The 42,792-nt window shown below is 71.1% G+C and carries 40 protein-coding genes (1 of these 40 cut by a window edge); 10 read left to right on the forward strand and 30 right to left on the reverse strand.

The window, feature by feature from the left end:
* Positions 1–82 carry the start of a hypothetical protein gene (locus AUC47_RS06575; protein ID WP_143740708.1) on the reverse strand. It extends 227 nt beyond the left edge of the window, so 82 of the gene's 309 nt are visible here — the first part of the coding sequence; it begins with the start codon at positions 80–82; the stop codon falls past the left edge of the window.
* Positions 83–213: 131 nt separating this feature from the next.
* Here AUC47_RS06575 and AUC47_RS06580 point away from each other — a divergent pair, with 131 nt between their 5' ends.
* Positions 214–516, forward strand: coding sequence for a YciI-like protein (locus AUC47_RS06580; protein ID WP_096714454.1), 303 nt, complete (start codon positions 214–216; stop codon positions 514–516).
* 60 nt (positions 517–576) lie between these two features.
* Here the strand turns inward: AUC47_RS06580 and AUC47_RS06585 are convergent, their stop codons facing one another.
* The gene (locus AUC47_RS06585) at positions 577–930 is read right to left on the reverse strand and encodes a hypothetical protein (protein WP_096714419.1); all 354 of its coding nucleotides are present in this window, start codon (positions 928–930) and stop codon (positions 577–579) included.
* Positions 931–1,044: 114 nt separating this feature from the next.
* Here AUC47_RS06585 and AUC47_RS06590 point away from each other — a divergent pair, with 114 nt between their 5' ends.
* Both AUC47_RS06590 and nhaA read left to right on the forward strand, forming a co-directional pair.
* On the forward strand, positions 1,045–1,959 hold the full coding sequence (locus AUC47_RS06590; RefSeq protein ID WP_096714420.1) for an NAD(P)-dependent oxidoreductase: 915 nt from the start codon (positions 1,045–1,047) through the stop codon (positions 1,957–1,959).
* Positions 1,960–2,124: 165 nt separating this feature from the next.
* The gene (gene nhaA, locus AUC47_RS06595) at positions 2,125–3,384 is read left to right on the forward strand and encodes a Na+/H+ antiporter NhaA (protein WP_179297542.1); all 1,260 of its coding nucleotides are present in this window, start codon (positions 2,125–2,127) and stop codon (positions 3,382–3,384) included.
* Positions 3,385–3,464: 80 nt separating this feature from the next.
* On the opposite strand, the gene aztD is transcribed toward nhaA, so the two are convergent.
* Genes aztD through aztB form a run of 4 tightly spaced genes read right to left on the reverse strand, consistent with a single transcriptional unit; the run spans position 3,465 to position 7,741 of the window.
* Complete coding sequence (gene aztD / locus AUC47_RS06600; protein WP_096714456.1) at positions 3,465–4,652, reverse strand: zinc metallochaperone AztD; 1,188 nt, start codon at positions 4,650–4,652, stop codon at positions 3,465–3,467.
* A 49-nt stretch (positions 4,653–4,701) separates the two neighbouring features.
* Positions 4,702–5,622: a zinc ABC transporter substrate-binding protein AztC gene (aztC, locus tag AUC47_RS06605; protein WP_096714421.1), complete on the reverse strand. Its 921-nt coding sequence runs from the start codon at positions 5,620–5,622 to the stop codon at positions 4,702–4,704.
* Positions 5,619–6,818, reverse strand: a complete 1,200-nt coding sequence (locus AUC47_RS06610) for an ABC transporter (protein ID WP_096714422.1) — start codon at positions 6,816–6,818, stop codon at positions 5,619–5,621. The genes aztC and AUC47_RS06610 overlap by 4 nt, the downstream gene beginning before the upstream one ends.
* Entirely contained in the window at positions 6,815–7,741 is a 927-nt protein-coding gene (gene aztB / locus AUC47_RS06615) for a zinc ABC transporter permease AztB (protein ID WP_096714423.1), read from the reverse strand. The genes AUC47_RS06610 and aztB overlap by 4 nt, the downstream gene beginning before the upstream one ends.
* 55 nt (positions 7,742–7,796) lie before the next feature.
* On the opposite strand from aztB, the gene AUC47_RS06620 reads away from it, so the two are divergent.
* Positions 7,797–8,420 (forward strand): metal ABC transporter ATP-binding protein, encoded by a 624-nt coding sequence (locus AUC47_RS06620; RefSeq protein WP_096714424.1) that lies wholly within the window; start codon positions 7,797–7,799, stop codon positions 8,418–8,420.
* Here the strand turns inward: AUC47_RS06620 and AUC47_RS06625 are convergent.
* The gene (locus tag AUC47_RS06625) at positions 8,417–10,015 is read right to left on the reverse strand and encodes a bifunctional NAD(P)/FAD-dependent oxidoreductase/class I SAM-dependent methyltransferase (protein ID WP_096714425.1); all 1,599 of its coding nucleotides are present in this window, start codon (positions 10,013–10,015) and stop codon (positions 8,417–8,419) included. The two genes, AUC47_RS06620 and AUC47_RS06625, sit on opposite strands and share 4 nt — an antisense overlap.
* 65 nt (positions 10,016–10,080) lie before the next feature.
* On the opposite strand from AUC47_RS06625, the gene AUC47_RS06630 reads away from it, so the two are divergent.
* On the forward strand, positions 10,081–10,653 hold the full coding sequence (locus tag AUC47_RS06630; RefSeq protein WP_256999471.1) for a helix-turn-helix transcriptional regulator: 573 nt from the start codon (positions 10,081–10,083) through the stop codon (positions 10,651–10,653).
* Positions 10,654–10,671: 18 nt separating this feature from the next.
* Here the strand turns inward: AUC47_RS06630 and AUC47_RS06635 are convergent, their stop codons facing one another.
* The 7 genes from AUC47_RS06635 to AUC47_RS06665 all read right to left on the reverse strand — a co-directional run bounded on the left by AUC47_RS06635 (position 10,672) and on the right by AUC47_RS06665 (position 19,525).
* The gene (locus AUC47_RS06635) at positions 10,672–11,367 is read right to left on the reverse strand and encodes a response regulator (RefSeq protein ID WP_096714426.1); all 696 of its coding nucleotides are present in this window, start codon (positions 11,365–11,367) and stop codon (positions 10,672–10,674) included.
* Positions 11,364–13,877 carry an ATP-binding protein gene (locus AUC47_RS06640; protein ID WP_096714427.1) on the reverse strand — a complete coding sequence of 838 codons (2,514 nt, stop codon included), beginning with the start codon at positions 13,875–13,877 and terminating at the stop codon, positions 11,364–11,366. Before AUC47_RS06640 ends, AUC47_RS06635 begins: the two co-directional genes overlap by 4 nt.
* Before the next feature lie 2 nt (positions 13,878–13,879).
* The gene (gene kdpC, locus AUC47_RS06645; RefSeq protein WP_096714428.1) at positions 13,880–14,494 is read right to left on the reverse strand and encodes a potassium-transporting ATPase subunit KdpC; all 615 of its coding nucleotides are present in this window, start codon (positions 14,492–14,494) and stop codon (positions 13,880–13,882) included.
* 22 nt (positions 14,495–14,516) lie between these two features.
* Positions 14,517–16,658, reverse strand: coding sequence for a potassium-transporting ATPase subunit KdpB (gene kdpB / locus AUC47_RS06650; RefSeq protein WP_096714429.1), 2,142 nt, complete (start codon positions 16,656–16,658; stop codon positions 14,517–14,519).
* A gap of 2 nt (positions 16,659–16,660) precedes the next feature.
* Positions 16,661–18,331: a potassium-transporting ATPase subunit KdpA gene (gene kdpA / locus AUC47_RS06655; protein WP_096714430.1), complete on the reverse strand. Its 1,671-nt coding sequence runs from the start codon at positions 18,329–18,331 to the stop codon at positions 16,661–16,663.
* A complete protein-coding gene (locus AUC47_RS06660) occupies positions 18,331–18,420 on the reverse strand; it encodes a potassium-transporting ATPase subunit F (protein ID WP_081996993.1) in 90 nt (29 codons plus the stop codon). Before AUC47_RS06660 ends, kdpA begins: the two co-directional genes overlap by 1 nt.
* Before the next feature lie 262 nt (positions 18,421–18,682).
* Positions 18,683–19,525 carry a CPBP family intramembrane glutamic endopeptidase gene (locus tag AUC47_RS06665; protein WP_096714431.1) on the reverse strand — a complete coding sequence of 281 codons (843 nt, stop codon included), beginning with the start codon at positions 19,523–19,525 and terminating at the stop codon, positions 18,683–18,685.
* Between the two features lie 59 nt (positions 19,526–19,584).
* On the opposite strand from AUC47_RS06665, the gene AUC47_RS06670 reads away from it, so the two are divergent.
* Positions 19,585–19,914 (forward strand): DUF7882 family protein, encoded by a 330-nt coding sequence (locus AUC47_RS06670; protein ID WP_096714432.1) that lies wholly within the window; start codon positions 19,585–19,587, stop codon positions 19,912–19,914.
* Here the strand turns inward: AUC47_RS06670 and AUC47_RS06675 are convergent.
* Complete coding sequence (locus tag AUC47_RS06675) at positions 19,911–20,594, reverse strand: type 1 glutamine amidotransferase domain-containing protein (RefSeq protein ID WP_096714433.1); 684 nt, start codon at positions 20,592–20,594, stop codon at positions 19,911–19,913. The genes AUC47_RS06670 and AUC47_RS06675 overlap by 4 nt on opposite strands.
* 91 nt (positions 20,595–20,685) lie before the next feature.
* Here AUC47_RS06675 and AUC47_RS06680 point away from each other — a divergent pair, with 91 nt between their 5' ends.
* Both AUC47_RS06680 and AUC47_RS06685 read left to right on the forward strand, forming a co-directional pair.
* Positions 20,686–21,585: a LysR family transcriptional regulator gene (locus tag AUC47_RS06680; protein ID WP_096714434.1), complete on the forward strand. Its 900-nt coding sequence runs from the start codon at positions 20,686–20,688 to the stop codon at positions 21,583–21,585.
* 45 nt (positions 21,586–21,630) lie between these two features.
* On the forward strand, positions 21,631–22,473 hold the full coding sequence (locus tag AUC47_RS06685; protein WP_256999472.1) for a MerR family transcriptional regulator: 843 nt from the start codon (positions 21,631–21,633) through the stop codon (positions 22,471–22,473).
* A gap of 45 nt (positions 22,474–22,518) precedes the next feature.
* Here AUC47_RS06685 and AUC47_RS06690 read toward each other — a convergent pair whose 3' ends face one another.
* The 7 genes from AUC47_RS06690 to AUC47_RS06720 form a co-directional block, all read right to left on the reverse strand.
* Complete coding sequence (locus AUC47_RS06690; RefSeq protein ID WP_096714435.1) at positions 22,519–23,310, reverse strand: polyprenol monophosphomannose synthase; 792 nt, start codon at positions 23,308–23,310, stop codon at positions 22,519–22,521.
* 18 nt (positions 23,311–23,328) lie between these two features.
* Positions 23,329–23,949 (reverse strand): class F sortase, encoded by a 621-nt coding sequence (locus AUC47_RS06695; RefSeq protein WP_096714436.1) that lies wholly within the window; start codon positions 23,947–23,949, stop codon positions 23,329–23,331.
* On the reverse strand, positions 23,949–25,106 hold the full coding sequence (locus AUC47_RS06700; RefSeq protein ID WP_096714437.1) for a glycosyl hydrolase family 8: 1,158 nt from the start codon (positions 25,104–25,106) through the stop codon (positions 23,949–23,951). Before AUC47_RS06700 ends, AUC47_RS06695 begins: the two co-directional genes overlap by 1 nt.
* Positions 25,106–25,954: a DUF4397 domain-containing protein gene (locus AUC47_RS06705; protein WP_096714438.1), complete on the reverse strand. Its 849-nt coding sequence runs from the start codon at positions 25,952–25,954 to the stop codon at positions 25,106–25,108. The genes AUC47_RS06700 and AUC47_RS06705 overlap by 1 nt, the downstream gene beginning before the upstream one ends.
* 78 nt (positions 25,955–26,032) lie before the next feature.
* A complete protein-coding gene (locus tag AUC47_RS06710) occupies positions 26,033–28,045 on the reverse strand; it encodes an ArnT family glycosyltransferase (RefSeq protein WP_096714439.1) in 2,013 nt (670 codons plus the stop codon).
* Positions 28,042–29,499, reverse strand: coding sequence for a glycosyltransferase (locus AUC47_RS06715; RefSeq protein ID WP_096714440.1), 1,458 nt, complete (start codon positions 29,497–29,499; stop codon positions 28,042–28,044). The genes AUC47_RS06710 and AUC47_RS06715 overlap by 4 nt, the downstream gene beginning before the upstream one ends.
* Positions 29,496–29,906: a GtrA family protein gene (locus AUC47_RS06720; protein ID WP_256999473.1), complete on the reverse strand. Its 411-nt coding sequence runs from the start codon at positions 29,904–29,906 to the stop codon at positions 29,496–29,498. The genes AUC47_RS06715 and AUC47_RS06720 overlap by 4 nt, the downstream gene beginning before the upstream one ends.
* A gap of 251 nt (positions 29,907–30,157) precedes the next feature.
* On the opposite strand from AUC47_RS06720, the gene AUC47_RS06725 reads away from it, so the two are divergent.
* Entirely contained in the window at positions 30,158–30,451 is a 294-nt protein-coding gene (locus AUC47_RS06725; RefSeq protein ID WP_096714442.1) for a DUF7882 family protein, read from the forward strand.
* Positions 30,452–30,472: 21 nt separating this feature from the next.
* On the opposite strand, the gene AUC47_RS16710 is transcribed toward AUC47_RS06725, so the two are convergent.
* The 8 genes from AUC47_RS16710 to AUC47_RS06760 form a co-directional block, all read right to left on the reverse strand.
* Positions 30,473–31,492 (reverse strand): LacI family DNA-binding transcriptional regulator, encoded by a 1,020-nt coding sequence (locus tag AUC47_RS16710; RefSeq protein ID WP_179297543.1) that lies wholly within the window; start codon positions 31,490–31,492, stop codon positions 30,473–30,475.
* Positions 31,493–31,527: 35 nt separating this feature from the next.
* Positions 31,528–32,412, reverse strand: coding sequence for a hypothetical protein (locus AUC47_RS16715; protein ID WP_179297544.1), 885 nt, complete (start codon positions 32,410–32,412; stop codon positions 31,528–31,530).
* Positions 32,409–33,698: an apiosidase-like domain-containing protein gene (locus AUC47_RS06735; protein ID WP_096714444.1), complete on the reverse strand. Its 1,290-nt coding sequence runs from the start codon at positions 33,696–33,698 to the stop codon at positions 32,409–32,411. The genes AUC47_RS16715 and AUC47_RS06735 overlap by 4 nt, the downstream gene beginning before the upstream one ends.
* A 39-nt stretch (positions 33,699–33,737) precedes the next feature.
* Entirely contained in the window at positions 33,738–35,006 is a 1,269-nt protein-coding gene (locus AUC47_RS06740) for an enolase C-terminal domain-like protein (protein ID WP_096714445.1), read from the reverse strand.
* Positions 35,003–35,899, reverse strand: coding sequence for an NAD-dependent epimerase/dehydratase family protein (locus AUC47_RS06745; protein ID WP_096714446.1), 897 nt, complete (start codon positions 35,897–35,899; stop codon positions 35,003–35,005). The genes AUC47_RS06740 and AUC47_RS06745 overlap by 4 nt, the downstream gene beginning before the upstream one ends.
* Positions 35,896–36,819: a carbohydrate ABC transporter permease gene (locus AUC47_RS06750; protein WP_096714447.1), complete on the reverse strand. Its 924-nt coding sequence runs from the start codon at positions 36,817–36,819 to the stop codon at positions 35,896–35,898. The genes AUC47_RS06745 and AUC47_RS06750 overlap by 4 nt, the downstream gene beginning before the upstream one ends.
* Complete coding sequence (locus tag AUC47_RS06755; protein WP_096714448.1) at positions 36,819–37,748, reverse strand: carbohydrate ABC transporter permease; 930 nt, start codon at positions 37,746–37,748, stop codon at positions 36,819–36,821. The genes AUC47_RS06750 and AUC47_RS06755 overlap by 1 nt, the downstream gene beginning before the upstream one ends.
* A gap of 76 nt (positions 37,749–37,824) precedes the next feature.
* A complete protein-coding gene (locus AUC47_RS06760) occupies positions 37,825–39,189 on the reverse strand; it encodes an extracellular solute-binding protein (protein WP_179297545.1) in 1,365 nt (454 codons plus the stop codon).
* Positions 39,190–39,410: 221 nt separating this feature from the next.
* On the opposite strand from AUC47_RS06760, the gene AUC47_RS06765 reads away from it, so the two are divergent.
* Positions 39,411–42,792 (forward strand): sugar-binding protein (locus AUC47_RS06765; RefSeq protein ID WP_143740709.1); only part of this gene is annotated, 3,382 nt, incomplete at its 3' end.

The following is a 42,792-nucleotide window of genomic DNA, read 5'->3' on the forward strand; positions in this document are numbered from 1 at the left end:
CGATCCCGACGAGGGCCACGACCGTGGCCGCGATACCGCAGCCGAGAGCCCGGCGCCGGCGCGGTGGGGGAAGACCTGTCACGCGGACGAGTTTATCGATCGGCGTCGGAGGGGCGTCGAGCGCGGCCTGACGCGCCCATCGCTCGCCGAGTTTGCGTCGTCCGCGCGACAGCGAGAGGATGCCCCGGGACCCACACGGAGATGAGGCACATCATGCACGCGATCCTCGAGTACACCTACGTCGACGACTACCTCGACCGCCGCGACGCCCTGCGCGCGGCACACCTGGAGAAGGCGTGGGCGGCCGTCGACAACGGGGACCTGCTGCTCGGCGGAGCGGTCGGAGACGGCCCGTACACCGCGCTGCTGATCTTCACGGGGGAGGACCCGCTGCGCGCTGCCCGCGCATTCGCCGAGGCCGACCCCTATGTCACCGGCGGCCTCGTCCTGGCGTGGGAGGCGCGACCCTGGACGACGGTCGTCGGGAACGGCGCGGCGACGCCCGTGCGCCCCTGAGGTGCGGCCGCTGCACCCTCGTGCGGCACAGCGCGCCCGCTCCGGTGAGCGTGCGACGAATCACTCGTCCGTCGAGTCGATGAGCTCGAGCAGCTTGCGCAGCTCGTCTCTGATCTCGGTGTGGTCGTACTGCCCGGCGCGGCTCTCGCCCGAGATCACCCCCGAGCGATGCACGGAGCGGAAATCGCCGAACGGGAAGGTGTATGCCTTCTTCGTCTCGGAGTCCTCGCCTCTGTCTACCCCGAGATGCCAGTGCGAGAACTCCGTCCACCCGTGTTCTTCGATGAATCGGTTCTCGTCGTCGGCGCCGGGCGCCGCCTCCGACCAATCGTCGCGTTCGTCTCTGACGACCTTTCCTGCTCGTACGAGGGAGCGCGCGTGCTTCAGGGCTGGGCGATTCAGTTCGATGACCATGCCGGAACGGTAGATCCTCGGGGGCCGGGCGTCGGAGCCCCTTGACGAGCCTGCATCGACCTCTCGCATCTCGGCGGCCTGGGCCGACGGCGGATGGTGTGAGACCCTGCGGGGATGGATGAAGCACCACCCACCGGATCCCCGCTCATCATCGGCGTCATCGGGCTCGGACGCATGGGCGCGCCGGTCGCGCGGGCGTTGGCGGCGGAATTCGCGGTCGGCGGGTTCGATATCGATCACGCGCGCGGCGCGTCCGTTCCCGGTATACGGAGCTTCGGCACCGCCAGGGACCTGGCCGCGGCGAGTGAGGTGCTCGTGACCGTTCTGCCGGGTCCGGCCGAGCTGCGGGAGGTCATGTCCGAGGCTCTTCCCGCGCTTCCGGCCGGCGCGCTCTGGCTGGATCTCACCTCGGGTGATCCACTCGTCACTCGGGCTCTCGCGGCACAGGCGCACGACGGCTCGATCGATGTCGTGTCGGCTCCGATGGGCGGCTCCGTCGCCGAGGCCGAACGAGCCGCGCTCATCTTCTACCTCAGCGGCGCGGAATCCGCCGTGGAGCGTGCGGTGTCCGTCCTGCGACCGCTGTCCCGTCCGGACGGACTGCGGCGGGCGGGGTCGCGCCCCGAGGACGCGCAGATCGCGAAGCTGCTCGCGAACGGGCTCTGGTTCGCCCACGCCCTGGCTGCGGCGGAGGCGTTGCTCATCGGCCAGGGGCTGGGGATGCAGCCGTCGGACCTCCATCGACTCCTGCGCGACAGCGCCGGCGGCAGCCGATTCCTCGACGACCATGCGGAGCGGCTCCTGGAGGGCGACTACCTCACGACGTTCGGACTCGACCGAGTCGTCGACGAGCTCGACACCGTCGCCGCCATGGGTCGCGCCGCCGGTACGCCGACCCCGGTGCTCGATGCATCGGGCGCCGCGCACCGCGCCGCGCTGGAGCGGTACGGCCCGGAACTCGGAGAACTGCTCGCGGCGAGGATGCTGGAGGAGGATGCCGGACGCACGCTGCGGCGTGAGCAGGGTTGACCGACCCCGCTCGCGGTCGGGCTGGGCGTGCACGATCCGGGCGGGGCCGGTGGCTGCCGGCCCCCGCCGACCCGGCAGGTACAATGGGAAGCGGAGTGTCGGGAAGCCTGGTCGACGGATCCGTCGCCGACCCTGGACGACGGAGATCGACCAGAGGAGACCTTCTTGCGTATACCGACCCGCATCACGAACGCCCGAGCGCGGACCCGGCGGTGGGTCACAGCCGAGACGACGAGCGGCGTCATCCTGATGGTCGCCGCGGCCGTCGCCCTGCTGTGGGCGAACTCGCCGTGGCGGGAGGGCTACCAGGCGCTCTCCGAGATCACGATCGGTCCGGCCGCGCTGCACCTCGACCTGAGCCTGGCGACCTGGGCGGCCGACGGCCTGCTCGCTGTCTTCTTCTTCGTGGTCGGCGTCGAGCTCAAGCACGAGATCGTCGCGGGAAGCCTCCGCAACATCAAGACCGCCGCTGTGCCCGTGCTGGCGGCGGTGGGTGGCATGGTGATGCCGGCCCTCATCTTCATCGCGATCGTGTCGTTCGCCGGCGACCGGACCGCCGCGCACGGCTGGGCGATCCCCACCGCGACCGACATCGCGTTCGCCCTCGCCGTGCTGGCGATCTTCGGCCGCGGCCTGCCCCGCGCGCTGCGGACCTTCCTGCTCACGCTCGCCGTGGTCGATGACCTGCTCGCGATCGTCGTGATCGCGGTGTTCTACACCGGGGACATCAACCTGGTCTCGCTGCTGATCTCGCTCGCCTGCGTCGCGGTGTTCGCGCTGCTGACGCGGATGCGCAGGACCCGGTGGTGGCTGCTCGCTCCGGTCGCTCTCGCGGCGTGGGTGTTCATGCACGAGTCCGGCGTGCATGCCACCATCGCGGGCGTGCTGCTCGGCCTCACGGTGCCGGCGCTCCGCATGCACGGCGAGACCGAATCGCGGACCCATCGCTTCGACGATGCGATCCGCCCGTTCTCGTCGGGTGTCGCGCTGCCGATCTTCGCGTTCTTCGCCGCGGGGGTCACGCTCGTGGGCGGTGACGCGGCATCCGTGTTCCTGCAGCCGGTCGTCTTCGCGATCGTCGCCGGTCTCGTGATCGGCAAGGTGGTCGGCGTGCTCGGGGTCACGGCCCTCGTCACCCGGTTCACGCCCCTGCGGCTGCCCGATGCGATCGGCATCCGCGACCTGCTGCCGGTCGGTCTGCTCACCGGCATCGGCTTCACCGTCTCGCTGCTGATCGCCGAGCTGTCGTTCCCCGACACCGAGCACACCGACGGCGCGAAGATCGCCGTGCTCCTCGGCACCGTCATCGCCGCGGTGCTCGCCGCGGCGCTGCTGCGGTGGGATGCCAGGGCGGCGCGTCACACCGATATGAACGAGGACGGCGTGGTCGACGTCGACACCGCCCGCATCGGCGACGACGACTGAGAGATCGGGCGTTCTGAGACGAAGACGCGGGCAGGGCGCCCCGAGGATGCCCTGCCCGCTTGGTTCGCGGATGCCGTCGATCAGCCGATCGCGACAGCCAGCTCGTTCGGCGTGTGGTCGAGCTCCACCGAGGCGATGACCTCGCCGGTGGTGAGATCCACCGCGTGCACGCTGTTCGCGGCGGGCTCGGTCACGTAGGCGATGTCGCCGTCGACCTTGATCGCGGGGTGCGCGTCCCGCCACTCGGCCGGGCCCTCCCACGGGTCGATGACCGGGTACGACTCGGTCAGCTCGCCGGTCTCGGGGTCGAGCACGTGGATCTGCCCGTCGGTCGAGAGGATGTACGCGAGGTCGCCGGGACCGCGGGCGATGTCACGGAACGTGTACCGCACCTCGGCCGGCAGCTCGACGACCTCGAGGGTCTCGGCTGCGGTGTCGATCAGTGTCACGGCGCTCAGCAGGTAGCCCTCGGCATCCGGGTCGTTCTTGTAGTCGCCGACGACGATCGGGCTGGTCTCCGAGACGAAGGCGTTGCCCATGCGGCCGTACGCGTCGGGCGCGGTCAGCTTCGTGAACGTCTCGTCCTTGAACAGCAGCGCGCCGTTCTCGCAGCCGAAGATCACGGCCTCGTCCGCAGCGGTTCCCTCGCCGTGGATGCCGGGGCACTCGGCGCTTGCCGCGGCCTCGTCCCAGTGGTCGTCGTGGGCGTGCAGCGCCATCGCGCCGGAGCGAGAGGTCTCGTCGCCGACGGTCGTGACGAGCGTGCCGTCCTCCAGCACGATCGAGACGCCGTGGTGCGCGGCATCCGCCGTGTAGGTCGTCGATTCGGGCAGCGCGTCGTAGCCCTCGGCGAATCCATCGGTCGGCACGATCGTGGTGGTGCCGGTGCCGTCGTCGAACAGCACGGTGTTCTCGCCGTGAATGACGACGTGCCCCGCCGTGGTCGCCTCGAACAGCGCATCCGTGAGGGCGGGCTCGGCGGTGTCGAGCATCTGGAAGCCCTCGGAGGTGGTGACGGCGATCGTGCGGCCGTCGCCGAAGGGGTTGAGGCGCGTGAACTCCTCGGTCTCGAACTCGTCGACGACCTCGAGCGTCTCGGGGTCGAGCACGGCGATCCCGCCGGGGTACGAGATCGCGACGCGCCCGGTCTCGGTCGCGGCGGCCGGCGATTCCTCGTCGGCGGGCGCGGTGCTGCCCGCGCCGCCTGCACAGGCGGTGGCGAGCAGCGAGACGCCCGCCAGTGCCGCGACAGCGGCACTCATCCTCATGTGTCGCTTCATTGTGTTTCCTCTCGTGTCGGGCCCCGTCGGGGTCCTGTCATGGGTTCAGTCCGTCGGCGATGCGCTCGGTGTTGGCGCGCATCATCGTCAGGTAGGTGTCGGCGCCCTCGCCCGGGCCGGTGAGGGACTCGGTGAACAGCTCGACGACGTCGACCTGGATGCCGGCCTCGGAGGCCAGCACCTGGATCAGTCGGTCGGGCTGCGACGACTCGGCGAAGATCGTGCGCACGCCCGCCTCATCGATCGCGTCGGTGAGGTCGCGCAGATCGGCCGCGCTCGGGGCGGCGAGCGTGGTGCCGCCGGGGATGACCGCGCCGACGAGCCGGAAGTCGAACCGGTCGGCGAGGTAGCCGAAGACATGGTGATTGGTCACGAGCGCCCGGCGATCCGCGGGGATCTCGGCGAAGGCCGCCGACATCTCCTCGTCGAGCTCGGCGAGCTCGGCGCGGTAGTCGTCGGCGTTGGTCCGGATCTGCTCGGCGTCGATCCCGTTCACGCTCAGCAGCGCGCTCTCCAGAGCGTCGACCACGTCGACCACGCGCGCCGGGTCGGTCCAGAAGTGCGGGTCGTCGGCGCCGGCGGCATCCTCCGAGGTGTACGGGAGCACGTCGATCACATCGCCGGCGACGAGAGTCGGCACGCCCGCGGATGCCGTGCGATCGATGTGCTGCTGCAGGCCCTCTTCGAGCCCGAGGCCGTTCGTGACGAGCAGATCGGCGGCGTCCATCCGCGCCGCCTCCTGCGCCGAGATCTCGAACGAGTGCGGATCGGCATTCGGCTTCATGAGGGTCATGATCTCTGCGGCATCGCCGACGACGTTCGCGACGACGTCGCCGAGGATGTTCGTCGTCACGACGATCTGCGGTCGGTCCGAGCCCGCCGCCTCGGCGCAGCCGGTCATGCCGACACCGACCAGTGCGGCCGCGGCGAGCAGCGCGGAGGCGCGCAGCATCCTCATCGTCCGACCTCCGTGACGAACGTCGGAGCCGTCGGGGTCTCGAGTGACCGCGCGATGCGGGCGGCGTCTGCGTAGTCGATCTCGTGCACGACGCCCGCTGCGGGGTCGCCGACGTAGGCACGCTGCTCGTCCACGACGAGCGACGTGGCGGTTCCGCCGTCGGCGAGCACCGGCTCGGTGGCACCGACGCGCGCGCCGCCCTCGGCGAGGTGGACGACGATCCGCCCGTCGGCGTCGATCGCGACGACGTGGCCCTCGGCGTCGTCCACGGCGACCACGCGGGTGAGCGGGCGCTCGGTCGGCACCAGCGTCCACGTGCGCTCGCGAGTGTCGAGCAGCCAGAATCCGGTGGTCCCGGCCACGGCGGCGACGGTCGGGCGGCCCTTGCGGCCGTCGAACGTCAGGGCGCGGTCGGACGCCCCCGCCGGATACGGGATGCGCTCGGTGGCCAGCTCGCCGTCCTGCCAGATCGCGAGCACGGCGCCGTCTGCGCATCCGACGACGAGTCCGACGCGGGTCGTGATCGCCCCCTCGGGCTCCACGCACTCGACGGGAGTACCGGCCGACTCGCCGTCGCGGCCGTGGAACACGAGCGCATCGCCGTCGGTCACGAGCGCGCCGTCGCCGATCGGGGCGACGAGTCCGGTATCCGCCCCGGTGTCGATGCGGAACAGCGCGTCGATCCGTCCGTCGGAGAGCGCCTTGTTGTCGAGCAGCACGGCTTCTCCTGACCCGGCGAAGAACACCCCGGTGGTGCCGGCGGTCGACAGTGCGCCGAAGGTGACCGTCGCGGGGCCGTCGCCCGGCACGGTGCCGAGCAGGTCCGGGTCCGCGAGGTAGTAGTGGAAGTGGTCGCCGTGGTCCCAGCTCCACCGGCCCGAGTCGATGACCTCGAGGCCGTCGTCGGTGGTGACGAATCCGTAGCGGCCGTCGCTCGCAAGCGCCGTCGGTGCAGCGGTGGTGCCGAGGTCGATGGCCTCGTCGGTCAGGAGGTCGAGCACGGCGGCGGTCCCATCGGCGTCGATCGAGAGCAGTCCGAGCGGCGGCTCTGCGACCTCTTCCGCACCGGCGATCGCGCCGTGGCCGTCGCCGGTCGTCGGGGGCGTCGAGGGCGCGGCGCTCGGCGCTGGACTGCAGGCGGCGAGTGCGGCGACGGTCAGGACTGCGGGGAGCAGCAGGAGGGGACGGGAGGTCATCGGGTCCTTTCGGGGAGCGCGACGGGAACGAGCTCGGGCGACTCGGTCGGGCGGGATCCGGTGTCGCGGTGGTCGGTGGCGTGGTCGGCGGGGTGGCGTCTACGGGTGACGCGGGTCAGCACGGAGCGGGTGGTCGCCGAGACAGCCGCGAGCAGGACGGCGGTCATGGCGATCGACGGACCGGCCGCTGTGGCGACGTGCCACGACAGGAGCAGGCCGAGCAGTACGGCCGCGGCCCCGAAGGCGGTCGCCGCCACCATGGTCGTGGGGATGCGAGTCGTCCAGGCGCGGGCGGCGACCGCGGGGGCGAGGAGCAGACCCACGACGAGGAGCGTGCCGACCGCCTGGTACGACGCGACGACGGCCACCGTCACGAGAGCGACGAGTACGACGTGCGCGAGCTGCGGGCGGAGTCCGAGGGTGCGGGCGATGCGCGCGTCGAAGGCGGTGGTCACGAACGACCGGTGGAACCCGACCGAGACGCCGACCGTGACGACGACGGCGATCGCCAGCAGTGCGATGTCGTCGAGGCGGATGGCGAGGATGTCGCCGAACAGCAGAGCGGTGGCGTCGGTGGCGAAGCTGCGCGAGTGGGAGACGATGATCACGCCGAGCGACAGCATGGCGACGAAGAGCAGGCCGATGCTCGTGTCGTAGGAGAGCCGGCCGCGGCGCTGCAGCAGACCGATCGCCGCACTCATCGCGGCGGCGCTCAGTGCCGCGCCGAGCAGCACCGGTGCGCCGAGCACGGTGGCGAGCGCGACGCCGGGAAGCATCCCGTGACCGATGGCCTCACCGAGGAAAGCCATGCCGCGGATCACGACCCACGTGCCCACGACGCCGCAGATCACGGCGACGAGCACTCCGCCGCACAGGGCGCGGACGAAGAACTCGACGGTGAACGGCTCGAGGAAGGAGGACACGAGAAGCGACCCTACATGAAAGTGAGAATCATTCTCAAAATGGTAGGGTCGGCGTATGAACGCCTCTCACGTCCTGTCCGCGCGCGGCGTCTGCTTCGGCTACGCCGACGACGACGTGCTGCATTCCGTCGACCTCGATGTGCGGGCGGGGGAGATCGTCGCGCTCGCCGGTCACAACGGCTCCGGCAAGTCGACGCTGATCGAGGTCCTGGCGGGAGTGCGACCGCCCCGTCGCGGCGCCGTGCGTCGCGACGGCGATCTCGCACTCGTCGTGCAGCGGCCGGCGGTGCCGGATTCCCTGCCCGTCACGGCCGCCGACGTGGTGCGCATGGGCACGTGGAAGCGCGGCGCCCGGATATCTCGTGCCGCCGCCCGCCGCCTGGTCTCGCACGCGCTCGAGCGGGTCGGGATGAGTGAGCTGGCCGACCGTCCGCTGGCCGAGCTGTCGGGCGGGCAACGGCAGCGCGTCTTCCTCGCGCAGGGCATCGTGCGCGCGCCCGGCGTCCTGCTGCTGGACGAGGCGGCCGCCGGGCTCGATCGCGAGAGCGCGGCGCGCATGCAGGTCATCCTCCGCGAGGAAGCCGCGCGCGGCGCCGCGGTGTGCACCGTCACGCACCAGGACGACGCGGTCGCTGCCGCCGACCGCGTCGTCCGGTTGGAACGGGGCCGCGTGATCTAGCTCGCGGCATCCTCCGCCACGCGCACCGCGCGGAGCACGACGTCGCGGACGTGATGACCGCTCGCGGCTCCCGCGGGCCGGGGACGCGTCTCGTGCAGCGCGACCCGCCACGCCCGGTTCCCCGCGAGCGTCGCCGCGATCTCGTCGACGCCGACGAAGGCCGCCGGGTCGTACATGCGGGTCTGCTCGCCGACATCGATGGGCTCGCGGGTCCACGACGGCTCATGGCCGACCACCAGCAGCGTTCCGCCCACCGCGACGGCATCCAGCAGGCTGCGCAGCCCGCGCTGCTCAGGAGTCCGCGGGAACGAGCCGTACTGCAGCGATACGAGGTCGAACCGCTCGGCGCCGTACGGCGCGGGAGCGTTCGCGTCGCGCACCAGGGTGCGGACCTCGACGCCTCGTCGGTCGGCCTCCGTCCGCAGGCGGGCCAGCGCATTGGACGAGACGTCGACGGCGGTCACGGTCCATCCGCGCTCCGCGAGCCAGAGCGCATCGCCGCCCTCGCCGGCGCCCACGTCGAGGACTCGACCGGACGACATCCCCTCGACCTCGACCACGAGGGAGCCGTTCGGATCGCCGCTCCAGATCGGCTCGCGGTCTCCGTAGCGCGCATCCCACTCCGTCTGCACGCCCGATCGGCGGGTGCCGGCGGCGAGGTCCTCCCCGGCGAGGCTGAACGCGATCTGCGCACCGATCGTGCTGCCGTTCGCCGCGGCCGGGAGTACCTGGGCGCCGCCGTCGCTCACGTTGCCGGCGGCGAAGACGCCGTCGACGCTGGTGCGGCCGGTGGGGTCGACGACGAGCACCTCTCCGATACCGGCCGGATGGGGTGCCACCTCGAGATCGAGCGGCGCCAGCGCCTCCAGGCGCGGATGCACCCGGGTGCCCGTGAGAATGGCGTCGGCGGGCAGTGCGGAGCCGTCGGCGAGCTCGACGAGCAGCGCGCCGTCGTGATCTGTCACCCGTTCGACGGAACCCTCGAGCACCGGCACGCCGGATTCGCGCAGAGCGCGGAGCGCCTCGGCATCCACCCCCGGCTCTCCGTGCAGGACGACCGTGAGCTCCGCGCACAGGTGACGCATCAGCGGCGTCGGGTGCAGGCCCATGGCCGAGGTGACGATCTGCACGACCCGCTGATCCCGCACCTCCCAGCCGTGGCAGAACGGGCAGTGGATGACCTCGCGACCCCAGCGCTCGCGCAGGCCGTCGATGGGCGGGAGCTCGTCGACGAGTCCCGTGGCCACGAGCACCCGGCGGGCGACGAGTGCGTGGCCGCCGGTGAGCTCGACGCGGAATCCGTTCTCCTCCCGGTGCACGGCGGTGACGCGGCCGTCCAGCACCTCGCCGCCGTACGCGCGCACCTCTTCACGGCCGACCGCTCGGAGCTCGGCGGGCGCCGCGCCCTCGCGGCCGAGGTAGCCGTGCATGTGCGCGGCCGGGCTGTTGCGGGGGCTGCCGTCGTCGACGACGATCACCGATCGCCGCTGTCGGACGAGCTGCAGCGCACCGGCGAGTCCCGCGGCCGAACCGCCGATGACGGCGACATCGCAGTGGCGGGTCAGTGAGGAGGGGGTGGCGTGATCATGGCTCATGGCTCGAGCGTAGATCTGACATGCTGATAGCGGCAGATTGTTTGCAGGATTCGCAAGGAGATGCCATGCTGGAGATCATGCAGACCGATGATGTCGAGCGCGCAGCGCGGAGCCGGCTCCGCAGCATCCGCACCACCCTGGGCTACTCGCTCGACGAGATCGCCGAGCTCACGCAGCTCAGCCCGTCGACGATCAGCCGTATCGAGACGGGCAAGCGCGCTCTCAGCATCGATGTGCTCGTGCCGCTCGCGAACGCCCTGCAGGTGAGTCTCGACGCCCTCTTCGCGGCCGACGACGACGGTGACGTCGTGATCCGGCCCGCGCAGCACCGCTCCGGCACCCGCACGACCTGGCCGCTGAGCCGCGGCGACGGCCGGACGCTGGCCATGAAGATGCGACTCGAACCCGAGCCGGAGGCCGATCCGCCGACGCAGCGCGTGCACCCCGGCTTCGACTGGTTCCTCGTGCTCGAGGGACGCGTGCTGCTCTTCCTGGGGGAGCGGCGCATCGAGGTCGCGCGGGGGGAGGCGGCGGAGTTCTCGACCATGACCCCGCACGCCATCCGTGCGGTCGACGGGCCGGCGGAGCTGATCATGATCTTCGATCGCGAGGGACAGCGAGCACACGTGCACCAGTGAGCCCCGGGGCGCCACCGGTCACTCGGTCGTCAGACCCCGCAGGCGGTAGCCCATTCCCGGCTCGGTGATGATGTGCACCGGCGCCGCGGGCACCCGTTCCAGTTTCTTGCGCAGCTGCGAGATGTAGAGGCGGAGGTAGCCGGTGTCCTCCGCGTGCTCGGTGCCCCAGATCGTGGTGAGGAGCGTCTGGCGAGTGACGAGCTTGCCGGCGTTGCGGATGAGGATGTCGATCATCTGCCACTCCGTCGGCGTGAGCCGGATCTGCCGGTGGCCCTCGGCGGTCTCCCTCGTCACGCTCCGCGCTGCCAGGTCGATCGTGACGTCGCCCAGGCGCACGACGGGCAGCGCCTCCTCCTGCGGCACGCGGCGGGTCAGCGCCCGGATGCGCGCCAGCAGCTCCTCCACCGCGAAGGGCTTGGTGATGTAGTCGTCGGCTCCGGCATCCAGCGCCTCGACCTTGTCGGCGGCGCCCGCGCGGCCGGAGACGACGAGGATCGGGGCGGTCGACCAGCCTCGGATGCCGTGGATCACCTCGATCCCGTCGAGCTTCGGCATGCCGAGGTCGAGCAGGAAGAGGTCGGGGTGGTGATCGATCGCGGCGGCGATCGCTGCGGCGCCGTCGGCCGCGGTCACCACGTCGTACCCCTTCGCGGTGAGCGTGATGCGCAGCGCCCGGAGGATCTGGGGGTCGTCGTCGGCGATGAGGATCTTCATCGGTTCTCCTCGGTGAGGTCGGGTGCGGGTGCGGGTGCGGACACGGGCAGGGAGATGACCATCGTGAGACCGCCGCCCGGGGTGTCCTCGGGGGTGAGGGTGCCGTGCATGGCCTCGACGAAGCCGCGCGACAGGGCCAGACCGAGCCCGAGGCCCGACGAGTTGTCGGTGTCGCCCAGCCTCTGGAACGGCACGAAGATGTCGTCGCGACGGTCGACCGGAACTCCGGGGCCCCGGTCGATGATCCGGATCTCCAGGTGATCGCCGAACGTGCTCGTGCTCACGTGCACGGGGGAGCCCTCGGGGGAGTACCGGTGCGCGTTCGTGAGGAGGTTGACCACGACCCGCTGCAGCAGCACGGGGTCGACCTGCGCCACCGCGTCGTCGTGGTTGAGGGCGAGGGTGACCTCGGTGGGGCCCAGGTTCAGCTCGTCGAGCGCCGGGGCGATGACCTCCGCCGGATCCGTGGGGATCTCGGCGATCGTGAGCACGCCGGTCTGCAGCCGGCTCACGTCGAGCAGATCGGTCACGAGGGTGGCCAGTGCCGTCAGGCTCTCATCGGCGGTCTCCAGCAGCTCCTGCTTGTCGCGTCGATCGAGGTCCGGTCCGGCCGCGCGCAACCCGCCCACGGCCGCGGCCGCCGCGGCGAGCGGGCGCCGCAGGTCGTGGCTCAGCGCCGACAGCAGGGCACCGCGCACCCGGTCGGAGGCCGCGATGGGCTCGATCTCCTTCGCCGTCAGCTCGAGGCGCTGATGCTCGAGGGCGGCCGCGAGCTGCGCGGTCACGACCGCGAGCAGTCGGCGCTCGGATGCCGCCACATCGCCGCCGTGGAGTTCGAGGACGGCGTCGTCGGTCACGCGGATGACGGTGTGGCGGTTGTCGCGGAGGGGCTCACCGGCCCGCGCGATGACGTCCTCGCCGCGCATGAGGCGCACGCCGGGCAGCTGGAAGGCCTCTCGCGTGCGATCGATGAGCGCCTGGATCGCGTTCTCGCCGCGCAGCACGCTGCCGGCGATGGTCTGGATCAGCTCGGACTCAGCTGCCGACCGACGCGCTGACCGCGTGTATCGCGCGGCGCGGTCGACGATGAAGCTCACCATGCTGGCGATGACGACGTAGAGGATGATCGCGAGCAGGTGGTGGGGTTCGTGGATGTGGATCGTGTACAGCGGCTCGATGAAGAGGAAGTCGAGTGTGATGCCCGACAGCACCGCGGCGAACAGGGCGGGCCAGATGCCGCCGACGAGCGCGACGATCACGACGAGCAGCTGGTAGCTCAGCACATCGGTCGTGATCGACTCGGGGCTGCGAAAGAGCGAGAGGAAGATCGTGAGCGCGGGGCCGCCGAGCAGCGCGACGACGAACCCCAGCACGCGCCGCTTCACGGTAAGCGCTCCGGTCAGGGGCGGCAGCGCGGCACGACGACCGGCCGCGGAGTGGTTCACCATGTGCACGTCGATGTCACCCGACTCGCGCACGACCGTCGCGCCGATCCCCGGACCCGTGAAGGCGGCGGCGAAGCGGCTTCGGCGGCTCGCGCCGAGCACCAGCTGCGTGGCGTTGACCGAGCGCGCGAACTCGACGAGCGCGGTCGGGACGTCCTCGCCGACGACCTGGTGATAGGTGCCGTTGAGCTTCTCGACCAGCGCACGCTGCTCGGTCAGCACGACCGGATTCGCGGCGCGTAGTCCGTCCTGACTCGTGACGTGGACGGCGATGAGCTCTCCGCCCGCAGAGCGCGAGGCGATGCGGGACCCGCGGCGGAGCAGCGTCTCGCCCTCCGGACCTCCGGTGAGGGCGACGACCACGCGCTCCCGCGCCTCCCACGTGCTGTCGATCCCGTGCTCGGCGCGGTATCCCTTGAGCGCCTGATCGACCTCGTCGGCCAGCCAGATGAGGGCGAGTTCGCGGAGCGCGGTGAGGTTGCCGAGACGGAAGTAGTTCGACAGCGCGGCGTCGATGCGCTCGGCCGGGTAGACGAAGCCGCCGGACAGCCGGTCGCGCAGCGCCTGCGGGGCCAGGTCGATCACCTCGATCTGGTCGGCGCTGCGCAGCACGTTGTCGGGCACGGTCTCGCGCTGCGGCACGCCGGTGATCTGCTCGACCACGTCGTTCAGGGACTCGATGTGCTGGATGTTCAGCGTGGAGATGACGTCGATGCCCGCCGCGAGGAGCTCCTCGACGTCCTGCCAGCGCTTCTCGTGGCGCGAGCCGGGGGCGTTGGTGTGGGCGAGCTCGTCGACGAGGGCGACCGAGGGCGCGCGGCGCAGCAGAGCCGCGAGGTCCATCTCCTCGAGGTCGACGCCCCGGTGCCCGACGTTCGCCCGGGGGATCGACGGCAGCCCGTCGGTCATCGAGGCGGTCGCCGCGCGGCCGTGCGTCTCGACGATGCCGATCACGACGTCCTTGCCCTCTGCGAGGAGGCGTCGTCCCTCCTCGAGCATCGTGTAGGTCTTGCCGACGCCGGGGGCGGCGCCGAGCAGCACGCGAAGCCGCCCCCGGGTGGTCATGCTCAGCCCTCCCGCTCGTCGAGCGCGAGGTTCAGCTCGACCACGTTCACGACGCTCTCGCCGAGGTAGCCGAGGTCCGGCCCGCTCGTGGCGGCCGCGACGGCCGCGGCCACCACTTCCTGCGACATGCCGCGGGCACCGGCCACGCGCGCGATCTGGATCCGTGCGTACTCCGGGCTGATGTGCGGGTCGAGGCCCGAGGCCGATGAGGTCACGGCGTCGGCGGGCACAGCATCCTCGGAGACACCGTTGAACTCCGCGATCTGCGTCTTGCGCTCGGCGATCGCGGCGATCAGGTCCTCGCTCTCCGGGCCCTGGTTGGTGCCCGCCGAGGCGGTGCCGTCGTAGCCGTCGCCGGCCGCGGAGGGCCTGCTCTGGAAGTACTCCGGGAGCGGCTCGCCGTCGGCGTCGGTGAACGACTGCCCGATGAGCGAGGACCCGACGACGTCTCCCTCTTCCGAGACGAGGGCCGACCCGTTGGCCTGGGCGGGCAGCGCCAGCTGGCCGATGCCGGTGATCAGCAGCGTGTAGCCGATGCCGAGGACGACGGTGAACATGAGCATCGTGCGGACCGCGACCCCGAGGGTGCGGCCGCCGCTGCGTGTTCCAGCGTTCATGAGTGTGCGACTCCTTGAGAGATCAGAAACCGGGGATCAGGCGCACGACCAGGTCGATGAGCCAGATGCCGACGAAGGGGGTGATGATGCCGCCGAGTCCGTACACGGCGAGGTTGCGCCCGAGGATCTTGGAGGCGTTGAGAGGGCGGTACTTCACGCCTCGGAGCGCGAGCGGCACGAGGAAGACGATGACGATCGCGTTGAAGATCACGGCCGACAGCACGGCGGATGCCGGGGAGTGCAGCCCCATGACGTTCAGCACCGCGAGCTGCTGGAAGACGCCCATGAAGATCGCCGGGATGATCGCGAAGTACTTCGCGATGTCGTTCGCGATCGAGAAGGTCGTCAACGCGCCGCGCGTGATGAGCAGCTGCTTGCCGATCGCCACGATGTCGATGAGCTTGGTCGGGTCGGAGTCGAGGTCGACCATGTTGCCGGCCTCCTTCGCCGCCGACGTCCCCGTGTTCATCGCCACGCCGACGTCGGCCTGAGCGAGCGCCGGGGCGTCGTTCGTGCCGTCTCCGGTCATGGCGACGAGGTTGCCGCCCTCCTGCTCGGTGCGGATGTAGGCGAGCTTCTGCTCGGGCGTGGCCTCGGCGAGGAAGTCGTCGACCCCCGCCTCCTTCGCGATCGCCGCGGCGGTGAGGGGGTTGTCGCCCGTCACCATGACCGTGCGGATGCCCATCGCCCGGAGCTCGGCGAACCGGTCGGTCAGCCCCTCCTTGACGATGTCCTTGAGGTGGACGACGCCGAGGATCCGGTCGCTCTCGGCCGCGGAGCGCACGGCGACGACCAGTGGGGTGCCGCCGCTCGACGCGACGCCGTCGGTGAGGGCGGCGAGCTCGGCATCCGGGTCGAGGCCGAGCCAGGCCGCGACGGCGGAGCCGGCACCCTTGCGGATCTGCGTGCCGTCGGCGAGGTCGAGTCCCGACATGCGGGTCTGAGCCGTGAACGGCACGACGACGGCATCCGCCGGCTGCTCGACGTGAATGCCGCGGCCGTCCGCCAGGTCGACGATCGATGCCCCCTCGGGCGTGGGGTCGGCGAGCGAGGAGAGGGCGGCGATGCGCAGCAGTTCGTCGGCGTCGATCCCCGACAGGGGGAGCACCTCGCTCGCGCGGCGGTTGCCGTACGTGATCGTGCCGGTCTTGTCGAGCAGCAGCGTCGTGACGTCGCCGGCCGCCTCGACCGCCCGGCCCGACATCGCGAGCACATTGCGCTGCACGAGACGGTCCATTCCCGCGATGCCGATGGCCGACAGGAGCGCGCCGATCGTCGTCGGGATCAGGCAGACCAGCAGCGCGATGAGCACGGTGATGCTGGCGGGACTCGCCGGGTACGAGGCGATCGGGTTGAGCGTCAGCGCGACCATCACGAACACGATCGACAGGCTCGCGAGCAGGATGTTCAGGGCGATCTCGTTGGGGGTGCGCTGACGGGCCGCCCCCTCGACGAGGGCGATCATGCGGTCGACGAACGTCTCGCCGGGCTTCGACGTGATGCGCACGACGATGCGGTCGGAGAGCACCCGCGTGCCGCCGGTGACAGCCGACCGGTCGCCGCCGGACTCTCGCACGACGGGCGCCGACTCGCCGGTGATGGCCGATTCGTCGACGCTCGCGATGCCCCAGACGATGTCGCCGTCGCCGGGGATCAGCTCGCCGGCCGACACGACGACCGTGTCGCCGAGGCGGAGATCAGCCGAGGAGACGTCCTCGATGCGGGCGTCGTCCGCCTGTCCGTCGGTCGCCGGGTCATAGCCGTCGAGCCGGTGCGCCGTGGTGCTGGTGCGGGTCTTGCGCAGGGTGTCGGCCTGCGCCTTGCCCCGGCCCTCGGCGATCGACTCGGCGAGGTTCGCGAACACGACGGTGAGCCACAGCCACACGGCGATGATCCCGGTGAACGACCACGGGACGCTGCTGCCGCCCGAGGTCGCTGGACCGCCGAGGAACGGCTCAGCGACGGCGAGCAGCGTCGTCAGCGCAGCGCCGACCCACACGAGGAACATGACGGGGTTGCGCCATTGATCGCGCGGATCGAGCTTGCGCAGCGCGCCGGGCAGCGCAGCCCGGACCTGGGTCCAGGTGAGCGTCTTGCGACGGGCAGGGGTCGCGGTCTTCGCCGCGGCGGGCGAGGACGAGGGGGTGCGAGTGAGGGTGGACATGGTCACAGAAGCCCTTCCGCCAGGGGACCCAGCGTGAGAACGGGGAAGAAGACGAGTGCGGTCACGAGGACCGCGGTGCCGGCGGTGAGACCGACGAACAGCGGACGATGCGTCGGCAGCGTGCCCGCGGTGGCGGGTACCTTGTCCTGCGCGGCCAGCGAACCGGCGAGGGCCAGGACGAGCGCGATCGGCAGGAACCGCCCGAGCAGCATCGCGACGCCGAGCGCGGCGGTCAGCCACGGCGTGCTGGCGGTGAGGCCGGCGAAGGCGGATCCGTTGTTGTTGGCAGCGGACGCGAACGCGTAGATCACCTCGGACAGACCGTGCGATCCGGTGTTCGCGAGCGATTCGTCGACGATGCTGCCGCGCAGAGCGGGGACGGCGAAGCTCAGGGCGACGCCGCCGAGCACGAGGATCGGCATCACGAGGATGTACAGGCTCGCGAGCTTCATCTCCCGCGGACCGATCTTCTTGCCGAGGTACTCCGGGGTGCGGCCGACGAGGAGACCCGCGACGAACACCGCGATGACGGCGATGATCAGCATCCCGTACAGCCCCGAGCCGACTCCACCGGGGGCGATCTCGCCGAGGAGCATGTTGACCATCGGCATCATGCCGCCGAGCGCGGTGTACGAGTCGTGCATCGAGTTCACCGACCCCGTCGAGGTCAGCGTGGTCGTCGACGCGTAGAGCACCGACTGCACGAGGCCGAACCGCGCCTCTTTGCCCTCCATCGCGGCGCCGGCGAGTTCCGGTGCGCTGCCGCGCCCCGCGAACTCGAAGGCCGCGAGGGCGAAGGTCGAGGCGAGGAAGAGCGTGCCCATCACGGCGAGGATCGCGAAACCCTGGCGGTTGTCGCCGACCATCCTGCCGAACGTGCGGGGGAGGGAGATCGGGATCAGCAGGATGAGGAAGCACTGCAGCAGGCTCGTCCAGGCCGTCGGGTTCTCGAACGGGTGCGCGGCGTTCGCGTTGTAGAAGCCGCCGCCGTTCGTGCCGATCTCCTTGATGGCCTCCTGCGAGGCGACAGGGCCGCCGGGGAGGGTCTGCGTGCCGCCGGTGACGGTGGTCACATCGACGTTGCCCGAGAAGTTCTGCACGACGCCGCCGGCGATGAGCACGACGGCCGCGACGATCGAGAGCGGCAGCAGGATGCGGAACGTGCCGCGCACGAGATCGACCCAGAAGTTGCCGATCACGCCAGACCGCCGGGAGGCGAATCCGCGCACCAGCGCAATCGCGACGGCGATGCCGGTCGCAGCCGAGACGAAGTTCTGCACGGCCAGGCCGGCGAACTGCACGGTGTACGACAGCGCCTCGCCGGAGTACGCCTGCCAGTTCGTGTTGGTCACGAAGGAGATCGCGGTGTTGAAGGCGACGCCCGGCTCGACGTTCGCGTTGCCGAGGGAGTACGGAAGCCACTGCTGCGTGCGCTGCAGGACGAAGAGCAGCAGCACGCCGACGAGGGAGAAGTACAGCACCGAGCGCAGGTACGCCTGCCAGGACTGCTCGCGCGTAGGATCGACGCCGATGACCTTGAAGACGCCGCGCTCGAGAGCCCAGTCCCTGCGGGTGGTGAACGTCCAGGCCATGTAGTCGCCGACCGGACGGTAGACGAGGGCGAGGGCGAGGGCGAGCGTGGCGACGCTCGCGATCAGCAGACCCCACTCCATCAGAAACGCTCCGGTTTCACGAGGGCGAACACCAGGTAGACGACGGCCGCGACGCCGAGCACGGTCGCGAGGAGCTCGAAGACGATCACAGCTTCTCCACCGCCTTCCCGACGAGGCCGACGGTCACGAACAGGACGATCACGCCCAGCACGTAGACGAGGTCAAGCACGACAAGCTCCATTCACGCTTCGGCGATCACCGGGCGGGGACCGCGCGCCCCGAGGACGCAACACCCGATACAACACCCGGCGGAGACCCTGTCCTGACCGCTCTAACGGAACCCATACGGCGATCGCCGAGACCCTCACGCGGTGCTCACGAAACGCCGGCGGAGCGACCTCCGCGGCCGACTCAGCCGGCGCGTCGACGCGTGCGGCGGTCCTCGAGGATCACGCTGACGACGCTGATGGCGGCGAGGACGGCGAGGAGGACCTGCGCGGTCAGCGACACCGGATTGCCTGCGTCGACCGTGGTGTCCATCGCTTCAGCGGAGTTTCCCGCCCCCGATCCGACGTAGAGGACGAAGTCGGTGAACGCATGGAGGAGGACGCCCACCCACAGGCGGCCCGTCACACGTCGGACCCAGTAGTAGGTGACGCCGGACAGGGCCAGCGCTGCGACCTGGAAGGCGATGACGGCCGGCTGCAGACCGTGCCAAAGGCTCGAGTAGACGTGCGCGAGCGCGAAGAGCGCGGCGGTGCCGAGCATCGTGACGAGCTCGCCGTGTCGCTCGCGGAAGGAGAAGATGAGGATGCCGCGGCAGACGAGCTCTTCACCCAGTCCGACCAGCAGCGTGCCGAGCGCGACGACGAGGACGAATGTGACGGTGCGATCGGCCCACGGGACGCTGAAGGCCTCACCGAGCGGGACGAGGAGTGCGCACACCGGGATCGCGATCAGCCACCAGCGGTGTGGCCGGAGACGGAACGTCGGCGTCTCCCGCCAGACGGGGCCGCTCCACCCCGCCCGGTGCACGAAGGCGAGCGCGAGAGCGATCGCGATGGGCAGCGGAATCAGGTGCGACAGCGCGAATTCGCCCAGGTCGTCGCCCTCGCCGGCGAGGCCGCCCAGGAGGTTCCCGAGGCCGGCCGCGAAGACGATGTACGCCACGAGTGCGAGGATGCCGATCCACACCTTCGCATCCACGCGGCGAGTGGCGGACGTCGAACGCTGCAGCGTGCCGGGGTCTGTCATGTGACGAGTATGTCGGTTCGCGCACTTAGGTAAGGAGGTTAGTTAGTAGGATCGGCCCTATGGCGACACTCATGTACGGTCCGAGCGATGTGCCGATCCACATCGAGGATCGCGCTCTTGCTCACCTGAAGATCGTCATCGCGACGAAGCTCCGCCGCAACGAGTCCTTCACGCTCTCGTGGAAGCATGCGGAGGGTGAGCCGGGTGGGCGGTCGACGATCTGGATCCACCCGTCCATTCCGCTGCGGTTCGTGTTCGACGAGCCCGAGGCGCCGCAGATCAGCATGAAGTGGATCGAGCAGCTCGTCCACTCGGCGAACACGAGCGGAGGCATCGCCCTCGTCGACGAGGTGCTGAGCCCCGCCGAGATCGAGTCCGCGGACGCCTAGAGCGCACTCGATCCGTCGGCGAGCGCGGCGATGAGCGCCCGAGCGGTGGATGCCGAGGACTGCGGGTTCTGACCGGTGATGAGCGTGCCGTCGACGACCGTGTGCTCGCTCCAGGGCTCGGCGACGACGACATCGGCGCCGAGTTCCCGCAGCGACGACTCGAGCAGGAACGGGGCGCTGTCGGCGAGCCCGCCGATGCGCTCCTCCTCGTCGGTGAAGGCGGCGATGCGTCGTCCCGAGACCAGAGGGTCGGCCGTTGCGGTGGCGGCCGGGAGGAGGGCTGCGAGTCCGTGGCACACGGCGACGAGCGGGCGCCCGGCGGCCATCGTGTCGGCGATCACGGCCGCGGAGTCCGCATCCACGGCCAGGTCCTGCATCGGCCCGTGGCCGCCGGGGTAGTACACGGCGTCATACGCGGACGCGTCGACCTCGGCGAGCACGAGGGGCGCACGGAGAGCCGCGATGTCGGCGATCGCCTCGGCATCCCCCTCTCGCAGGCTGCCCGGGTCGGCGACCGGGGTGACGCCGGCGGGGGTCGCGAAGACGACCTGGTGACCGGCTTCGGTGAGCAGCGCGTAGGGCGTGAGCAGCTCCTCCGCCCAGTAGCCGGTGGGGTGCTCGGTGCCGTCGGCGAGGGTCCAGGTGCGCGCACCGGTGACGACGAAGAGGACAGTGGACATGATTCTCCTTGGGTCGAGTGGCCGACGCCAGCTGCGTCGAATGCTGTCTGCAACCTCGATCCGATCACCGGTCTTCCGATAGCTTCGAGATATGTCCGATCGGAATTTCGATGGGTTGCGCGATGTCCAGCTCTGGCGCACCTTCCTCGCGGCGTACCGCCACGGATCCGTCTCCGCGGCCGCGCGAGCGCTGGGCGTCGCGCAGTCGTCGGTCACGACGCAGCTGCAGGCACTCGAGAAGATCGTCGGTTCGCCCCTGTTCGAACGGCACGCCCGCGGCATCCGTCCGACGGCCGGAGCCGACGAGCTCGCCGGCCGGATCGCCGGGCCGCTCGACGCGCTGGCCGAGGCGGTCGGCGCGAGACCGGACGCGCCAGCCGTGCCGGTCCGCGTCGGCGGAGCGTCGGAATTCCTCGCCGCAGTCGCCATCCCTGCGCTCGCCCCGCTCGTGGCCGACGGCATGCTGATGACGGCCATGGCGGGACTCGCCGACGAGCTGCTGGACCGGCTCCGCAACGGTGAGCTCGACGTCGTCGTCTCCGCGGTGCGGCCTCGCGGGCGGACGCTGCCGGCCATGCCGCTGTTCGACGAGGAGTTCGCCCTCGTCGCGTCGCCTCGCCGTGGCATCCACCCGTCCGCCGAGCTGCGCGCGAGCGACCTCGACGGGCATCCGCTCCTCGCCTACGCGCACGACCTGCCGATCCTGCGACGATTCTGGCGCCACTCGTTCGGCATCCGGCTGGAGCGGAAGGCCGCCCTCGTCGCCTCCGACCTGCGCGCGCTCGCCGCGGCGGCCGTCGCAGGCGCCGGAGTCACCGTACTGCCGACGTACCTGATCTCGCAGGAGCTGGCCGACGGCCGACTGGTCGATCTGCGTCCGAGCGAGGACCCGCCCATCAACACGGTCTTCCTCGTGCGGAGGCCCGGCCCCGTCACACCGGCTGTCGCGCTCATCGAGCGTGCGCTGCGCGAGGCGACCAAGGCGCTGTGACCGCACCGTTCGGCGCCGCGATCGGATGTGTTTGACCCTCACACTGTGTCATGGTCGAGTGTGGTCGACATCATGTACACCATCGGAGAATTCGCCGCCCTGGGACGGGTGAGCGTGCGGATGCTGCGGCACTACGACGCGATAGGTCTTCTCACGCCCATGCGGGTCGACGCCCGCACCGGCTACCGCTCCTATTCGATCGACCAGCTGCCGCTGCTGCTGACGATCGTGGAGCTGCGGGAGCTCGGCGTGGGACTCGATCGCATCGCGGAGCTGACGACCGCCGAGGATCAGGATGCCGCCCTGCGCACCCTGCTCATCGAGCGTCGGCACGACCTCGAGGGGTCGATCGCCGCGGACCGCCTGCGCATCGCCCGGATCGAGCGACGGCTCCGACACCTCGAAGGAGACATCATGTCGCAGGTCGCTTACAAGCACGTCCCCGCCGTCACGGTCTACGCCGCGCACGGCACCGCTCCAGGCATGGGGCCGCAGAACGTGAGCCCGCTCATCGGCCCGCTCATCGACGGGCTCGACCGGGCTCTCGACGCCGCGGGTCGCCCTCTGCTGGACCCGGGCATCTTCTGGTACGACGCGGAGGACGAGGAGAACTTCGGCGTGCACGTCTCGTACCCCGCCGAGGCCGAGCCGGTCGCGGGAGAGGGGTACGACGTCGTGGAGCTCCCCGACATGCCCATCGCTGCGACCCTGCAGCACCGAGGCGACATGACCGGCATCGAGGAGTCGTGGTCGACGCTCATGCAGCAGATCGTCGCCGACGGCTACCGCGTCGTCGGACCCACCCGCGAGGTCTATCTGGAGGCCGACGGGCACGAACCCGGCCCCGACTGGCTCACGGAGCTCCAGGCACCGGTCGAGCGGATCTGAGGGCAGCGGCGGCGGGCCCGGCCGCTGGTCGGACCTGCCGCCCGCTCACGGCTGGACGGGGGGAAGCATCCGGTGCGACAGTGCGCGCACCGAGCGCAGGCGCTGACCGTGGCGGAGGAAGAGCGCCATCCCGGCCAGCCGACGACGCAGACCCCACCAGGTGACGAGACTGAGCGACTCGGTGACGATCGCGCCGCTCATCTTCGACTCGCCGTGCACGCGCTCGACGAACGTGATCGGCACCTCGACGACGCGGAGTCCCCGCTCGAGCGCACGCCACAGCAGGTCGACCTGGAAGCAGTAGCCCTGGGATGCGACGTCGAAGAGGTCGATCCGGCGCAGGGCGGCCGCGCTGAACACGCGGTAGCCGCCCGTGGAGTCGCGGACGTCGATCCCCAGGGCGAGGCGCGCGTACAGGTTGCCACCGCGGCTGAGGATCTCACGGTGCCGCGACCAGTTGACGACCTTTCCGCCCGGCACCCAGCGCGACCCCAGCACCAGATCGTGGTCGATGAGCTGCTCCAGCAGTCGGGGCAGCTCCTCCGGGCGGTGCGAGCCGTCGGCATCCATCTCGACCAGCGCCCAGTAGTCGCGCTCCAATCCCCAGGCGAACCCCGCGAGGTAGGCGCCGCCCAGCCCGTCCTTCTCGGTGCGGTGCAGCACGGAGACCGCGGGGTGCCGCTCGGCCAGGGCGTCGGCGAGCTCGCCGGTCCCGTCGGGCGACGCGTCGTCGACGATCAGAATGTCGGCGTCGGCCGCTGCGAGCACCCGGTCGACGATCGACTCGATGTTCTCGATCTCGTTGTAGGTGGGGATGATGACGAGCGTCTCGTTCATGGCGGTCCTTTCGAAGGGTCAGCTCTGCAGTTCGGCGAAGACGATGAGGTTGTCGAGATAGTGCCCCGTCGAGGGGTCGAAGACGCCCCCGCAGGTGATGAGCCGCAGTTCCGGGGTCGGCACGTTGCTGTACACGGAGGAGGTCGGGAATTCGGCCTTGGCGGACTGGATGCTGTCGCTCACCGCGAACACGCGCTCCGATCCGTCCGACAGGGTGACGACGATCTCGTCGCCGACGGCGAGCGAGCCGAGACCCGCGAAGACGGCAGGCGCCGACGGAGAGTCGACATGACCGGCGATGATCGCCGGTCCCACCGCACCGGGGACGACGCCGCCCGAGTACCACCCGGCGAGGTCGTAGTCGACGGGGGCGGTGAGGCGACCGGTGCCGTCGAGCGTCAGGTCCTCCAGCGTCGAATCCACGCCGAGCGCGGGGATCGAGACGCGCGTCGGCACGGCGTCCCGTGCCGGGGGCGTGGGCTCGGCAGGATCCTGCATCCCGCCGGCGGAGAACCCGCTCTGGGCGGTGGCCGGCGGGGCGGGGGATGCCGGGCCGGTAGCGCCGCACGCCGCGAGGCCCAGCGATACGGCGAGCACGCCGATCGCCGCGAGGGTGCGCATCCCACCGGCCCCGCGCATCAGACCTCTCCCGTCCCGCAGCCGCCGAGGGCCTCGTCGGTGAGCATCGCGGTCGACAGCATGACCCAGGACGCTCCGTAGTAGGTCGGATACCGCACGCTGAACTGCGCGGCGCGCTCGAGGTCGGAGGAGGCCGCCTCGGCGTCGCCGCTCGCGGAGGCGGATGCTGCGCGCGCGGTGTAGGCGAAGGCCGACTCATCGGACGACAGGGAGCCGCCCCCGAGATCCAGGCGCGACGCCAGCTCGTCCTCCCGATCGAGGGTGGCGAGGGGACGAGCGGCGAGAGCCACGTCAGCGGGATCGCAGGATTCCGCGTACCGCAGCAGGAGCCGCGGCGCGTCGAACCCGTACTGCACGGGATCGCCTCCGCCGCGCGGCCCCGGCATGGGCTCGACGAGTCCGTCGGCGTGCACCTGGGCCCAATCGGGCGGCAGATCAGTGGCATCGAGGATCGTGCCGGTGACCTGAGCGCTGCCCGCCTGCAGTTCGGCCCAGCGCGGATCGCCCGTCGCCGCACCGAGGACCTGGAACGCCACGGGCGACGCATAGCTGGGGTTGTAGGCGTACGGCTCGCGGTCGGCCGCCCACAACCCGGGCAGCAGGATGCGTCCCTGCGCGGTCTGCACCGTGAGACGGTCGGCGATCACGGTCGCGAGCTCCACGCCCTCCGCGCGCAGGTCCTCGCGCCCGAAGCGGTCCCCCGCCAGCACGAGAGCGCGGGCGGCGTCGAGGTCGGCATCGGTCGCCGGTTCGTCGTCGACGACCTTCCCGTCGTCCCACCGCCAGGCCATGAGCCCGTCGGGGCGCAGCAGCTCGGCGCGCGTCCAGTCCCAGACCTCGTCGAAGCGCTGCTCGTCGTCGGCGATCAGGGCCGCGAAGAGTCCGTACGCCTGGCCTTCGCTGACGGTGTCGCCGCCTTCGTCGCGCCGGACGACGCGTCCGTCCTCGACCCACTCGTCGAGGAACGAGGTCGCGAGGTCGGCGGCGACGAGATCAGGTGCCCGCGTCTCCTCCGGAGGCAGGGGCGACGAGGTGGCGGCGGGCGACGCGTCGGGCGGGCCGGTGTCGGCGGTGTTCAGGCCGACGGCGACCGCCGCGGTCCCCGCCGTCACCACCACGGCGCCCGCGGCGATCGCGATCAGAGCGGGGCGGCGCATCAGAGCGCCTCCCGCACCTGCTTCGCCGGAGCCGTTCCGTCGGCCTCGGCGTGGGCGAGGTAGCCGCCGCCCGTGTCGACCCCGCCGTCCGGCACGTCTCCCACGGAGGCGCTGTCGAGGATCGGCAGGATCGTGAGTCCGCCGCTGGATGTGTCGAGCACGAACAGCGTCGTGACGCTGCCCGCGGCGACCGACACGTCCGCGGTGTCCTGCACGCCCTCGCCGGTGAGGTCGAGGGTCCAGTCCCCGGCGGGGATCTCGGCGTACCCGGTGGCCGATCCGGCCTTCGCATCCTTCGCGATCGGGTCGCCCTGCGCGGTCGTCACGTCGACCTCCGGCGTGATCGTGGACGCCTGGATGAGTCGGATGCGGGCGGAGCCGGCCGCGGGCTGCGACAGGTCGTCGTCGAACGCCCGCACCTGCAGGTCATCGGTCGGTCCGTAGGCTGCGACCGTCGTCGCGGTGCCGGCGTCGACGGTGACCGTCTCCGAGATCACGGGGACGTCCGACCCCGACGAACCGGCCGGCACCATGCTGACCGTGTACGACCCGGCCGGGAGCTCCTGGTACGTGGAGACGTCGCCGTAGCCGACGCCGTCGAGCTCGAAGAGCGTCGAACCGCCGCTCACGGCCGCGACACGCACGTCGACCGACTTGGTGTCTGGCGAGAGGTGGCCGAGGCGCAACCACCCGGCCGAGGCGTCGACCGCCGCCGGAGCAGCCGCCGGACGCGGGTCGACGGAGGCGGTCTGCGCCGCGGCGGGCAGCGGGGCGGCGAGGCCGACGAGCAGGGTCGCCGCCCCCCAGGCCAGGCCGGTCTTCAAGCGCGGGAATCGTGAATTCGTCATGATGTGCTCCTTCTCGATGGGTCGTGCGTTCCGTGTGGCTGTCTGTCGGTCGGTCGGTCTGTCGGTTCGGGAGTGCTGTCAGGGCAGCAGGGGCCGCAGCGAGATCGGGTACCGGAGCACCACGGTGTCGCCCGAGACGGCCACCTCGGCCGGTTCGTAGGCGCCGGTGAGCGAGTCGAGGAGCGCGCGCCCCTCCGGGGTGAGCCGGTCGCCGTCGGCGACGGGCGCTCCGCTGATCGATGAGATCGCGAGCTGACGGAACGACTCGTCGCCCTCGCCCGACACCACGGGGAATCCCGAGACGGTGACCGATCCCGAACCGGCGAGCGCGGCGAGCACGGCGATGATGCGCTCATCGACCTGTCCGGCGATCAGCCGGTCGCGGTCCGCATCCTCCAGCGTGATCTCGGGGTTGGTCGCGAGCTCGGCACCCAGACGCGCGCGCTGCGAGACCGCATCATCGAGCGAGATCGCCGCCTGCTCCGCGCCGTCGATCGTCACGCGGCGCACCTCGACCGCCTGCGGTCCCGAGCCGAACGAGGCCACGACGACGGAGTTGTCGATCGCCTGCTGCACCTGCGGGAACGCTCCGGGGAACGTGCGCATGGAATCCGTCGTGACGACGTAGTCGGCGTCGCGCCATCCGTTGGGCGAGTCCGCCTGGACGGCGGGATCGGTGTCGAGCTTGTAGTACCAGATGACGTTCTCGCGATCCCAGCCGGCGCGCACCAGGTCGACCCACATGGCGTCGTCGACGATGATGCGCTGATCGGTGGTGGCGTTCTGCTCGAGCCACTGCTCGGCACCGCGGAGGGGTGCGTCGAGGTCGGCGAGCACGAAGCCGCGCAGCTGCGTCGCCCAGAGCGGCACCGCCACGATCGCCCCCACGGCGGCGACGGCCACGAAGCCGGTCGCGAGACCGCGGTGCGACGCCGACCGCCGACGGATGCGGGCCACCGCGCTGTCGGCTGCGCCGGCGATGAGGAGGGCGCCGAAGGGGATCAGCATGATGACGTACGGCACCGGGAGATACCCGCCGGGCCGGAACATGAAGGCGGTCATGGCCAGCACGAGCACCGCGTACGGGCGCAGGCGCGGCAGGAGCAGCGCGAACACCGCGGCGACGAGGCTCAGCACGATGAACACCGGATCCAGCTGCCACCACATGCCGAGAGTGCGGTTGATGAGCGAGTCCGGGTCGGCTATCGATCCGCTGCCCTCGCGGGAGGCGAGCTGGAAGGTGATGCCCTCCATGAGGCTGACCCGATCCGTGCCACTGAAGAGCTCCCCCTTCACGGCGGCGAGCAGCAGATAGCTGCCGCCGATCAGGACCAGGATGCTGGCGGCCACCGAGAGCGTGTACCGGCGGGTCTCGCGGCGGGCGCTGCGCAGCATCACCCAGGCGAGGAACGGCAGGGCGAGCAGGAACGTCTCCTTCGTCAGCACCGCGATGCCGAACGCGAAGGCGGATCCGGCGAACGCGGCGAGCTGGCCTCGTCGGTTCGTCGCCAGGAAGAAGGCGAGGAGCAGCCAGGGCACGGCGACGTTGTCGAGGTAGACCGTGCGGTGGAACTGCAGTGCGAGGGGCGACAGGGCGAACACGAGGCCCGTGGCCGCTGCGGCGACCCGCGACATGCCGAGCCGGCGGGCGAGCGCCCACAGCAGCACGACCGAGACGAGTGCGGCCACCAGCACGGCCTCGCGCCCGGCGAGGACGGCGACGTCCCAGCGCTCGAACGCGCCGGTGAGCTGCGTGTAGCCGGCGATCTGCAACCAGCCGAGCGGCGGGTGGTCGTACCAGTACGTGTAGTGCGCGAGCTCGCCGAGATGGGTCACGGCCCACGCCTGCGCGGTGTACGTGCCCTCGTCGTCGATGCGCTGGGGGGAGCCGCCGACGTTGAGGAAGTTGACCACGGCGCTGACGAGCAGCACCGGGATGAGCCAGACGAGATCGCGTGCGTGCGTGCGGAGCCAGAGCGACACGCGTCCGGGGGTCCTCGGCGTCGTGTCGGAGGGGCGGATGCCGGCGCCCGGGGCGGAGCCGGTCGTGTCCCGCCCGAGATCGGCGGGCTTCTCGAGTGTCGTGCTCATGCGGCGACCTCCTCACGGATCGGAGCGGACGCGACCGTGGCCGGCTCGCGATGCGCGCCGCTGTGCGCGGTCTTCTCCCACCCGCGCTCGCCGCGGAGTTCGCGGTAGACGGCGCGGATGGCTGCGCCCGCGAGCAGCACCTGGAACGGGATCGTGCCCAGGACGAGGCGGACGTAGTCGCGGATGCGCACCTTCTCGCCGTACAGCCGGCCGAACTCGTTGAGGCCCGCGATCTCGACCGCGACCGTCACGAGCGTCGGGGCGAGGGGGATGAAGGTGAGCAGCGCGACGACGGTCGGGACCTTGACTACCAGGATCAGGAAGAGCGACAGCGGGATGAGCAGACCGGTCGCGGCCTGCAGGAACGGCATCGCGAGCATGTAGCGCGCGAAGAGCCGCTGCCCGCGCGTCGGGAGGGCCCGCCACTCGCCCTTGCGCAGCACCTGGAGGAAGCCCTGGTTCCATCGGGTGCGCTGCTTGTAGAACGACGGCAGCGTACCGGGCGTCTCCTCCCTGGTGACGTACTCGGGGCTGTACGCCACGACGACCTTCTCGCCCTGGCTCGAGAGCCGCACGCCGAGCTCGCAGTCCTCGGCGAGGCACTCCGCATCCCACCCGCCGTTGCGCTCGAGCGCGTCGCGCTTCACGAACACCGTGTTGCCGCCGAGTGGGATGAACTTCGCCCCGGCGTGGAAGTGCAGGCGGGAGCGGAACCAGAAGTAGTACTCGAGCACGTTGCGGAGCGACCACCACGACGAGCGGAAGTTCATCAGCTGCACTCCGCCCTGCACGACGGTGGCGCCGGTCTCGGTGAACCGGGAGTCGATGTGGCGCAGCAGTTCCGGATGCACCTCGTCCTCGGCGTCGAACACGCCGACGATCGAGCCGCCCGCGTACGACAGGGCGCGGTTCAGCGCCTTCGGCTTGTTCTTCGGCACGCTGTCATCCACCACGACCTCGATGAGGTCGGGGTGGCGCGCGGCCGCCGCGCGCACGACCGCCGTCGTGCCGGGGTCGTCGTCGCCGACGATCGCGATGATCTGCACGTCGGGGTGCGTCTGCGCGGCCAGGGCGTCGAGGGTCTGCCCCATCACCTCCTCCTCGTGCCTGCCCGGCACGAGAAGGGTGAAGGTGTGCTGCGCGGGGCGCGGTTCGCGCGAGAACGCCGTGCTGTCGTAGGTGCTCTTCGAGCGCCACGCGTACAGCATCCACCACAGCGTCGTCACCGCGACCGCGGTGAGGGCGAGAGCCACGGCGACCAGCCCGACGTGCCCGGCGAAGGCGACCCAGTCGACACCGGATGCGCTCTGCGCCGTCTCGACGAGCCCGGGGTCGAGCACCTCTCGATTGGGTACGCCGGGTGCCGGAGCCTGCTCGGGTTCGGGGGTCAGCAGGGGGCCGGGAGCGGGATCGCTTTCGAAGGGTCGGGAGAGGGCGTGCGCGAGGAGTGTCATGATGTCGCCTCCTGAGGCGTCCGGAAGACCAGGAATCGGTAGGTGAGGTAGCGGAACACGGTGCCCAGGGCGAGACCCACCACGTTCCCGGCGATGTTGTCGGCGAGGTGACTGGTGAACCCGAGGACGTAGTGCGAGACGAACAGGCATCCGGCGGCGATCAGCAGCCCTCCTCCGTTGGCGAGGAGGAAGAGCAGGAGCTCCTTCGCGACCGCAGGGCGCCGCGTGCTGCGGAAGGTCAGGTAGCGATGCCCGAGCCAGGCGACTCCCGTGGCGACCGAGACGGAGATGACCTTGGCCCAGATCACCTGCTCCGACATCACGGTGGCGCGAAGCAGGTTGTACCCGCCGACATCTACGACGAAGGCGATGAGACCGACGCCCCCGAACGCGGCGAGCTGCGGCACGGCTCGCCTCACGGCGGAGGCGAGTCGGGACAGCCGAAGGAATGGCGCGGAGGGGGAGAGCGTCATACTGCGCGTTCGGAGGCTCTCGCGGTGCGGATTGGTGCGCGTCGGCGGCACCCCGGCGTGTCTGCACGGAAACGAGCAGGAAGTTTTTTTCACGCACCACGGGCCCGGGGAACGCGCCCGTTGCCCGTATATCAGCGCCGTCCCCGAGCGCGATCGGACGGGTGGTGGCGCGGTACTGTTCGATCATGGGAAAGCTCGAGTACAACAGTTCGCGTCCGGCGATCGAGATCGACGACGATCTCCTCGTCCATGTGAAGATCGTCATCGCGACCAAGCTGCGGCGTCAGGAGAGCTTCATGATGACCTGGCCCGACGGGTCCCACGGGGTCGGCGCGATGTCGGCGTGGATCCACCCGAGCATCCCGATGGTGCTGGAGTTCGACGAGAGCCCCGCGCCCAAGGTCGACCCGCGCCGCGTCGAACGGATGATGGCGCGGCTCAATGCGCGCGGCGAGCTGGTCCTCGACGAGCTCGAGTGAAGGCCCGCACCGGCGTGTGGCTCAGGAGCGCGGGCCGACCGACGACTCGCCCTCGATGAGGACGCCGTCGACGCGGTGGACTCCCGGCTCGTAGGCGCCGCCGCCGATCGCGTCGGCGAGGTACTCGGCCGCGCGCTCTCCCACGGTGCTGAGCAGCGGATCGATCGTGGTCAGCGTGCGATCGTGCTGGTCCATGAGGCCGGCGAGATTGTCGAACCCGACGATCGCGACGTCGGCCGGGATGCGGAGCCCTGCCTGCCGGAAGACCTCGGATGCGGCCATGGCGATCGTGTCGTTGCCGCAGAACACGGCGTCGAACTCGAGCCCGGAGGCGAGCAGGTCCTCGGCGGCCCTGCGCCCCCATGAGCGGGACCAGTCACCGTGGAACCCGGCCCCGCCGACGAGCTCGAGACCCTCGGCGGCCAGCACCGAGGTCAGTCCTTCGGCGCGCTCCCGCGCGGAGTGGTCGTCGAGCGAGGCGCCGATGTGCGCGATCCGTCGTCGGCCGAGGTCGATCAGGTGGCGGCCGGCGAGCTCGCCCGCGACCTGGCCGTTGTGCACGAACGACACGTCGTCCGGCTCGTCCGAGAACCCGTAGGCGTACACGACGGGCACGGTGAACCCTGCCGTCACGGAGCGCATCGCGGTGCCGCTGCCGTCTCCGACGACGAGCAGCCCGTCGACCTTTCGTGCACGGAACTTGCGCACCGTCGCGGCGACGACCGCGCGGTCGAGCCGGGAGTCCGACACGAGCACCGACAGGTCTCGTGCCCCGAGAGCCGTCGTCGCGGCCGTGAGCACCGGCATCGTGAACGCGCCAGGCGCGTTGAGGGTGAGCACGCCGATGGTGGCGCTGCGCCCCTGAGCGAGGAACTGGCCCAGCGCGTTGGGCTCGTAGTCCAGGCGCGCCGCGGCTTCGAGGATGCGCTCGCGAGTGGCGTCCGATGCCTTGCCCCCACCGCGCAGCACCTTGGATGCGGTCGAGACGGAGACCCCCGCGATGGCGGCCACGTCCTTGAGGGAAATCGCTTTGCTTGACATCGCAGAACGATTGTAGCGATCCGGTGCTGCGACGCTCACTCGCGCGGCCGGATCTCCCACGTCAGGCGGGTGCGGCGCTCGCCGTGGGCGGGCACCGTCACCGAACCCGACCCGAGGGTCGCCGTGCCGTAGGGGTCGGATGCCGGTTCGAGCCCGACCGCGTCGACCGCGCCCCACCACGGGAATCCCTCCGACCCACGGCGCTCCTGCCAGACGTACAGGCGGGGGAGCAGCGCGGCATCCCACGTCATCGTCGCATCGATGCCGGCCGACCTCGACGCGACCAGGACGCGTCCGGAGGGGGCGTCGAAGTCGTCGAACCGCGACCCGGGCGCAGTCACGATCCCCACCGTGACACGCTCGGCCCGGTCGGCGCCATCGGCCCCGAGCGTGACCTCGGCGTCGTCGAAGAGCGCCCCCGCGAGGGCCGGGTGCTCGACCCAGACGACGTGCTGATCGCCGCCGCTGTCGTTGCGCAGCACGGTGTCGACGGTCACACACCCCTCCGAGACGGTCACCGTGCGGGTCACCCGCAGCGGCGCGGTGCGCAGCAGCACCTCCGCGACGATCGCCGCGTCGCCCTCGGCGCGCACGCGCCACGACCGCCAGGCCGCCTCGCCGTGGAACGGCTGCTCGACGGCGGCCTCGGGTGACGGGTCGCCCGCCGCCGGGGCCAGCAGGTGCCAGCCGCCGGGATAGCGTCGATGCCATTCGGCGCTGCTCGACGGCATCCGCCAGGCATCGCCCTCTCCGCCGAGCCCCTCGTCCGCCCAGGGGGTGCGCGCGAGCAGCTCGACGCCGTGCGCCTCGATCGACGAGATCGCCCCGCCGGCCCTCGACACCCCGACGCGGATGCCGTGCGCGGCGACGACCACGTCGTCCGACGTCACGGGGTCCGACGTCGCGGGGTCCGACGTCATGGAGTCTCCGCGCCGAGGTCGATCACGAACAGCGCGTCGCCGGCGAACTCGGTCTGCTCGAGACGGATGCCGGGGGCGCCGTCGTGCTCGACCGGCGACCACTGCGCCGCGTCGATCCGCCGGGCGTCGAGGTCGTAGACGCGCACATCGACGATGTCGGCGGGGTCGAGGCGCAGCGTGAGAGCGAACGCCTCGGGCGCGTAGACCGCGACCCGGTCACCGGTCCGCCCGACGACCGCGCCCGACGGCTCCGCCATGAGCAGATCAGCAGCTTCGTCGAGGTCGAACAGGACCTCGCCCTCGACCACCCGGCGGAGGAAACCGACGTCGTCAGCGCCGGGGAACTCCATCGCCACCGAGAACGGGAACGGCATGCCGTGCACGTTCTCGGCTGTGAACCCGGTGCCGCGACGGTGCCAGCTCCACACACCGTGCGCGCCGTACCCGAGTCCTGCGGCCGCCCCGGCCACGACACCGGTCCAGCTGGCCCGTCGCACGTCGGCCCGCGAGTGCCGCGCGCGGCCGGCGAAGCGGCCGAGTCCCTCGTAGCAGGGCTCGAGGTTCACTATCGGCCGCGGCACCGAGAACGCCGCGTAGTGGCGGACGAGGTCGCGGGGCAGCGTGTCCCAGTCCTGGTTGTGCCCCGGCTGGAGACCGTGCAGGTCGAGCAGCTCGCCGTCGGCGATGGCCTCCGGCATCCGCGCGGTGGGGGTGCTGTGCCAGGTGACGAGTGCGTCGCGAGCGAGTCGGCGCACCTCGGCGGCGGCCAGCGAGTAGCGGGCGAGCGCGACCTCGGAGTCGAGGTCGTCGTCACCGGAGACGATCCAGATCGGGTCGAATCGGGCGAACCGCTCGACGGTCGCGCGCACGTGGGAGAGGGTCTGCTGCTCGTCGAGCACGAGCTCAGGGGTGAGTCCCGCGCCCCACGTCGCCGGCACGAAGTTGTTCCACAGCAGCACGAGCATCGGTGTGAAGCCGTGCTCCACCGCCTCCTCCAGCATCCGCTCGGCCCGCGGCCAGTACTCCGCGTCGCCGCCGTCGAGGTCGAGGCGTCCGTCGCGCACGACGTACGGCGACAGCCCGCCCTCGGAGCGGTCGTGCTCGATCGGAAGCACGCTGATGAGCAGGCCCGTGAAGCCCTGACGGCGGCGCCGCACGAGGTAGTCGGTCCACTCCTCGTCGGTCGGTCCGCTGAACGCGGCCCAGGTGGTGTCGGCGAGCAGGAAGGCAGGTGCTCCGTCGCGGAGCAGGGAGCGCCGGGAGGGCGCGAGGGACCACGTGGGCATGCGAGTGCTTTCGGAGTTCGGAGGGGTGAACGGGGGCGGTCAGGGGGCGATCAGTGCGCCGTCGGTCGAGCGGACCCCGGCCGCCCAGCCGTCGTGGCCGGAGAGGCCGGCGGGGAAGCGGGCGGCGGCGCGCTCGTCGAGGTCGACGCCCCAGCCCGGCGCATCGCTCGGGGTGAGCCAGCCGTGCTCGATGTCGAGCATGCCGGGGAAGACCTCGTGGCTCGCCTCGTTGTAGACGTGGCCCTCCTGAACGCCGAACGCGGGGGAGGAGACGTCGAGCGCGACCGCCGCCGCGACGGCGAACGGCGAGGCGTCACCGGGCGAGTGCCAGGCCGTGCGGACGCCGTCGATGTCGGCGAGCACGGCCAGCCGCCGGGCCGCGCTGAGTCCGCCGACGTCGGAGATGTGCGCGCGCAGGTAGTCGACGGAGTGGGTGCGCACGAGGCGGGCGGCCTCGGTGAACGAGGTCGCCAGCTCGCCGACGGCCAGGGGCACCGACGAGACGGCCGCGACCTCGGGCAGGCGGTCCCAGTGCTCGGGGGCGAGCACATCCTCGATGAAGAACGGGCGGTGCGGCTCGAGGTCGCGCAGCAGCGCGATGGCCTGCCGCGGCGAGAGGCGGGAGTGCACGTCGTGCAGCAGTTCGACGTCGTCGCCGAGCAGCTCGCGCATCCGGGCGAAGAGCTCGGGCGTACGGCGCAGGTACTCCGAGACCCGCCAGCCCTCCGGATTGCGGGCCCAGTCGTACAGGCCCGGGGCGGGCGGCGCCCCGTAGTGGCCGATGCCCTGCTGTCCGGTCTGGATGCGGATGTGACGGAGCCCCGCCGCGCGCAGCTCCTCCGCGTGCGCGGCCGTGGCCTCGGCATCCGGTCCCTCGGCGTGCAGGTACACCTCGGCCGCCGCGCGGACCCGGCCGCCGAGCAGTTCATAGACGGGCATGCCCGCGCGCTTGCCCGCGATGTCCCACAGCGCCATGTCGACACCCGAGAGCGCGTTGTTGCCCACCGGGCCCTCGCGCCAGTACGCGGAGAAGCGGACGAGCCGCGTCAGATCCTCGATGTCGCCGGGGTAGCGGCCAACCAGCAGCGGGCGGATGTGGTCGAGGTACGCGACCACCGCCTGCCAGCGCTGCGTGAAGGTGGCACAGCCGAGTCCGTACAGACCGTCGTCGCTCGTGAGCACCTTCACGACGACGAGCGGGATGCCCTCGGGCGCCGTGACCACCGCGCGGACGTCGGTGATGCGCACGTCGTCGCGCGCCGTCCAGGGCTGGGCGAACGTGAGCGGTGGAGGGGTGTGGTCGGTCACGGGATGTTCCTCGTCGGGGTGAGAGACGGTGGGGCGAGCGGGGCCGTCGCCGTGCCGTCGTGGATCGACTCCGCCGGCCGGAAACCGAGCACGGTCGCGGCGACGCTCGCATCGACGAGTGGCGAGGAGGCGTCCACGGGGGAGTCGGCGGGGATGCCGGGGGCGTACCGGGCGAGCAGCACGGTCGTCGGCTCGTCGAGCAGTGTGTCGTCGGCGCTGAGTCCCGCCACGAGGACGCCGGTGGTCGTCGCCTCGATCGCGACGCGCACGGCCCTGGCGGCATCCGCCATCGTCAGGTACGCCCAGCCCTCGCGGGCCATCGACGCGGGGTCCTCGGCGACCTCGGCCGCCGCCCGGAGCAGCACCTCGGGCCACTTGACGAGCGGGAACCGCAGCGCGACCACGTCGATGCCGTGGCGGCGGTGCGCGTAGCGGGCGGTCTGCTCGTCGACGCCCTTCGACAGCGAGTACGCGTCGGCGACGTCGGACGGGGTGTCCTCCCGCAGGGGGAAGGACGGCGGGAAGGCGCGGTGCGGGTTGTTCGGGTAGCCGAGCGCGTTGATGCTGCTCGCGATCACCGCACGACGGATGCCGCGGCTGCCCGCCTGCTCGAGCACGTTGAAGGTGGAGTCGGTGTTGACCCGGAACACCTCGTACGGGGTGCCGAGGGTCGGGTGCGGGATCGCGGCGAAGTGCGCCACGGCGTCCGCTCCGTCGAGCGCGGCGGCCACGTCGTCGACCGAGGACGTGTCGCCCACGAGCACGCGGTCGGCCGGGTGCTCGGAGGCGTACGAGAGGGAGAGGGCGGTGACGTCGTAGCCGGCGCGGAGGAGCTCCGCGCTCGCGGCGCGACCGATCTCGCCGTCGGCGCCCGTGACGAGGACGCGGGTCATCCCTTCACCCCTCCGGCCATGCTCGCGCCGCGCAGGAACTGCCGCTGGAACACCAGGAACAGCACCACGGGGATGATGAGCGACAGGAACAGCGCCGCCATCTGCACGCTGAGCTCCGTCTGCGCGGCGAGGCGCGGCAGCGCCACCGACACCGGCTGCCGATCGGGATCGGGGAGCACCAGCAGCGGCCAGAGGTAGTCCTTCCAGGAGGCCACGACCGAGAGCAGCGCCACCACGCCGAGGATCGGCTTCGACAGCGGCAGCACGATGCTCCACAGGATGCGGAGCGCGCCGGCGCCGTCGATGCGCGCGGCGTCGTACAGGTCGGCGGGGATCGACTCGAGGAACCGCGCGATGATGAGCACGTTGAACGCGGTGGCCGCCGCGGGGAGCCAGATCGCCCACGGGGTGTTCAGCAGCGAGATGCCGAGCACGGGGAGCTCCCGCACCGTGAGGTAGAGCGGGACGAGCGCGACGATGCCCGGCACGAAGAGGGTGGCCAGGATCGCGCCGGAGAGCAGCTTGCCCCACTTCGGTCGCAGCACCGTGATCACGAACGCGGCGGTGGTCGACACGACCAGGGTCGCGACGGTCGCGCCGAGTGCGAGCACGGCGGTGTTGAGCAGGTAGTGCCCGATACGACCGCGCTCCCACGCGATGCCGATGTTCTCCCACTGCACGACACCGCTGGTGAAGAACGCGAACGGCTCGCGGATGAGGTCCTGGGTGGGGGAGACCGCTGCCAGTGCGAGCCAGACGAGGGGGCCGAGCCCCGCGACGAGGAGGGCGACCAGCACGAGGGTCTGCACGATCGCGAGCGTCACGCGCACGACGGGGCGACGGCGGTCGGAGTCGGAGATGTTGGTGCGAGGAGCCGGTGCGGCGTCGGCGGAGCGACGAGGGCGGGCGAGGATGCTCATCAGGCGCTCCAGCGACGGGTCAGGCGGGCATACAGGAAGGCGAAGACGCAGAGCACGGCGGCGAGCAGGACGCTGAGCGCGGTCGCCGCGCCGTAGTCGACGCGGACGAAGGCGTAGTCGTAGATCGTCATGAGCAGCGTCTTGGTGGCGCCGAGAGGGCCGCCGCCGGTGAAGAGGAACGGCTCGGTGAAGATCTGCATGGTGCCGATGACCTGCAGCAGCAGCATGGTGCCGATGATGCCGCGCATCTGCGGCAGGGCGACGTGCCAGACGCGGCTCCAGATGCCGGCGCCGTCGAGCTCGGCGGCCTCGTAGAGCTCGGTGGGGATGCTGGTGAGCGCCGCGATGTAGATGATGACGGCCGTTCCGGCTCCCGCCCACGTGGTCTCGAGCACGATCGACGGCATCGCGAACGCGGGGGAGGTGAGCCACGGGACAGGTCCGATGCCGATCGCGCCGAGGATCGTGTTGAAGACGCCGTCGGACGACGGGTCGTAGAAGAACTTCCACAGCAGGATGGCGACGACCGGCGGCACCATCACGGGAAGGTAGGCGAGGGCGCTGAAGTACCAGCGGTGCCCGCGGAGCTCGGCGATCAGCACCGCGAGGGCGAGGGGCACGGGGAAGCCGAACACGATCGCGAGGAGCGTGTAGTAGACGGTGTTCAGCGCGGCCTGGGGGAGCTGGGGGTCGGAGAGCACGTACGCGAAGTTCTCGATGCCGACCCACTGCGCGTCCTGACCGGGGGTGACGGTCTGCACGCTCATCACGAGCGACGAGACGATGGGTCCCCACGAGAAGTACAGGTAGACGAGGATCGCGGGGGCCGCGATGCCGAGGGCGACGAGTCCGGGGCGCAGGCGACGCCAGCGGCGGGTGGTCGCGGTCGGCGCGGAGCCGGCGCGACCATGGGAGCGGTTCTGGTACATCTGTTCTCCGGACGGGAGGGATCGGGGCGGGAGCGGTGTCCCGCCCCGATCGCGGTGGGATGTGGCGACCTGAGGGTCAGCGGCCGAGGCGGCCCTGGACGTCGGTCTGCGCCTTCTCGAGCAGCGCCGGGATGTCGGCGTTCTCGTCGGTGAGCACGGCCTGGATGACGCCGTCGAGAGCGCCGTAGACCTCCTGGGCGTTGTTCACGGGCTCGGGGACGATCGGGATCTCGGTCGACGCCTCGAGGTAGGGCGTGAAGTTGTCGGACGGCACGTTGATGTAGTCGGCGATCCACTCGAAGTACGTGTCGTACGCGTCGGTGTTCACGACCGCGAGTCCGGGCAGGCCCGTCACGGAGCCGGCCTCGTTCGACGCCTTCGCATCGGCGACCGCGACGTCCTGGTCGAAGTAGCGCTCGAGGTAGAAGAACTTGATCCACTTCACCGCGGCGGCCTTCTCCTCCTCCGAGGCGTCGGGCTTCACGATCTGCACGCTGCCGCCGGACAGGGTGCCGTTCACTCCGCCGTCCTGCGGCATCCCACCGATCCCGAAGTCCTCGGCCGGCAGCTTCAGGTTCTGCACGACACCGTAGTAGCGGTCGGTCGCGGCGATCATCATGCCGATCTTGCCCGCTGCGAAGTCCTGACCCTGGGTGTCCATGTCGTACAGGGTGTTCGCGGGCAGGGTGCCGTCTTCGAAGCGCATGGCGTGCAGCAGCTCGAGCGCCTCGGTCGACGGGGCGTCGTCGAAGGTCGCCTTGCTTCCGTCCTCGTTCTCGATGGTGCCGCCGAACGAGTACGTGATGCCGCTGAACTGCCATCCGCCGGTGTTCGCGGTGGTGAGGGCGGAGAAGCCGGCCGCGCCGGTCTTCTCGGTGATCTGCTTCGCGGCCGCGCGCACCTCGTCCCACGTCGTGGGCGGGGCGTCGGGGTCGAGTCCCGCCGCCGTGAACAGCGAGCGGTTGTAGACGAGTCCGAACGAGTAGGCGTTGGTCGGGACGGCGTAGACCTTGCCGTCGGCATCCGACGCGAGGTCGAGGATGGTGGGGTTCAGCGAGTCGAGGAGGTGCTCCGAGCGGAGGGCGTCGGTGATGTCGGCCGCCTGGCCCCGCTTGATGAGGCCCTGCGGCTCGGTGAGCGGCACGCTGAGGACGTCGGGGAGCGAGCCGCCCGCGGCGAGGGCCTGGAACGTGCTGGCGTCGTAGCCGGTCTCGACGGCCTCGATGTCGATGTCGGGGTTGGCCTTCTCGAACGCGGCGACGCGCTCGTCGAAGTACTCGCGGTCCTCCGGCCGGTCCGCCGAGGGGCGGTCGCCGACCTCGATGGTGATCTGGCCGTCCGAGCCCGAGTCGGGCGACGGGTCGGATGAGCAGGCGGCGAGACCGGCGGCCAGGCCGCCGATGGCGACGAGGGCCGCGGCAGCGCGGATGCGCTTCGTCATGGGAACTCCTTCGTTCGGGTGGTGCTGCTGTGCGGGAAAAGCGATTGCTCTACCGATGTCTACCAGGTGGGATGCCGGTTCGTCAAAGCCAATCTTAACCGGCGTTCCAACGTGCCATCGCGGGCGAGTCGGTGCTTGACAAGACTCCGTCGGTGTCGCAAGGATGCCGAAGGGCAACCGATTTCCCCATTTCATCGACCTTGGCTCGAAGAGGAGACAGAGTGAGATCACGCACACCCCGGTCGTCGCGCACCACGCGCCGCCGATCGCTGACCCTGGGCGGGGCGCTCATCGCGGTGGGCGCCCTCGCGCTTCCCGCGGCGGCCGTCGCCGCCGACACGACGATCGGCGTGGAGGACCTGGCCGGCTGGTCCGCCAGCGCCTTCGACGGCACGACCGTGTCGCCGAGCACCCCTCGCGCGGCGGACCGCGGGCACACCGGCTCGTCGTCGGTCGAGGTTCTGCTCGACACCGCGGTGCGCGGCACCGACAGCTGGGAGATGGCCGCCCGCTCGCTCGGCGGTGTCGACCTCGACTCCGCCTCGTTCTGGATCGACGCCGAGAACCTGAACACGATCGGTGTTCAGCTCGTCGACGCGACCGGGCAGACGCACCAGACCTTCCTGCCGGTGCCCGACGTGGACGGCTGGCAGGAGATCACGCTCGCCTCGCCCACCGACGACCCCAGCCACGGCGCCTGGGGCGGCGCGGCCGACGGCGAATGGCACGGGCCGGCGCAGCAGATCGGGTTCGTCGTGAACTCCTGGGCTCGCCCCGACACCACCTCGACCACCGCCCGCGCTCTCATCGACGACATCACGATCAGTGCCGCCGACGTCACCCCCGGGTTCACGCTGTCGGCCGGTGCCTTCGGCAACCTCTTCACCGCCGGGGATGCCGTCGCCCTGCCCTACGAGACGACGGCCGACACGGTCGCCTGGCGCACCACGGCGGCCGACGGCCGGGTGGTGGCCTCCGGGCAGGAGCCCGCCGATGGCTCCCTGGACCTCGGGACCCTCGCTCGCGGCTGGTACGGCCTCACGGTCGACGCCCTCGCCGACGGCATCCGCATCGGTGGCGCACAGACGACCATGGCCGTGCTCGCCGAGACCGACGTCGCCGAGACCGCCGAGGGGCGGTTCGGAGCGGTGACCCACTACGGGCAGCACCGCGACTTCGCCTCGATGCCCGCGCTCGCCGTCGGCGGGGTCGCGCAGTTCCGCGACGAGCCGTACTGGAGCGACGTCGAGAAGACCCCCGGCGTCTACGACTGGTCGGTCGCCCGCGCGGAGTTCCTCGATCAGGCCCGCGCCACCGGCACGCGGCCGCTGCTGCTCGCCGGCTACGGCAACCCGCTGTACGACGGCGGCAACGGACCCGTGAGCGCGGAAGCCGTCGCGGCGTACTCCGCCTACGCCGCCGAGATGGCGACGGAGTTCGGCGACATGGCCGCGGGTATCGAGATCTGGAACGAGTGGGACCTCGGTCTCGGCGGCAACACGAACGTCGCCCCCGAGCACTACGTGAACCTGCTGAAGTCGGCGTCGCCGGCGGTCAAGGCGGTCGACCCCGACCTGCCCGTCATCGGACCGGCCATCGCGAACCTCAACACCGACTGGCTCGAGAACACCTTCCGCCTCGGCGCGCTGGACTACCTCGACGGCATCGTGCTGCACCCCTACAGCTACCCGGTGGGAGCAGAGGCCCTCGACGAGACGCTGACCCGCATCGACGCGCTCGTGCGCGAGTACAACGACGGCGAGTCGATCCCGCTGTGGGTCACCGAGCACGGATGGCCGACAGGCACCAACGCCCGCGCTGTCGACGAGCAGACGCAGGCGGCGAACATCGCGAAGTCGGCGGTCATCACCGCGCTGCACGACGTCGAGCGCTACTACGTCTACGACCTCGTGAACGACGGCGTGAACGCGGCGGAGACCGAGGAGAACTTCGGTCTGCTGCACGCGGCGAACGACCCGCTCGGCGCGTACACGCCGAAGCCCGCCTTCGTGAGCTACTCGACGGCGGCCGACGTGCTGGCCGGTGCGCACTCGGCGACTCGCGACACCTCCATCGCCGACCTGTGGAACATCGGATTCCAGACCCCCGGCGGTCCGGTGCGGGCGCTGTGGTCGACGTCGCCGCGCGCGGTCACGGTGGCGCTCCAGGGCGATGTCACCATCACCGACATGTACGGCTCCTCGCGGGTCGTCCAGGCCGGCGCCGGTTCGGACCTCGTGATCGACCTGCGGCAGGGGCCCGTGTACCTGCAGGGCGCCGTCACGGGTGTGACCGCGTCGGCCACCGTGCTCACGCTCGACCCCGCCTACCTCGGACAGCCGATCGCCGCGCACTGGAGCATCGACAACGCCGCGTCCAGCACCGAGGGCGCGTACCGCCTCGTGTTCCCCGATGGGCAGGAGGTCGCGCAGACCGTGGCCGCCGGCCAGGTCGGCGCGGTTGACTTCGCGCTGCCCGCCGCCACAGCGCTCGGACAGCACGTCGTCGTCGGCGACCTGTACCGCGGCAGCACGCTGCTCGGCTCGCTCACGGCGACCACGACGGTCAGCGAACCGGTCACCCTGACCGGCGCGCAGGCCATCGACGCCGCTGGCGAATCGGTGCTGCGCCTCACCCTGCGCAACGCCTCGGACGAGCCCGTGACGGTCGACCGCCTGACGTCGGTCCTCGGCGGATCCACCACGACGCGGGCCGAGCAGGAGGAGGTGGCCGCGCACGAATCGCTCGTCGTCGACATCGCGCTCGACGGGATCACCGAGCGCACGACCTGGACGGCATCCGCTCTCGTCGGAGGGCGCGAGCTCACGGCATCGGGCGCTGTCGCCCCGCTCGCCGTGGACGAAGCGCTCGGCGCCGCGCACCGCGCGATCACGGTCGACGGCGTGCTGGACGACCTCAACGACCTCACCCCGGTGGTGCTCGAGGGTCAGACCGGCGGGCTGCTCGCGGCGTTCGCCGCGTCGACCGATCAGTCCGCCCGGTTCTGGTACACGTGGGACGAGGAGAATCTCTACGTGAGCATCGAGGTGCTCGACGACGTGCACGACCAGCCGGCCGCCGGATCCAACATCTGGCAGGGCGATTCGGTGCAGTTCACGGTCGCGGCCGGTGCGCCGGGCGCGGCGACGACCTGGCACGAGCTCGGGATGGCGCTGACTGCCGAGGGGCCGCAGCTCTACCGCTGGCTCGCTGCGGGCGTTGCCGCAGGCACGGTCGCGGGCTCCCAGGTCGCGGTGGTCCGTGACGAGGCTGCGCAGACCACTGTCTATGAGGCGTCGGTGCCGTGGGTGCGGCTCACCGGGGTCGACCCGTCGTCGGCTCTGCTGAGCAGCGCGCTCATCGTCAACGAGGCCGACGGCGCAGGACGCGACGGGTACCTGTCGTGGGGCGGCGGCATCGCGGGCGAGAAGGACTCGGCCGAGTTCCTTCCCGTTCGCCTGCTCGCCGCCGACGTCGACCCCGGGACCGGCGGTCCCGGGACGGGCGGCCCCGGCACCGGCACCGGTAACGGCACCGGCAACGGCACCGGTTCGGGTGGCGCAGTGAGCGGTGCCGCGACCGGTGCGGCGACGGGCGATCCGC

Source organism: Microbacterium sp. SZ1 (assembly GCF_002362255.1).
Lineage (GTDB): Bacteria > Actinomycetota > Actinomycetes > Actinomycetales > Microbacteriaceae > Microbacterium.

Bases quoted from the DNA above. Each gene is read 5' to 3' on its own strand.
- AUC47_RS06670 (WP_096714432.1), top strand. From the start codon at position 19,585: ATGGCGACACTCATGTACGGTCCGAGCGATGTGCCGATCCACATCGAG.
- AUC47_RS06610 (WP_096714422.1), bottom strand. From the start codon at position 6,818: ATGACCTCCCGTCCCCTCCTGCTGCTCCCCGCAGTCCTGACCGTCGCC.
- AUC47_RS06665 (WP_096714431.1), bottom strand. From the start codon at position 19,525: ATGACAGACCCCGGCACGCTGCAGCGTTCGACGTCCGCCACTCGCCGC.
- AUC47_RS06640 (WP_096714427.1), bottom strand. From the start codon at position 13,877: ATGACCACCCGGGGGCGGCTTCGCGTGCTGCTCGGCGCCGCCCCCGGC.
- AUC47_RS06760 (WP_179297545.1), bottom strand. From the start codon at position 39,189: ATGACGAAGCGCATCCGCGCTGCCGCGGCCCTCGTCGCCATCGGCGGC.
- AUC47_RS06725 (WP_096714442.1), top strand. From the start codon at position 30,158: ATGGGAAAGCTCGAGTACAACAGTTCGCGTCCGGCGATCGAGATCGAC.
- AUC47_RS06675 (WP_096714433.1), bottom strand. From the start codon at position 20,594: ATGTCCACTGTCCTCTTCGTCGTCACCGGTGCGCGCACCTGGACCCTC.
- AUC47_RS06580 (WP_096714454.1), top strand. From the start codon at position 214: ATGCACGCGATCCTCGAGTACACCTACGTCGACGACTACCTCGACCGC.
- AUC47_RS06710 (WP_096714439.1), bottom strand. From the start codon at position 28,045: ATGAGCACGACACTCGAGAAGCCCGCCGATCTCGGGCGGGACACGACC.
- AUC47_RS06620 (WP_096714424.1), top strand. From the start codon at position 7,797: ATGAACGCCTCTCACGTCCTGTCCGCGCGCGGCGTCTGCTTCGGCTAC.
- AUC47_RS06705 (WP_096714438.1), bottom strand. From the start codon at position 25,954: ATGACGAATTCACGATTCCCGCGCTTGAAGACCGGCCTGGCCTGGGGG.
- AUC47_RS06690 (WP_096714435.1), bottom strand. From the start codon at position 23,310: ATGAACGAGACGCTCGTCATCATCCCCACCTACAACGAGATCGAGAAC.
- aztD (WP_096714456.1), bottom strand. From the start codon at position 4,652: ATGAGGATGAGTGCCGCTGTCGCGGCACTGGCGGGCGTCTCGCTGCTC.
- AUC47_RS06625 (WP_096714425.1), bottom strand. From the start codon at position 10,015: ATGAGCCATGATCACGCCACCCCCTCCTCACTGACCCGCCACTGCGAT.
- AUC47_RS06590 (WP_096714420.1), top strand. From the start codon at position 1,045: ATGGATGAAGCACCACCCACCGGATCCCCGCTCATCATCGGCGTCATC.
- AUC47_RS06745 (WP_096714446.1), bottom strand. From the start codon at position 35,899: ATGACCCGCGTCCTCGTCACGGGCGCCGACGGCGAGATCGGTCGCGCC.
- AUC47_RS06585 (WP_096714419.1), bottom strand. From the start codon at position 930: ATGGTCATCGAACTGAATCGCCCAGCCCTGAAGCACGCGCGCTCCCTC.
- AUC47_RS16715 (WP_179297544.1), bottom strand. From the start codon at position 32,412: ATGACGTCGGACCCCGCGACGTCGGACCCCGTGACGTCGGACGACGTG.
- AUC47_RS06630 (WP_256999471.1), top strand. From the start codon at position 10,081: ATGCTGGAGATCATGCAGACCGATGATGTCGAGCGCGCAGCGCGGAGC.
- kdpB (WP_096714429.1), bottom strand. From the start codon at position 16,658: ATGTCCACCCTCACTCGCACCCCCTCGTCCTCGCCCGCCGCGGCGAAG.
- AUC47_RS06695 (WP_096714436.1), bottom strand. From the start codon at position 23,949: ATGCGCGGGGCCGGTGGGATGCGCACCCTCGCGGCGATCGGCGTGCTC.
- AUC47_RS06700 (WP_096714437.1), bottom strand. From the start codon at position 25,106: ATGCGCCGCCCCGCTCTGATCGCGATCGCCGCGGGCGCCGTGGTGGTG.
- AUC47_RS06635 (WP_096714426.1), bottom strand. From the start codon at position 11,367: ATGAAGATCCTCATCGCCGACGACGACCCCCAGATCCTCCGGGCGCTG.
- aztC (WP_096714421.1), bottom strand. From the start codon at position 5,622: ATGAGGATGCTGCGCGCCTCCGCGCTGCTCGCCGCGGCCGCACTGGTC.
- kdpA (WP_096714430.1), bottom strand. From the start codon at position 18,331: ATGGAGTGGGGTCTGCTGATCGCGAGCGTCGCCACGCTCGCCCTCGCC.
- kdpC (WP_096714428.1), bottom strand. From the start codon at position 14,494: ATGAACGCTGGAACACGCAGCGGCGGCCGCACCCTCGGGGTCGCGGTC.
- AUC47_RS06715 (WP_096714440.1), bottom strand. From the start codon at position 29,499: ATGACACTCCTCGCGCACGCCCTCTCCCGACCCTTCGAAAGCGATCCC.
- AUC47_RS06735 (WP_096714444.1), bottom strand. From the start codon at position 33,698: ATGCCCACGTGGTCCCTCGCGCCCTCCCGGCGCTCCCTGCTCCGCGAC.
- AUC47_RS16710 (WP_179297543.1), bottom strand. From the start codon at position 31,492: ATGTCAAGCAAAGCGATTTCCCTCAAGGACGTGGCCGCCATCGCGGGG.
- AUC47_RS06680 (WP_096714434.1), top strand. From the start codon at position 20,686: ATGTCCGATCGGAATTTCGATGGGTTGCGCGATGTCCAGCTCTGGCGC.
- AUC47_RS06755 (WP_096714448.1), bottom strand. From the start codon at position 37,748: ATGTACCAGAACCGCTCCCATGGTCGCGCCGGCTCCGCGCCGACCGCG.
- AUC47_RS06750 (WP_096714447.1), bottom strand. From the start codon at position 36,819: ATGAGCATCCTCGCCCGCCCTCGTCGCTCCGCCGACGCCGCACCGGCT.